Origin of the sequence: Micromonospora sediminicola, assembly GCF_900089585.1 — a bacterium.
GTDB lineage: Bacteria > Actinomycetota > Actinomycetes > Mycobacteriales > Micromonosporaceae > Micromonospora > Micromonospora sediminicola.
In genome coordinates, this window is sequence record NZ_FLRH01000003.1 from 605,001 (window position 1) to 662,671 (window position 57,671).

The window sequence follows — 57,671 nt, forward strand, 5'->3', positions numbered from 1 at the left end:
CACGCATTCGAGGAGTTACAAAGCTGGTGGCTAGTCGAACAGTCTGGAATGGCTGACCGTAGACGGTGATAGTCCGGTAGGTGAAAGTTGCCAGTCTTCTGTGGGTGTTCCCGAGTAGCGGCGGACTCCTGAAATCTGCCGTGAATCTGCCAGGACCACCTGGTAAGCCTAAATACTTCCTGGTGACCGATAGCGGACGAGTACCGTGAGGGAATGGTGAAAAGTACCCCGGGAGGGGAGTGAAATAGTACCTGAAACCGTTCGCCTACAATCCGTCGGAGCCTTGCGGGGTGACGGCGTGCCTTTTGAAGAATGAGCCTGCGAGTTAGTGGCATGTGGCGAGGTTAACCCGTGTGGGGGAGCCGTAGCGAAAGCGAGTCTGAATAGGGCGAACATAGTCGCATGCTCTAGACCCGAAGCGGAGTGATCTAGCCATGGGCAGGCTGAAGCGCGGGTAAGACCGCGTGGAGGGCCGAACCCACCAACGTTGAAAAGTTGGGGGATGACCTGTGGTTAGGGGTGAAAGGCCAATCAAACTCCGTGATAGCTGGTTCTCCCCGAAATGCATTTAGGTGCAGCGTCGCGTGTTTCTTGCCGGAGGTAGAGCACTGGATGGTCTAGGGGGCCCACAAGCTTACCGAAATCAGCCAAACTCCGAATGCCGGTAAGTGAGAGCGCGGCAGTGAGACTGCGGGGGATAAGCTTCGTAGTCGAGAGGGAAACAGCCCAGATCACCAGCTAAGGCCCCTAAGCGTGTGCTAAGTGGAAAAGGATGTGGGATCGCATAGACAACCAGGAGGTTGGCTTAGAAGCAGCCACCCTTTAAAGAGTGCGTAATAGCTCACTGGTCAAGTGGTTCCGCGCCGACAATGTAGCGGGGCTCAAGCACACCGCCGAAGCTGTGGCATTCACATTTCAACCTCGCTTGGACTTGATTCCTTGTGCAGGTGTGTGGATGGGTAGGGGAGCGTCGTGCCGGGGGTGAAGCAGCGGGGTGACCCAGCTGTGGACGCGGCACGAGTGAGAATGCAGGCATGAGTAGCGAAAGAAGGGTGAGAAACCCTTCCGCCGGATGACCAAGGGTTCCAGGGCCAGGCTAATCCGCCCTGGGTGAGTCGGGACCTAAGGCGAGGCCGAGAGGCGTAGTCGATGGACAACGGGTTGATATTCCCGTACCCGCGAAAGAGCGACCCTGATGAACCTCGTTGTGCTAACCATCCGAGCTGCCGGACGTCTTCGGACTGATGGTGGTGAGCGTGGGAACCTGGCGGGTAGTAGTCAAGCGATGGGGTGACGCAGGAAGGTAGCTGATCCCGGCCGGTGGTTGTGCCGGGGTAAGCGTGTAGGCCGTACCGTAGGCAAATCCGCGGTGCACATAGGCTGAGACGTGATGCCGAGCCGATTCAGGTGAAGTCAGTGATCCTATGCTGCCGAGAAAAGCCTCTAGCGAGTTCTTAGCGGCCCGTACCCCAAACCGACACAGGTGGTCAGGTAGAGAATACCGAGGCGATCGGGCGAACTGTGGTTAAGGAACTCGGCAAATTGCCCCCGTAACTTAGGGAGAAGGGGGGCCGGAGACGTGAAGCCCCGCGCGGGTGGAGCGTTGTATGGCCGCAGAGAGCAGGGGGAAGCGACTGTTTACTAAAAACACAGGTCCATGCGAAGAAGTAATTCGATGTATATGGACTGACGCCTGCCCGGTGCTGGAACGTTAAGGGGACCTGTTAGCTCTTCGGGGCGAAGCGGAGAACTTAAGCGCCAGTAAACGGCGGTGGTAACTATAACCATCCTAAGGTAGCGAAATTCCTTGTCGGGTAAGTTCCGACCTGCACGAATGGCGTAACGACTTCCCCACTGTCTCAACCACAGGCCCGGCGAAATTGCATTACGAGTAAAGATGCTCGTTACGCGCGGCAGGACGGAAAGACCCCGGGACCTTTACTATAGCTTGACATTGGTATCTGAATTAGCTTGTGTAGGATAGGTGGGAGCCGGTGAAGTCCATACGCCAGTATGGGTGGAGGCAATCTTGAAATACCACTCTGGTTGATTTGGGTATCTAACTTCGGACCGTTATCCGGTTCAGGGACAGTGTCTGGTGGGTAGTTTAACTGGGGCGGTTGCCTCCTAAAGGGTAACGGAGGCGCCCAAAGGTTCCCTCAGCCTGGTTGGCAATCAGGTGTTGAGTGCAAGTGCACAAGGGAGCTTGACTGTGAGACTGACAGGTCGAGCAGGGACGAAAGTCGGGACTAGTGATCCGGCACTGGCATGTGGAAGCGGTGTCGCTCAACGGATAAAAGGTACCCCGGGGATAACAGGCTGATCTTCCCCAAGAGTCCATATCGACGGGATGGTTTGGCACCTCGATGTCGGCTCGTCGCATCCTGGGGCTGTAGCAGGTCCCAAGGGTTGGGCTGTTCGCCCATTAAAGCGGTACGCGAGCTGGGTTTAGAACGTCGTGAGACAGTTCGGTCCCTATCCGCCGTGCGCGTAGGATACTTGAGAAGGGCTGTCCCTAGTACGAGAGGACCGGGACGGACGAACCTCTGGTGTGCCAGTTGTCCCGCCAGGGGCACGGCTGGTTAGCTACGTTCGGAAGGGATAACCGCTGAAAGCATCTAAGCGGGAAGCTCGCTTCAAGATGAGGTATCCCACCCACATTTGTGGGGTAAGGCCCCCAGCTAGACGACTGGGTTGATAGGCCGGAAATGTAAGCCCGGTAACGGGTTCAGTTGACCGGTACTAATAGGCCGAGGACTTGACTACCAAGCTGCTACGCGTCCACTGTGCAACTCTGAACAAACACCACCCATCGGGTTGGTTGACATGTTCATAGAGTTACGGCGGTCATGGCGGAGGGGAAACGCCCGGCAACATTCCGAACCCGGAAGCTAAGCCCTCCAGCGCCGATGGTACTGCACTCGGGAGGGTGTGGGAGAGTAGGACACCGCCGGACAATCTTCAGCTCAGGGCCACCCCGTATGGGGTGGCCCTGACGCATTTCCCCGCCGGTCCGGCCGGAATCACCACGGCCGGCCCGGGGTGTCTCGTACCGTCGATCGGGGATCCTTCCGTGCGCCCGGCCGCCCCTGGCGGCTGGAGAAACGTGACGTGGCGTACGGCGGGTTCGTGATCGGGACGGACCGGCCGGGGTACAGGAGTGGTCATGGAGATCGGAATCATCGGGTCGGGGCACATCGGGGGCACCCTCACCCGTCGTCTGAGTTCACTGGGCCACGACGTGACGGTGGCCAACTCGCGCGGGCCGGAGAGCCTCGCCGACCTCGCCGCCGAGACCGGCGCGCGGGCGGCCGGGCTGGAGGACGCCGTCCGGGGCGCGGAGCTGGTGGTCGTCGCGATCCCGCTCAAGGCGGTGCCGCAGCTGCCGGCGGCGCTCTTCGACGGCAAGCTCGTGGTCGACGCGAACAACTACTACGCCCAGCGCGACGGTGAGATCCCGGAGCTGCTGGACCGGAGCCTCAGCTCCAGCCGCTGGACGGCGGACCACCTCAAGGGCGCCCGGGTGGTCAAGGTCTTCAACAACATCCAGGCCGCGCACCTGATGGACAACGGCAAGCCGGCGGGCACCGTGGGCCGGATCGCCCTGCCGGTGGCCGGCGACGACGCGGACGCCAAGCGGATCGTCATGGGGCTGGTGGACGAGCTGGGCTTCGACCCGGTGGACGCCGGCACGCTGGACGAGAGCTGGCGCCAGCAGCCGGACACGCCGGTCTACGGCACCGACCGCGACGCGGACGGCGTGCGGGAGGGCCTGGCCGCGGCGCGGCCCTGAGAACCACTGAGGACAGCGAGAGGCCCCGCCGGCCATGCCGGGCGGGGCCTCCTCGTGTGCGCGGGTCAGGCGCCCGGCTCGGGCGCGCAGATGAAGCGCGGCTCCGGGTCGTAGCGCCAGCTGAACTTCTCCCGCTTGATCACCTTGCCGTCCTTCTTGATCACCCGGTACGCGTCCTGCGCGAACCCCACGCTGCCCGCCGCGGCGATGCAGTCCGGTCCGGGCTTCAGGTAGACGGTCTTCGGCTGGGTGATGTTCCGACGCGGGCCGTACTCGGTCTTCACGCTGTCGTAGATCTTGGTGCTCCAGATCGACACGGTGATCGTGCTGGACGTGTACGACGTGTCGATGAGCACGCCGTGCGGCGTGTTGTTGCGGAACTTGAAGTCGAGCTGGGGCCAGTAGATGGTCGACTCGATCACGGCCGGGTAGCGGCTGAAGTAGAACGAGTGCGGCTTGTGCTCGACGTCCTGCATCCCCGCGTAGTAGGTCGCGTTGAACAGCGTGGTGGTGAACTGCGAGACACCGCCACCCACCCCCGGCACCAGCTTGCCGCCCACGATCGTCGGCGCGTCCTGGTAGCCCTGGTCGTAGCCGCGCTCACCGGTGTGGCCGTTGAGCGAGAAGGTCTCCCCCGGCTTCACGATCGTGCCGTCCACGTCCTTCGCGGCCTGGACGATGTTCTGGCTGCGCGGTGAGGAGAGGCCGCCGGTGAACCGGGTGGTGAAGGTGGAGACGCGCTCCTTGATGCCCAGCTCCGCGAGCGCGGCCTCGGTCAGCTCCGGCGCGGCCGGCTTGAGCTCGGCGCTGACCGAGCGGCCGGTCGACCTGGGCAGCACCGCGAGCAGTGCGGGGCCGAGCGCGGCGGCGTCGACCTGGCGGCCGGCGCGGCTGGGCACCACCTTGGGCTTGCCGCCGCTGATGGTCAGCCCGGCGTCGCGCGGTTCCACCTCGAGCGTGGCCAGCTTGCCGCCGAGCGCGGCACGCAGCCGCTTGACGTCGACCCGGGGTGTGAGCGTCCCGGCTTCGTCGGCCGAGAAGCGCAGCGACCTGGCGATGGCGGCGGGCGGGATGGTCACCGACCCGCCGTCGGTGGTGAGCGTGACGGGTGCGGAGACGGCCGGCCGGGCCAGCTCGGTGACGAGCCGGTCGACCTCCTCGCGGGTGGTTGCCGGCCACTTCTCCACCAGCGGCACGGTGACCGGCCGGGCGGCGAGCCAGCCGGACGTCACCGCCTCGGTCGCGCCGGCCGTGTCCACGGTCAGCGCCGGCTTCGGGTAGACCGGCTTAGGGGTGGTGCCGGTCCAGATGATGGCCGGCATGGTCATCTCCCGGCCCTGGGAGCCCATCGCCTTGCGCAGGGCGGCCTCCAGCCGGGCGGAATCGACGGTCACCACCGGCTCGACCGTGCGGGACCCGACGAGCCGGCTGACCGCGTGCGCGTCGGCGGCGGCGGCCGCCGCGACGGTGGCGTCCACGTCGATGGCGAGCCCGACGTCGGCCGGCTTCAGCTCGGCCTTCTTCTCGCCCACGGTCACCGTGAGCGGGGCGGTCAGCGTCTCGGCGCGGCGCTCCAGCTCGGCGCGGAGCGCCCGGGCAGCGTCCGCCCGGCTCCGACCGCCCAGCTCGGTGCCGAGCACGGTGGTGCCGCGGGGCACGTCGCCGGCGTAGGCGTAGGCGCCGACGCCGACGCCCGCGGCGAGCACGGCGGCGGTGAGCCCGCCGGCCAGCAGCAGCCGGCCGCGCCGGGACCGCCCGGGCTTCTCCCCGCCGCCAGTGTCGGGCGGTGTGGCGACCGGCTCCAGCTCGACGCCGGGCCAGCTCACCGCCGCCACCTTGATGGTGGGCCGGTCGTCGGCAGCCGGCATCTTCTCGCCGTTCATCGTCACTGCAACCTCGATCGGAAAGACACGCGGGGACCGCTTCCCCCGCGGGAGACACCTACGGTAACCAACGCTCGAGCCGGTCGGGAGTCTCCGGCCGGCAGCCGTGTCGGGCGAGTGCCGGTGTCGTACCCGTCACCCGTTTCCGGCCCCCGCTCCGTCGCCGGTCGTGGCACGGTGGGCGGGTGCGGACGGATGACCGGGTGGTGGCCGCGTACGGCGGTGGGTGGCTGGACCGGGCGGCGGCGCTGCGCGGCGACCCGGCCTGGCTGGCCGGGCGGTTGGCCGATCCGGAGAGCGTGGTGCTGCCGCTGTGGCGGGACCGGTGCCTCGTCGACGCCGGGCGGACGCCGGTGCGACCGGCGGTGGTCGGTGCGGCCGGCCTGCTCGCCGCCGCCGACGAGACGGTCTTCCTCGGCTTGGCGGAGGGCCGGGCGGTCTTCGCCGCCGACCTCTCCGGCCGCGCCGAGGGCGAGGCCCGCGACCTGGCCGGCGCCGTCGAGGCGGTGGACGTCCGGTCCCTGGTGGGCGGGCTGGGGGCGGCCGAGGCGGCCGTCCAGGCGTACGCGAAGGGGTTGCTGCACTGGCACCGGGGCCAGCGGTTCTGCGGCGCGTGCGGCGCGGCGACGGTCGCCGGGGCGGGCGGGCACACCCGGGCCTGCACCGGCGACGGGTGCGGCCGGCTGCTCTTCCCCCGGATCGAACCCGCGGTGATCATGCTGGTGGAGTCGTCCGGTGAGCCGGAGCGCTGCCTGCTGGCCCGGCACCGTGGCGCCGGCGAGGACTCGTGGTCGCTGCTGGCCGGTTTCGTGGAGATCGGCGAGAGCCTGGAGGACGCGGTTCGGCGGGAGCTGGTCGAGGAGGCCGGGATCGCGGTGCGCGGGGTGGTCTACCAGGGTTCGCAGGCGTGGCCGTTCCCGGCCGGGCTGATGGTCGGCTTCCGGGCGACGGCGGCGTCGACGGAGGTCCGGGTCGACGGTGCGGAAGTGGTGGAGGCGCGCTGGTTCACCCGGGACGAGCTGCGCGCCCGGGTCACCGCCGGTCGTCCGCTCGGCCGGATCGACTCGATCGACCGCCACCTGCTGGGGTCGTGGTTGGACGGCCGGAGCTGACCGGTCTCCGGTCGTCGTCGCGGGTCGGCCGGACGGGTGATCGGCACCTCACCCTCAGCGGCTTGTCAGCTGGCCGTTACTGAACTGTGATGTTTGACCGTGATGGCTACCACAGGTGAAACCTCTGCGCCATCGTGTCGTAATCAGGCCGGTTTGCCCAGGGCCGGTTGTCGCCGGGACGTTAACCGATGGTAACCGTAGGCGATCTTGATACCACAGCTGTGTTACCCGTCAGTAGCAAGGGGCTTGTGAGGTCTGTCGCTTCGCGAGAGCATCCAATCCGCGACCGCGCGGCCCGTTCGGCACAACGGCACCCGCGCCGCCCCGCAGCTTTCCGTCCCGCGTCGCGTCCCGCGTCCGGAGACGCACCCCCGTCGAGGAGGACCTTGTGAGTGAATCGGAGAACCGCGAGCTGAGTGGCGGCACCCGCTGGCGGCGCTTCGCCGCGGTGATGGTGCCCGCGACCGTCGTGGCCGGCGGCATCGTGCTGGGGATGGCCAACGGCGCCATCGCGGCGTCGTTCGCCGTGTCGGGCCAGACCTTCAAGGTCGGCGCCTCGAAGCTGGAGGGCACCGGCTTCAAGCAGTACGGCGGCATCGCCAAGGAGTCGGACGGCACCCAGCACCCGGTGGCGGTCTCCGAGATCGCCGACGCCAAGCTCTACGACCTCTGCCAGTCGGTCAACGCCAGCATCCCCGGCGTGCCGATCGTGCTGACCATCAACGCCGGCGGCGGCGGCAAGCCGGCCACCGCCACCAACCTGCTGATCGACATGGACTCGCTCGAGGGTGACGCCCGGTTCGAGAACATCAAGATCGGCCGGGACGCGGCCGACATGAACCCGGCGCAGCCGGTCGTGCCGAAGTCCTTCGGCCAGAGCGCCGACGCGGTGACCATCACGGACCTGGAGCAGGTGGCCCGTTCCACCAGCGCCGGCGTCTTCACCCTCAACGGCCTGAAGCTCAAGGTCAACGTGGGCAAGGACGCCAAGGAATGCTTCTGATCTGAACTCGAGGCCCGCGGAGGGCGCCCTCCGCGGGCCTCGACCATGTCTCACCCCGTCAGCACCGCCAGGAGGAGTACGTGACAACCGCCGAAACGCAGCAGGCCCGGCCCGGTCGGCTCGGCCAGGCGTGGCGTGGCTTCCGCCGGTGGCGCCGGGCGCGGCCGTTCTGGGGCGGGCTCTTCACCACCCTGGCCGGCCTGGAGATCTTCGCCACCACCCAGTTGAGCCTCAACGGCCTCACCTTCCAGATGGGGCCGACCGGCTTCCTGTCCTGGCTCATCCCCACCATCCTCGTGGCCTGCGGCATGCTGCTCTGGTTCAGCCCGGCGCAGCGCATGTTCTACGCGGTGGTCGCGGCGATCACCGCGCTCTACTCGCTGATCGGCGTGAACCTCGGCGGCTTCTTCATCGGCCTGCTGCTCGGCATGGTCGGCAGCGCGCTCGGTTTCGCCTGGGTGCCGCGCAAGGGCCCGGCCGCCGACGTGCCTCCGGCGGAACCGGCCGACGACGAGCCGGTCGAGGAGCCGGCCGACGAGCCGGAGCCGGCCCTGGTCGACGAGCTGCTGCCCCGGCAGCGGGAGGACGACACCACCGGGGTGCTCACCGACACCCTGCCGGAGCCGCGCAACCCGCTGCGGGAGTCGGCCCCGGCGGAACCGGCCGTGGACGCGCCGCCCACGGACGCGCCGCGCGGTTCCGGGCAGCCGCCCCGGGCGTACGCGATCCTGCTGGTCCTCGCCGTCTCGGCGGCCGGGCTGGTCGCGATCCGCGACGAACGGCCGGCGATCGCGGCACCGGCGGCCTGCCCGACCACCTCGGCCCCGGCGCCCAAGCCGTCCGCCTCGAAGACCCCGACGGCCTCCCCGTCGGCCAGTCCGAGCACCACCGCGCCGGCCGAGCCGGCGGAGGAGAAGGACGGCAATCTGCTGACCGACATCGTCGACGGCATCACCGGCCTGTTCACCGGCGGTGACGACGACAAGGCCGAGCCGTCGCCGTCCGCGTCGGCCGTGGCCGCCGCCGCGGCGACCCCGAGTGGAAGCGCCACGCCGAAGCCCAGCGGCAGCGCCAAGCCGTCGACCCCGGCCGAGCCGGGCGCCGACTGCGACGAGGACAAGCCCGCCCCGACCAAGCCGAAGCCGGTCGAGGAGGGCAAGCCGCTGCCCAAGCTGGCGGCCGACCCGAACCAGCCGATCGTCGCCGACCCGCCGTCCCGGCTCACCGGCTCCAAGGTCACGATGACGGGGCTGCGCTTCGAGGGCATCGTCGAGCTGCCGACCCGGGACGGCACGCTCAAGTGCCTGAAGTTCACCATGGACAAGGCGGTCACCGACGACTTCACGCTGCTGGCCAGCGGCCCGGCCGGCAAGAAGCAGCGGTACGTGACCGACCGGCTCACCGTCGAGGGCGACGTCGCCTTCTACGCCACCCGGTTCGTCGGGTACCTGCTCGGCATCAAGATCACGCTGACGCCGGACCTGCCCTTCCCGGACGGCATCCCGATCACCTCGCCGATCCCGATCAGCTTCACCGACCCGGTGATGGAGCTGGCGTACGAGAACTCGAAGTCACTCACCGCCCGGCCGGTGCTCCGGGTCGACCTGGCCTGACCGGCGCGGACAGCGAAACGGCCGGGAGCCGGAGGGAACTCCGACTCCCGGCCGTCGCCGTGCTCAGAGCCGGGCCAGCGCCCGGCGCAACGGGTCGAGCCCCAGCGCCCCCAGGTCGAGCGCCTGGCGGTGGAATTCCTTCAGGTCGAAGTCGGCGCCCTTGCGGGCCTTCGCCTCGTCCCGCGCCTGCAACCAGATCCGCTCGCCCACCTTGTACGAGGGCGCCTGCCCCGGCCAGCCCAGGTAGCGGTTCAGCTCGAAACGCAGGTTCTCGTCCGGCACCCGGCAGTGCGCCCGCATGAACTCCCAGCCCAGCTCCGGCGTCCAGCGCTCGCCCGGGTGGAAGCCGAACGGGTTGTCCGCCGGGATCTCCAACTCCAGGTGCATGCCGATGTCGACGATGACCCGGGCCGCGCGCAGCGCCTGCCCGTCGAGCATGCCGAGCCGGTCGCCCGGGTCGGCCAGATAGCCCAGCTCGTCCATCAGGCGCTCGGCGTAGAGCGCCCAACCCTCACCGTGCCCGGAGACCCAGCAGAGCAGCCGCTGCCAGCGGTTGAGCAGGTCGGCCCGGACGGCCGTCTGGGCGACCTGGAGGTGGTGGCCGGGCACGCCCTCGTGGTAGACGGTCGTCACCTCGCGCCAGGTGGAGAAGTCGGTGATGCCCTGCGGCACCGCCCACCACATCCGCCCCGGGCGGGAGAAGTCCTCGCTCGGGCCGGTGTAGTAGATGGCGCCGTCGCTCGTCGGCGCCAGCCGGCACTCGATCCGGCGGACCTGCTCCGGGATGTCGAAGTGGGTGCCGTTCAGCTCGGTGATCGCCTTGTCCGCGAGCTCCTGCATCCAGTCGCGGAACGCCTCCTTGCCGCGCACGGTCCGCGCCGGGTCGGCGTCGAGCGCGGCGACGGCCTCGTCGACCGTGGCGCCCGGACCGGCGATCTGCCCGGCCACGATCCGCATGTCGGCCTCCAGACGGGCCAGCTCCGCGAACCCCCAGGCGTACGTCTCGTCCAGGTCGACCTTGGCGCCGAGGAAGTACTGCGAGGCCAGTTCGTAGCGCTCCCGGCCGGCGGCCTGCTTCTCCCGCCCCACCGGGGCCAGCTCGGTGCGGAGGAACTGACCGAACTCGGCGGTGGCCGCGGTCGCGGCGGCGGCGCCCTTGCGCAGCTCCGCGCCGAGCGTGCCGTCCGCGTCGAGCCGCTCGACCAGGCCGTGGAAGAAGTTGTCGCCCTCCGGGTCCACCCAGACGTCGCACTGCTTGGCCACCTCGACGAGCTGCACCCGCGAACTGACCCGGCCGTCGGCGGCGGCCTCGCGCAGCGTGCGCTTGTAGCCCTCCAGCGCCGACGCGAAGCGGTTGAGCCGGGTGGCCACGTTGGCCTTCGCCTCCTCGCCGTCGGTCGGCATCAGGTCGAAGACCATCCGGATCTCGTGCAGCCCGCTCTCGATGACGCTGATCTCGCTGGTGGTCTCCCCGGCGTCGTGCCGGGCGAGCTCCAGGCCGAGGCGTTCCTGCATCGCCTCCTTGGCGGTCCGCTCCGCCTCGGTCTCCGGCTCGGTCACGTCGAGCTGGCCCAGCGTGCGCCGGACCAGGTCCGCCCGGGCCGCGTAGCCGTCCGGCGAGAGGTCGTCGAGCTGGTCGTCGTAGCCGGCGATGCCGACGTAGGTGGCGCCGGTCGGGCTCAGCGGAGCCCACTCGGCCACGTACCGGTTGGCGAGGTCATCGATTCGTCCCACGGGCGAACCCTACGTGACCGGGCCACCCCGGTGTCGACAGTGTTTGCCGTGTTCGCCGGCACCGACCCGACGGCTCAGGGCAGCAACTCGACCGGATCGAAGTCGATCGTGAAGGGTGCGTCCAGCTTGAGTCGTTGGCCGCTGACCGCCTGCGCCGTGCTGACGTAGCCGCCGTCGCGGAGGGTGAGGAACTCGACGCCGACGTGACGGATCTGGCGGACGACCTGCACCCGCATGAAGTACGGGACGCCGGCCTCGGCGCAGCGGCGGGGCTGGTCCACGAAGTCCTGACGGCGGCTGCCGGGCGACACGAACTCGACCGCCATGGTGCACAGCCGCACCGGGATCCAGCGATCATCCTGGTCGGTCTCGGGCAACGCGTGCAGGACGGTGAGATCGGGCTGGATCCAGCGGTCCGGGCTGAAGGTCAGGTTCACCTGGCCGAAGACGTAGTAGCCGGCTTCCTTCGCCGCGGGCTTGAGCAGATGCAGCAGCTCGCCCTCGGCATAGCTGTTGGTGCCGGTCTCGGCGGGGGTCATGACCAGCCTTCCGTCGATGCACTCGTAGCGCGCGTTCGGCAGCTCGCGCAGCGGGAGGTAACGGTCGGCGAGCTCGGTGGTCCACATCCCGTCGAAGTCGACGAGCGGATCGAACGGCGTGGGCATGGCCATCGACGTCTCACCTCCTCGGCTGGTCAACGCCTCCACTGTAAGGCGGTTGCTGTGGCGGTCGACACGGCGTCTGAATTTCGCGCGACATCGTCGTACCCCAGGGGCAGAGTGTCAGGGGTGACAGTCGAGACCACTCCTGACCGCGCGCCGCTGCGGAGCTGGCTGCCCGGGTTCGTCGCGCTCGCCGCCATCTGGGGCTCCAGCTTCCTCTTCATCAAGGTGGGGGTGACCGAGCTGCACCCCGTGCAGCTCACCCTCTTCCGGGTCGCCACCGGCGCGGTCACGCTTCTGGTGGTGCTGGCCGTGCTGCGCGACCGGCTGCCCCGCGAGCCCCGGGTCTGGGCGCACATGCTGGTGGTCGCCGCGTTCGGCGTCGCGCTGCCGTTCACCCTCTTCGGCTTCGGCGAGCAGCGGGTCGAGTCGATGCTGGCCGGCATCTGGAACGCCACCACGCCGCTGATCGTGCTGCCGCTGGCCGTGCTGGTGTTCCGCACCGAGCGGCTGACCGCGCGGCGGGCCGTGGGGCTGGGGCTGGGCTTCGTCGGCGTGCTGGTGGTGCTCGGCGTCTGGGAGGGCGTGGGCGGTGCCCACTTCACCGGCCAGCTCATGTGCTTCGGGGCGGCGGCCTGCTACGGCCTGGCGATCCCGTACCAGAAGAAGTTCATCGCGGGCAGCGCGCACTCCGGGCTGTCGCTGTCGGCGGCGCAACTGCTCGTGGCCACCGCGCAGCTCGCGCTGGTCGCGCCGCTGGTGGCGGGCGCGCCCCCGATGCCGACCGACCTGTCGCTGCGGGTGGTGGCCAGCGTGCTCGCGCTCGGCGCGCTCGGCACCGGGCTGGCCTTCGTGATCAACATGCGCAACATCCGGCTGGCCGGGGCGAGCACGGCGTCCACGGTGACCTACCTGATCCCGGTGTTCGCGGTGCTGGTCGGCGCGGTGGTGCTCGGCGAGCGGATGAACTGGCACCAGCCGGTCGGCGCGCTGGTGGTGCTCGTCGGGGTGGCGGTCGCGCAGGGCCTGTTCGGCAGGCGTGGACGCCGGCCGGAGCCGGTGGCCCCCGCGGCGCGCACGGTCGAGCCGGCCGCCCGGGGCTGACCGCTCAGCCCCGGCCCGCCGTCCACTTCACCAGGCGGTCGGCCGTCCACGTGTTGACCACCCGGTCCGCCGGTACGCCGCAACGCGCCGCCCGCTCGCAGCCGAAGCGCTGCCAGTCGAGCTGACCGGGCGCGTGCGCGTCGGTGTTGATCGCGAATCGGCAGCCGGCCTCCAGCGCCCGGCGGATCAACCGCTTCGGCGGGTCCTGCCGTTCCGGCCGGGAGTTGATCTCGACGGCGACGTCGTGCTCGGCGCAGGCGGCGAAGACGGCGTCCGGGTCGAACTCGCTCTCCTTGCGGGTGCGGGCCCGGTGGCCCCGGTCGCCCGGCCCGGTCACGCCCGCCGGCCGGGACGAGACCATCCGGCCGGTGCAGTGGCCGAGGATGTCCAGGTGCGGGTTGCCGATCGCCGCCAGCATCCGGCGGGTCATCCGCGCCCGGTCGTCGCTCAGGCCGCTGTGCACCGAGCCGACCACCACGTCCAGCCGGGCGAGCAGCTCGTCGTCCTGGTCCAGCGAGCCGTCGGCGAGGATGTCGACCTCGATGCCGGTGAGGATGCGGAAGCCCTTCGGCAGCGCATCGTTCACGGCGGCCACGTGGTCGAGCTGCCGGCGCAGCCGGTCGGCGGTGAGACCCCGGGCCACCTTGAGCCGGGGCGAGTGGTCGGTGAGCACCACGTACTCGTGCCCCAGCTCGACCGCCGCCAGCGCCATCTCCTCGATCGGCGAGCCGCCGTCGGACCAGTCGGAGTGGGTGTGGCAGTCGCCGCGCAACGCGTCCCACAGCCGCGCCGCCTCCTCGTCCAGGTCGGTGCCCTCGGTGGCGACCAGCCGGCGCAGGTAGACGGGTTCCTCGCCGGCCAGCGACTCGACGACACAGCGGGCGGTCACGTCGCCGACGCCGGCCAGCTCGGTCAACTTGCCGGTGCGGGCCCGCTCCGCCACCTCCCCGGCGGGCAGCGCGCCGAGCGCCGCGGCCGCCGACCGGAACGCCCGGACCCGGTAGGTGGCCTCGTTCGCCCGCTCCAGCAGGAACGCGATCCGGCGCAGGTCGGCGATGGGGTCCCGGGCAGTCATGCCCTGGAACCTACGCGCTCGCGCCGCCCGCCGGGTGGCCCCGCACCGCGCGTCGGGGTCAGCCGCCGGCGGTCGACCGGCCGGGCGACGTCGGGCAGCCGTGCTTGCGCTGCCAGGCGGTGACCTCGGCGACCGGCGACCGGTTGCCGCCCTTACGCCACGAGTTCAGGTAGGGCGCCGGCCAGACCACACCCCGCCGGATCCACCAGTCGTTCGTGCCGGTGCACTTCGGCGACAGCCCGAAGTGCAGGTGGCAGACGTTGTTGGCGTTGCCGGTGCGGCCCACCTTGCCGAGCTGCTGGCCGGCGCGCACGCGTACGCCGGCGTCGACGCCGGCCGTGATCGCGCTCAGGTGGGAGCCGTAGTAGCGCACCCCGTCGTCGCCGAGCAGCGACACCGAGAGTCCGCCGTTGTTCGGCCCGAGCGGCCCGCGCTTGTCGAACCGGTCCACCCGGCTGACCTCCAGGACCACGCCGTCGGTGACCGCCACGACCGGCTCGCCGCAGTCGGCGAAGAGGTCGGTGCCCGGATAGCCGCCGTGCGTCGGGTGGTAGTCGACGTTGCCGGCCCGGACCGGGAAGACCCGCCGCACGTCGGTGCCGGTCGGCGTCGGGGCGGCGGAGGAGGCGGCCGGCGGGGTCGGGCGGGGACTCGCCGGCTCGGCCGGCTGCGCGGCGGTCACCATCGGGCTCGGGTCCCGCCAGGCGTCGGCGGGCGCGGCGGGGCGGTCGCACCCGGCGGCCAGCGCCGCCACGAGCAGCAGGACCGGGTACGCCGGACGCGCGCGGCGTCCGATCGATGGCGAGCGCATCCGATCATCCTGGCAGACCACTACCGTGGGGACGAACGCCGAGAGCCGGCCACATCGATCGGTTACTGTGCGTGATTGTTGAGCTGGTTCACCCGGGAAGGGGGCAGCGGTGACGAACGGGTGGTACGGCGTATCCGACGGGCCCGGTCCGGGGGTGGCGCACCCGCCGCCGCGTACGCCGTCGGGGCTCTTCCCGTCCGGCGGGCCGATGCGGCCCAGCTACCGCGAACCGCACCCGGTCACCGGCGGCGGCGTCGCGGTGGGCGCGGTGGCCGCGTTCGCCTGGCTGCTGCTGTTCGGGCTGGTCGGCCGCGATGTGCCCGGCTACGCGTGGTGGACGCTGTTCGCCGGCGGGGTGGCCTGGGCGGCCGCCGCGGCGCTGGTCCGCCACGGCGACCGGGGGGTGGCGACCGGGGTGGCCATCGTCACCGCGGGCGGCTGGAGCATCGCCGCCGCGGTCGTCGCGGTGCGGTGGGCGCAGTCCGGCGACTGGCCGCTCTGGTGACCTTGGGTGCCGGTTTCGCTGCGTAGCGAAGACCATCTTGACGAACGCGTGGTGACGGTTCACGCTCGCGGTATGGCCTGGACCACACCGCCGCGGCTCGACCCCGAGCGGAGCCGCCGTCGCCTGCAACTCCTCGCCGAGTTGGCCGGTGCCCGTGCGGTACAGCAGCGCGAACGGCCGCAGCGGGCGCGCACCGAGCGGCTGCGCCAGCTGATCGCCACCCGTCGGCGCGTCGCCGGCTGAACCACTTTCTCCAGGAACGGCCGGCCCCTTACGGGGCGTTGACCGGTCGCCCGCCGACCCGACCGGTTAACGTGCATCGCGTGACGTGTCGGCGTGCTGCCGAGGCCAATTTGGGGGGACCGTGTCGTACTTCGCTGCTGCCGTGGCGCGCGTCGACGGTGGCTGGACCGCCGGCGAGGTGAGCCTGCGGGGCGTCACCGACATCGAGGAGGTGGCCGACCGGCTGCGCGACGTCGAGCCGGACGCCGACCTCTCCCTGCTCTTCGTCGAGGCGGACGACACGTACCTGGTGATCCTGCGCCTGGACGAGGGGGAGGACCTGCGGGTCTTCGGCTCCGACTCGGCCTACGCGGAGGAGTCCCGGCTGGGCGCGCTGCTGGTGGGCGACCTGAAGACCTCGGTCACCGGGCTGGAGGACGTCGACGAGCCGCGCCCGACCGGCGGCGACGAGGACAGCGAGCAGCCGGCCGTGGACCCGGAGGCCGACCCGGTGGGCGACGCAGACCTCCTCGCCGACCTGGGCATCCCGGCGCAGAAGCTGCTCGCGCTCTGCGCCCACGAGGGTTCCATGCCGGCGGACGTCACCGCCGAGATCTGCCAGGTGCTCGGCTGCGCGGACGACGTCGAGGAGCTGCGTGAGGTCTGAGCCGGGAGAGTCGGTCACCCCCGGCGCGGCGGAACCGGTCGACGCCACCGATCCGGCGCTGGAGACGGTGGGACCGCCGGGCGCGGGGCCGGGTGCCGACGAGTGGCTGGCCGGGCTCGGCGAGCTGGGTCGCCGGCAGCGGCACGAGCTGTGGATGCGCCGGGCCCTGGAGGTCGCGGTGACCGGCCCGGACAGCGGCACCCCCGGCGAGGACGCCGACGACGTGCCGGTCGGTGCCGTGCTGTACGCCCCCGACGGCGCCGAGCTGGCGATCGGGCGCAACGAGCGGGAGCTGACCGGCGACCCGACGGCGCACGCCGAGGTGCTGGCGCTGCGCCGGGCCGCGCAGCGGCTGGGTCGCTGGCGGCTGGACGGCTGCACCCTGGTGGTGACGCTGGAGCCGTGCACCATGTGCGCCGGTGCGATCGCGCTGGCCCGGGTCTCGACGGTGGTGTTCGGGGCGTGGGAGCCGAAGACGGGTGCGGTGGGCTCGCTCTGGGACGTGCTGCGCGACCGCCGCGTCACGCACCGCCCCGAGGTGTACGGGGGCGTGCTGGAGACGGAGAGCGCGGCGCTCCTGCGCGCGTTCTTCCGCTGAACCCGCCCGCCGCGCCGCGCCGGCGTCGGTCGTGGCGCGGCGCGGACGACGACCGCCCCGGCACCGGGCGGTGACGGGGCGGTCGGCGGAACGGATCGGTCAGGCGATGATGGTGTCGAGGGCGATCTCGACCATCTGGCCGAAGGTCTGCTCACGCTCCTGCGACGTGGTCTTCTCGCCGGTCTTGATGTGGTCGCTGACGGTCAGGATGGTCAGCGCGCGGGCCTTGAAGCGGGCGGCGATCGTGTAGAGCGCCGCGGACTCCATCTCCACCGCCAGCACGCCGTAGTCGGCGAGCGTGTCGTAGAGGTCCGGCCGGTCGGTGTAGAAGGCGTCCGCGGCCAGGATCGGCCCGACCCGCATGCTGATGCCGCGCCGCTCGGCCACCTCGACCGAGGTACGCAGCAGCCCGAAGTCGGCCACCGGGGCGTAGTCGATCAGCCCGTCGAAACGCATCCGGTTCATGTTCGAGTCGGTGGACGAGCCGATCGCCGCCACCACGTCGCGCAGCGCCAGGTCCTCGGTCAGGGCCCCGCAGGACCCGACCCGGATCAGCGACTTCACGCCGTACTCGTTGACCAGTTCATGGGCGTAGATGGAGGCGGACGGCATGCCCATGCCGGAACCCTGGACGGAGACGTCGACGCCGTTCCACCGCCCGGTGAAGCCCAGCATGCCGCGCACCGTCGTGTAGCAGCGGGCCTCCTCGAGGTAGGTCTCCGCGATCCACTTGGCCCGCAGCGGGTCGCCCGGCATCAGGACCCGCTCGGCGATCTCTCCCGGCTCAGCGCCGATGTGCGTACTCATGGCAAAGATCCTGCCAGGCCGGCCGGAGGGATACCGGTTCGGCGTCCAGACCGGTGGTCCTGTACCCTCGTCGGCGGTGGCGTGTCCGAGTGGCCTAAGGAGCACGCCTCGAAAGCGTGTGAGGGTTTACGCCCTCCGCGGGTTCAAATCCCGCCGCCACCGCTCGTGAAATGCGAGAACGCCCGGTCGATCCGCGAGGATCGGTCGGGCGTTCCGCTTGTGGTCTCAGTTTCGGTCTCAGTTGCTGCTCAAGAGGTCGATTCCGGGTCCCCTGTTGAGCTGTCCCACAACAGCCCTCCGACGCGTTGGGCGATGTCCCGCCTGACCTGGGCGGTGAGGTGTTGGTACCGGGCCGCCATCGCTGAGTTCGACCAGCCCATGATTCCCATCACGGCCCGTTCGGCAAGGCCGAGGATCAGCAGCACCGTGGCGGCGGTGTGCCGGGCGTCGTGTAGCCGGCCGTCCCGTAGCCCGGCGAGTTTGAGCAGTCGCTTCCACTCGTCGTAGTCGGTACGCGGGTTGACCGGGCCGCCGGTCGGTGTGGCGAACAGCCAGTCACCGTCCTCCCAGAGTTGCGCGGCGGTCGCGCGCTCCTGTTCCTGTTCGTCGCGGTGCTTGCGGAGGAGCGCCACCAGCTCGTCGGGAAGCCCGATGCTGCGCCGGCCGGCGCGGGACTTCGTCTCAGCGGTATCGGCCCGCACCTGGCGGCGGGCGGGACAGTGCCCGCCGTACTTCCGGCCGCACGGTGAGCGACACCCGTGCTCCCACCTCGGCCGCTGCCGGCCGCGCCGGACGGTCAGCGTCCCCGCGTCCAGGTCGACGTCCGGCCAGCGGAGGCCGAGCGCTTCCTCTTGGCGCAGGCCGAGGGCTAGCGCGACCGCCCACCGCGCGCTGTTGCGTCGGCCGTGGGTGGCGGCCATCAATCGCTGTACCTCGGAGACCGTGTACGGCTCGATCTCACTCTCTGGCAGGCGCGGGGCCTTGGCGAGGGTGGCCGGGTTCTTGGCGAGGTGCCCCCGGCGCACGGCCTCGTTGAGTGCGGTCCGGATCGTGCGGTGCGCTTGGTGGGCGGTCGCCGGAGCGCTGCCGGTTTCCTGCATCCGGCGGTAGAAGCGCTCCAGGTGCTCGGGCTCCAGGCGCTCGATGCGATGGGCACCGAGGCCGGGGATGAGGTGCCGGTAGGCGGCCACGCGGTAGCCGGCGAGGGTGTTCTCTCGCACGGCCGGGGCAGCGATGTTTTCGACCCAGTGAGTGAAACGTCGTGGACTTCCACCCCGTCGACGTCGGCCGCGGCCACCGGTTCCAGTAACTGACGCTGCGCTTCCCGGACGCCGAATAACGGACCATGGACTATGGGGGCTGCGGCGGGTCAGAGCCGCGTCAGGACGTCCAGCTACCAGGCCCAGCCACGGTCGCGCGAAGGAACTGGTCTCGTACGACAAGGTCGTACTCTGCGATCGCCGTCAGTGCACCGGGGCGCGTCACATCTGCGAGCGTAACGGCACCAGGCTTAGGACGAGAGAACGACGCGGCTGCCGGGTGTGAGTGGCCCTCGGAGGTGAGAGACGCCTACCTCCGAGGGCCATCAGCATCTACCCGCAGCCTAGGCCGCCACGGCTCTGGGGCTCCAGCTCGACCGTCCTGGTACCGCCGGAAGGCGTTCGTTCTCGATCGGATCGAGAGATCGCCCGACGACCCCTTCGCACCATCGAACGTCGATGCGACTCGTGTGTGGCGGCAGCCGCAGTAGCGCGATGTGCGTCCACCTACCGTGTCGTTGGGGCCGGTGGCGGAAGTGCTCGCTGAGCCGGCCGGCGAGAGTGCTCGTCGTCCTGTGGACGCTACCTACGTAGAGGACGTCCCCTTCGCCGGTAGTGATGATGTAGACGCCAGCGCGCTCACCACTCCAGATCTGTTGGGTTATGACCCGCGGGATCGGCTGGAGTGATGGCCCGCTGTGCAGCACCTGCAATCCGACCGGGTTGTCCACGGCCGGATGTCCCAAGCCCAGACCACGCCCGTCGAGCAGGTCGTGAAGATGCGCGGCGCGGGGCAGGGTCAGTCGTACCCTCGGGCGGCTCACTCGGCGGCCCCGCCAACATTGCCCTCGGCCAGAGCGGCGTTGGCCTTAGCACGTCGGTCGGCGAACTTCTTCCAGTAGATCAAGTCGTCGTACGGCTCGCCCAGCACCTCAAGGGTGTCCAGACGGTCGGGCCAACCGTTCAGGTTGACGTACGGCTCCGCGCCCTTATCGGCGATCTTCGCCATGTCCGACACCGTTGTAGCGACCTGCTGAACGAGGGTGTGCAGCCGTTCCGAGAGCGCGGCCATTCGCGCGCTCGCGGACAGGTCCCGAGGGCTCGAAGGCTGGCCGGCTCGGCGCCGAATCGCCTGCGGCGTGAGGACCTCAGACAGCTGATCCTCGGGGTCGACCTCTCGGCCTGCGGCGACGGCGGACTCGATGCCGACGCTGGACAACCCGTGCTGGGGAACCTCCCGAACTTCGATGCCGCTGCGGCCGTCGGCGATGATCTGCGTCAGCTGGTGAATACCCCAGGTCGACCGCAAGAGCCTCTCGAGCACCTGGTTCGGCTCCAGCATGTCACCGGCCTGAGCGCCTTCACCCCTACTCCCTACCGCCGTCCGATCGAAGATAATGGGGCGGTTCGGCGCGCACGTCGCCCAGTAAGCCGCCCGTACCGCGAGCTCCTTCATGGCCGCCCCCATGGACGTCCTTTCGCCGCGAGCGCGCGCCTCGTCCGCCAACTCGAACTCGCCGAGCGCCTCGTCGAGCAAGTGCTGCAGCTCCGCAGCGCCGCCGCCGATACTGCGGGGGCAGACTCCCCGCAAGCCAGCGAGACGCAGCGACCTCTCCAGCGAAGACTGGCGCCCCTGCTTTCTGTCCGTGCTCGCGACTGCGCGAGTCGCGACCTCTGCCGCAACCAGAGACCGGGTGTTGTTCTTCGTGATGACACCCCTCGTCTCCAGCGCCTCCCTGGTGAGCCTCCAGTTGACCGTGTTCTGGGTAGGCAGCAGCGCCGCAGCGGCCAGCACGCCGACGTCATCCGGGTGGGCGATGCCGGCCGCGATGGCCGCCTTCGGATTGTTCAGGATCTCGCTGATCACACTCTGGGGAATCCCCGGAACCCGCGGGAGACGCTGCTTCGACTCCAGCACTGTCAGCACAGCGACACCGCGTGCCTGGCGCTCCGTTGACACCGTGAAGGGAGTGGGCGGCTCCATGTGTTGCTGCGCGACGAACCGCCGCCGGACCTCATCAAGAGGCACGTCACCACGAACGGAAAGCACGATCCGCGTGCTCGGCATGACGGCCGTGGTCAGCACCCGGGCCTCGTCCCGGGTGATGTCCTTCCCCTCCCGCACCTTGCCAGCGACGGCGAGGATGCGGTCCCGGGCCTTCTTCATCGGGTGACCGCCGAACTCGACACCAGTCGTCGGCGTATTCGTCAGAACGCTGATGGTGTCCTGGAGAGTGCCCTCCGGTGCTCGCCCCACGGCTTCGGCAGCTCCCTGCTGCGCGAACAAGACCCGGCCATAGCAATCAGCCGTCTCGAACGCGCCGAAGGTCGCAACTCCCGGCACCTTGACCAGGAGGGGAAACAGGGTGCCGCCCACGCGGATACCGTTGGTCACGATGTCCGCGCGGTAAGAATTGACCGACTCAACATGCCGGTCGATCTTCGCCATCTGGGCGTAGAAGTCCGCAGTCGCCTCAGTGTCGTTCGGGCCAGTGTGCGAGAACACCAGCGAGCTGTTGTCGTCGGACGACACGTAACGGCTCAGCGCGAAGTCGCTGTCGTACCGCTCCTGCTCCATGCGGACGTTCTCCGGCGCCCGAAACACGGCTGCGGTCATCGTCGCGACGCTGATCGTCTCGCACAGCACCTTGCCGAGGATCTCGGAGTCTGGTGCTTTCAGGGCCGTTAGTACCTTGGTCGGGTCGGCAGCCAACCAAGCCAGGTTGGTTGCCACGCGGGCCGGGAGACCCCGCGCGATGGCCTCGTCGCGGATCGCACCGAACTGGTGCCAGGTCATCTTCTTGATCCGGTCCGCCATGACCGTCAACTCCGCCGTCGACGGCATCGACTCCCCGTTGGCCTCCTCAATCTCGGCGTCAGGAGTCGTCAGGTTGTTAGGGGAACCGTCCAGGAGCTGCTCATCTGCCAGCGGATTCCACTGATCGGCCGGCGGTGAGCCCGGAGGCAGGAACGCAGGCTGGGTGGCCGGGACGCGAGACGTGGTGCTCATACTGATGATCTCCGTGCGCTTTGGATCCGCACGGCGAACCGCGCGGATCGAATGTGCGCGATCACCTTCGGTGGAGGGACTGCCTACCGACCGGGGTCCCGCACAAGCCACCCACGGCATGGGCTCTACGTGCGGAGCGCGCCAACAGTCACACGGCGTACGGCGTCCCGGGACTCACCCGGTTCAACCTCGTCGGCGCGGAGGTCAAGGACCTCGGCCGGCGCGTCGTGCTCCCGTCAGCGAACTATCGACACCCGACCATACCACCACAGTCGACACTGGTGCGCCTGCTCGTCTACTGCGGCGCGTCGGACTCCGGTGCCGCCGGAGCCGAGTCGACTGCGGGCTGCGGTCTCATTCACGGTCATACGACGACGTTCGTTAACGGCCTTCGACTGGCGTGGAAGCTGATCACGGTATGCGCCAAACAGGAGCGGACGCATGGTCGCAGACCTCGAAAGCGTGTGAGGGTTTACGCCCTCCGCGGGTTCAAATCCCGCCGCCACCGCTCGTGAAATGCGAGAACGCCCGGTCGATCCGTGAGGATCGACCGGGCGTTTCCCGTTCCGGTTGCCGGTCAGCTCGCCGGCGTGCTCGCGTCCCGGTGGGTGAGCTGGTAGGTGGCGTCGACCGCGTCCGCCTCCAGGACCACCGTGACCGGGCCGGCGGGCAGCGTGCAGGAGATCGTCCGCTCGACGGCGTAGCCGCTCGGCCCGCAGTAGCGCCGGCCGGCCGAGTCGAAGACCGACAGGCGCGCGTCACCGGTCCCGCCGGTGCGCTTCCAGGTGATCGACTCCGTGGCCGCGCGGGCGTCGGCCGGGATCGACAGGCACACCCCGAACCGGTCCGCACCCGTGGTCACCGTGGCGCCCGTCGCGCCGGCCGGCAGCTCCGGGCAGGCCGGCGGGCCGTCGGTGCGGGCGAACGCGAGGGCGTACGGCCCGTCCGCGACGCCGTTGCCCGAGTTGAGCACGACGCGGAACGGCGCCTGGCCGGTCAGCTCGCAGTGGTATTGCCGCAACGAGTACTGGTCGCAGACCGAGGCGCCGGTGGCGTCGATCACCGTCATCTCGGGCCAGCCGGCCCCGGTGGCGTCGCCCGGGAACAGTCCGGTGAGAAGCGCGCCGGCGGGGCTGCTCAGCTGGAGGCAGTCGAACTGGGCCGGGGTGCTCAGCCGGCCGCGCACCGGCGCGTCCTGCCAACCGGTGTCGGACACCGCCCGGCAGTCCGACGGCATCCACGGCAGCACCGCGAGCTGGTAGCGCAGGCCGTCGTCGATCACCGATTCGACCGCGCCGCCGCTGAGCACCAGGGTGTACCGCCCGGCGGCGGGAACCCTGCACCACTCGTCCGTGCACACCTTGTGCCCGGCGTCGTCGTAGACGGTCGCGTACTGCCGGTAGTTGTCCTCGCCGACCGCCTTGACCCGGAAGGTGCCCTCGGGCAGGTCCAGGACGCGGCAGCGGCCACCGCCGAGCGCGCCGGCCGGCGCGGCGTTGTACGCCCCGGGCGTGACCGTCGGGCAGCCGGTCGCGTCGCTGAGGTCGCGGATCTGGAGCCGGTAGGTCAGGTCGGTGTCCTCCGGCTCCCACCGCGCGAGGTAGGAGATGACCCGGTAGGTGCCGGTCGACGGCAGGAGGCAGCCGTCCTCCTCCGACCACTCGGTGCACAGCGCGGCACCCTGCTCGTCGACGAGCCAGGAGTAGAGGTCGTTGTAGCGGTCCGGGGCCCGGTAGACCATGACCCGTTCGCCGGCCTCGCCGTGGAAGGGCTGGCAGTTGGTCTGCACGGCCGAGGTCTGGTGCACCGTCAGGGTCGGCTGGTCCCAGGCGACAGTGGCCGGGGCGGCGCAGCCCTCGACCCGGTCGAGTCGTGCCACCGCCACCCGGTACGTGACCGGTTCCCAGTTCCAGTTCTGCATGAGCAGGGTGTAGGAGCCGGCGGTCGATGCCGCGCAGGAACGCCAGGAGTCGTACTCCGTGCACACCACCCGGCCGGCGTCGTCGTACACCCGCCAGTCGAGGTACTGGTTCGCGTACTGCTCGATCCGGACGAGCAGCGGGCCCGGGGTGGTGACCCGCAGCTTCTGGCAGCCGACTCCCTGGTTCGGCGGCACGGTGCCGTTGCCGAGCGCCGAGCCCGGGTCACCGAAGGTGGTCAGGGGCAGGGCCGGGCAGCCGACCGACCGCGAGATCCGGGGCATCTTCAGGGTGTAGGCGGCCTTGGCGCCGTAGGTTTCCTCCAGGAAGAGCCGGTACGGCCCGGGCTCGCCGAGCGTGCACTCGGTGGGGTAGCGCACCGTGCAGATGGGTTGGAACTGCCCGTCCAGGATGTTGCCCTGGATGTCCTCGGCGCCGCCCGGGTCGGCCAGGTGCAGGACCGTGCTGGTGGGCTGCGTGAACGTGAAGCAGCGGGCGGCCAGGCCGGCGGGCAGTGTGCCGCTGCGTCCGGCCGACGCGAAGGAGAAGAAGCTCTCGGAGAGCGTGGCGCAGGTGGAGGGCGCGCGCATCGACTCCGCCGACAGCGAGTAGGCGCCCTGGCCGGTGCCGTAGTCGAGCTCCACCGTGATCGTGTAGGTGCCCGCCGCGCCGAGCCGGCAGTCGTTCAGGTACGGGCCGACGAAACAGGCGTGGGCGCCGTCGGGTCCGTGGACCTGCCCGCCGACACCGTCGCCTGAGACATGTCGGAGCCGGACGAACAGGGTGTCCTGGTCGACCGTCGAGGTGACCGTCCAGGTGTGCTTCGCGGCGCCGGTGATCGACGCGCAGTTCTTCACCTTGCCCAGCGGGAGCTGCCCACCGCAGGTGGCGGCCGTGCTGGCGACCGCCGCAGACTTCGCGGAGGTCGGGGCGGGAGCCGCCGGGGCGGGAGCCGTCGGGGCGGTGGATGCCGCCGCCGACGGCACGGCCGCCGGACGCGGCTGCTCGGTCGTCGTCGGTCGCGGCGAGGGATCGGTGGTCGGGGCGGCGGTGGCGGGGCCGGCCAGCAGGCCCGCCGCGGCGGCGCCCAGGGCGGCTGCGGCGGACCACCTCGCCAGTCGCCTCCACCATGGATCGGACATGGTTGTACGCACGGTTCACTCCCCCGTAAGTGCCGCGCGATCTGCGCGAGCGAGGAGATGATTCCACGGTGGTCGATGGTGGACAATCGTCTTGTCAGGCCGCCGCGACGGGTCGATCAGCACGGGCCGTAGCCCTCGTCGAAGAGGCGGCGCGCCCAGTCCGCGTACCCGGCGATGATCTTTCGGACCGTGACGCCGTCGTGCAGGAACAGGTACGCGCGATCGCCGTCGCGGGCGAGCAGTCCGGCGAAGCGGTGGCTGCCGGGCGGCGCCGGCAGCGCGGTGGCGCCGGGGTACGCGGACCGGACGTCGGCGACCGGTGTGCCGGCACTGATCCCCTCCGGTGTGCTCATCGGGTCGTCGAGCCAGAGCAGGACGAGCCGGTCGTCGACGAAGATCGGGCTGGCCGAGCCGAGCCCGGTCAGCGTGGGCCCGCAGGCCTCCTCGTCGGTGTGCAGCAGCCCGCGCCGGGTGAGGTCCTCCTCGGTGTCGCCGAACTCCGCGTTGCGCAGGCCGTCGAGGCTGACCACCTCGGCGGCCCCGACCGGCCGCGCCGGCCACTGTGGATGGACACCGCTGCCGGCGATGGACGCGGCAGCGGTCAGTGCGGCAATAAAGCCGAATTGTCGTATTTTCATGCAATCCCCCAGTCCACAACGGGACCGGGGCGTCGAGGTTGCTGGTGCGGGTCGGATTGGCGCAGTTCCCACTCGTCGGCCAGCTCGTCCCAGTAGTCGGCGGACAGCCCACGCCGGCCGTGCGCCAGCCAGCCCTCGGTGTCGCGCTCCAGGTGCAGGCCCAGCTCGGCGAACGGGTCGATCCACGAGCCCGGCTCGGCGCCCAGCCGGGCCAGCGCCGTGTTGATCGGCCACTCGGCGCGCGGCCGGTCCAGCGCCTGGTCATAGCGCGGCCCCCAGCTCACGTCGCCGCCCAGCCAGACCACCGCGGACTGGTGGCCGAGCCCGCCGGCGAACTCCGCCTCCAGGTAGGCCACCGGCCCGTTGTTCGACCAGTCGGCCAGCAGCTCCGCCAGCGCGGGCGAGAGGACCAGCCGGAACGGGCGTTCGGCGCACGGGTCGTCGGCGGCGAAGTCCGGCAGCCGGCCGGTCAGCTCCTCGACCAGCTGCGGAGTGACCGGCAGCAGCGCGAAGTCCTGGCGGAGCGCGGCGAGCACCGCGTGGTCCAGGTCGGCGGTCCGCTCGCGGAGCAGCTCGACGTCGGCGACCACGGCGCTGAGCTGATAGCTCATCCGATCCCCTCGGCATCCACAGCCTGTGGATAGAACATGTGTACGACGCCTCCTCCCGTGTGTCCCGAGACGTTACCGGGGACGGGGGGCGGAAAACCCCCGGACGGAGTCGGATGGTTTCCGCCTTCTGGCGACCGACGGCGCTGCCTAGCGTCGATCATGTGATCGAACTACGTGAGTTGACCAAGCGCTACGGGGGCCGGGTCGCCGTGGACGGGCTGACCGTCCAGGTTCGGCCGGGGGTCGTCACCGGCTTCCTCGGCCCGAACGGCTCCGGCAAGTCGACGACGATGCGCATGATCCTCGGCCTGGACGCCGCGGACCACGGCGAGGCGTTGATCGGCGGCGTCCGGTACCCGGACCTGACCTGGCCGCTGCGGACCGTCGGCGCGCTGCTCGACGCCGGGGCGTTCCACCCCGGCCGTAGCGGCCGGGCACACCTGGCCGCGCTGGCCGCGAGCAACGACATCCCCGGCTCCCGGGTCGAGCGGGTGCTCCGCACGGTCGGTCTGTCCGACGCGGCGGCGCGGCGCACCGGGACGTACTCGCTCGGTATGCGCCAGCGGCTGGGCGTGGCGGTGGCCCTGCTCGGCGACCCGGGTGTGCTGCTGCTCGACGAACCGGTCAACGGCCTGGACCCGGAGGGCATCCGGTGGATCCGGGACCTGCTGCGCGGGCTCGCCGCCGAGGGCCGGACGGTGTTCGTGTCCAGTCACCTGATCGCCGAGATGGCACTGACCGCGGACCGGTTGGTGGTCATCGGCCAGGGCCGGCTGCTGGCCGAGACCACCGTCGCCGCCCTCGAGGCCGGGCACGACAACCTGGAGGACGCGTTCCTCCGGCTCACCTCGCAGACCACCGACTACCGCGGAACGGAGGTGTCATGACCGGCTACGGATTCCGGCACGTGGCCCGGATGGAATGGGTCAAGCTGCGCAGCGTCCGGTCCACGTGGTGGCTGGCGGCGGTGACCGTCGTGGCGATGGCCGCGACCGGGATCGGGGTGGGAGTCGGCTACCGGTCGCACACCCCGGTCGCCACCGCCGCCCAGATCCTGAACAACAGCCTGAGCGGGGCGATTCTCGCCCAACTCCTCCTCGGCGCGCTCGGCGTGCTGACGGTCACCGGTGAATACGGCACCGGGCAGATCCGTTCGACGTTCGCCGCCGTACCCCGGCGTCGGACCGTGCTGGCCGCGAAGGCCGCGGTGTCCGGCGGCGCCGCTCTCGCCGTCGGCCTCACCGCCAGCTTCGCCGGCTATCTGGGCGGGCAACTCGCCATCCGCGGCACCGCCATCCCCGGCGCCCCGCTCAGCGACCCCGACATCCTGCGCGCGGTCGTGCTGACTGGCGGCTACTTGGCGGCCACCGCGCTGATCGGGGTCGGTGTCGGTGCGGTCGTCCGGCACTCCGGCGCGGCGATCGGCGTACTGTTCGGCCTGGTCTTCGTGCCGTCGTTCGCGGTCGGGCTGTTCGGCGAGAACGGCATAGCGGTCGGCAGGTTCGTGCCGCTGCTGATGCTGCTCAACTCGGTCGCGGTCACCTCGCCGACACCCGGACTGTTCGCGGGGTGGGTCAGTGTGCTGGTGATGGGTGGCTACGCGGCGGTGGCGATCCTCTGCGGCGGTGTTCTGCTCCGCCGGCGCGACTCGTGAGAGGCGACAATGGGCCGATGACCGCGCTGCGCGCCCCGTTCACCACGCTGGCGCTGCGCCACGCGGTGTTCTGCGTGATCGGCGTGGTCAGCGCGGTCGCGATCCTGGCCGCGCCGGCGCTGGTGCCGGGCCTGGGCGCCCTCGTCCTCTGGGCGACCGGCGGCACGTCCCAGCAGCCCGCGCCCACGGTCGCGCCGCTGTTCCTGGTCCTGTTCCCGCTCACCGTCGCGCTCCTGGTCGTGCTGGCCGCCCCGATCGGGCGCGCGGTGGGAGGCATGCACCGACGGCTCGCGTACCGGCTGCTCGACGCGCGGGTGGACGCCCCACCGCCCCGCCCCTCGAACCGGATCGGCGCTCTGATCGCCGACGGGCCCGGCTGGCGCGCCGTCGGATACGGCCTGCTCAAGGTGCCCCTGGCCATCCCCCAGGGGTACGGGGCGTTCTGCTATCTGGTCGGCCCGGTCAACCTCAGCTACCCGCTGTGGTGGCCGCTGTTCCGCAACCACCCGCCCGGCACCCGGCTCGGGCCGGTGTGGGCGCTGACCCCGTTCGGTCCCCTGGGTGCGCGCACGTTCGCCGGCTCGTTCCTCATCGCCGCCGCAGGCCTCGCCATGCTGCTCGTCGCGCCCTGGCTGATGCGGGCCGGCACGGCGGTGGACGTGGCCGCGATGCGGTGGCTGCTCGGCCCGCGCCGGCTCGCCGAGCGGGTACGCGAACTCCAGGCCAGCCGGGCCCGCGCGATCGACGACGCGGCCACGATGATGCGCCGGCTGGAACGCGACCTGCACGACGGCGCGCAGGTCCGGCTGGCCACGCTGGCGATGAACCTCGGCATGGCGACCGAGAAGCTCGGCGCCGACGGCCCACCCCCCGACCTGGCGCAGGCCCGGGAGCTGGTCGCGCTGGCCCACCGCGGCGCGAAGGACGCGCTCACCGACCTGCGCGACCTGGTACGCGGGATCCACCCGCCGGTGCTCGACAACGGTCTCGGCGACGCGCTGGCGACGCTCGCCACGGGCAGCGCCGTCCCGGTCGAGATGAGCGTCGACCTGCCCGAGCGCCCCGCGCCCGCGATCGAGACCATCGCCTACTTCTGTGCCGCCGAACTGCTCGCGAACGCGGCCAAGCACAGCCGGGCGGCCCGGGTCGGGCTCGCCGTCGCCGGCTCCGGCGAGCGCCTGAGCCTGACCGTGGTCGACGACGGCGTGGGCGGGGCGGACCCGGACGGCCCCGGCCTGACCGGCCTGACCCGTCGCATCGGGGTCGTGGACGGCCGGATGCGCGTGCACAGCCCGGCCGGCGGACCCACCCGGGTCGAGATCGACCTGCCCACCCACGCGTGAACGGAGGCGACGGCATGCGGGTGGTGATCGCGGAGGACGCCGCGATGATGCGCGAGGGACTGGTCCAGCTGCTCGCCGACCGCGGTTTCGAGGTGTGCGCGGCGGTGGCCGACGCGGACACGCTGCGGTCCGCGGTCGCCACCTTCGAACCGGACGTGGCGGTGGTCGACATCCGGATGCCGCCGACGCACACCGACGAGGGGCTGCGTGCCGCGATCGACGTGCGGCGCGACCATCCCCGGGTCGGCGTGCTGGTGTTCTCGCAGTACGTGGAGACGCGCTATGCGACCCGCCTGCTCGCCGACCGGCCGACCGGCGTCGGATACCTGCTCAAGGACCGCGTCGCCGACGTCGCCGACTTCGTGGACGCGTTGACCCGGGTGGCGTCCGGCGGCACCGCGCTGGACCCGGAGGTGGTCGGCCACCTGATGCGGGCCGGGCGGGACACCGCCGGGCTGGCGTCGCTGACCCCGCGCGAACGGGAGGTGCTCTCGCTGATGGCCGAGGGGCGCTCCAACGCCGGGATCGCGGCGGCGCTCGTCATCACCCCCGGCGTGGTGGAGAAGCACGTGGCGAACATCTTCGCCAAGCTCGGGCTGCCGTCCTCGGAAGGCGACAACCGCCGGGTCCTGGCCGTCCTCCGCCACATCGGCGGCTGACGTCACGCCACGTACCCGAGCAGGGGGCCGGACCCTCGACGGGCCGGCCCCCTGACGATCAGGTCGTCACCACGCGGACATGTCGGGGAGCTGGTCGATGGAGATGGTCCTCGGGTTGGCCATCGCCGTGCGCCACAGCCCGGCCACGTCCTTGCCGCTGCCGTTCCAGTCACGCGAGGCCCAGACCACGAAGTACGGCCACGCCGGGTCGGAGTTCGGGTTGAGCGGGCTGAACGTCTCCGCCACACCGGTGGTCTTGGCGCCGCTGACCGCCTTGGTGGTGGCGAAGTCGGAGGCGCTCTGGAAGTAGTCGGAGGTGACCAGGTCGGCGTAGCCGTCGCCCGGGTACCAGGACGCCAGCGAGGTGCCCTGGCCGCTGGCCATGCCGTTGAACACCCAGACGATGTTGTGCGCGCCGGCGAGCTGGGCCCGCTGGTAGATCAGCCGCCAGAGCTGCTTGTAGGCGTCCTGACCCTTCTTCGCCCACCACATGTAGTTGTTGTTCGCCTCGTGCAGTGGGCGGAACAGCACCGGCACCCCGGCGTCACCCATCTTCTTCAGCTCGCGGACCACCAGGTCGATGTCCTGGTAGAGCTTGGACGACGGGTTGTTCAGGTCGGGCTGGAAGTCGCAGGGCGCGGAGTAGTTGCCGCCGCGCGGGCAGTACCAGTGCCACTGGAACGCGACGATGCCGTTGCGCGCCTTCGCCCAGTCGATGACCTGCTGGGTCTGGATGCTGCCTCGGGTGTACTCCATGAAGTCGAACGCCACCATCGCCGGGTAGCGGCCGGTCAGCTGCTGCACCCGGTCCGCGTCCGGCAGGTCGGTCTGGCCGCTGACGTAGGTGTGCGTCCGCAGGTAGCAGATCAGGTTGCGGGCCTTGGAGTTCGCCTGCGGGTCGGCGGGCGCCTGGCCGCAGTCCGGGCCGGGCGGGGCGGGCGGCTTCACCGCGTAGACCTCGAACTCGTAGAGCGAGTAGCCCCAGGCGGTGCCGCGTGCGGTGCCGGCCATCCGGACGTACCGGCCGCTGGCCCCGGCGGGCGTGACGTCGTCGGTGCCGCCGTCGCCCGTCGTGGTGCTGAACACCGGGGTCCAGGTGGCGCCGTCCGTCGAGGTCTGGATCTGGTACGCCCTGCCGTACGCCGCCTCCCAGCGCAGCCGCACCGTGGTGATCGGGTACGTGGCGCCCAGGTCGACCTGGATCCACTGCGGGTCGGCGTAGAGGCTGGACCAGCGGGTGCCGCCGTTGCCGTCGACCGCCTGCCCGGCGGCGTTCGGGCTCTCCGTCGACGAGGCGGTGACCGGCCGGTTCAGGGCGAGGTTGCCGGTGGGGACGGTGGTCGGGTCCGGTCCCGGGGTGTCGGTGGGGCTCGGGCTTCCCGTCGGGCTCGGGCTCGGCGGCGCGGTGTCGCCGCAGGCCGCGCCGTTGAGCGTGAACGCGGTCGGGGCCGGGTTCGCGCCGGTGTAGGTGACGTTGAAGCCGAAGCTGACCGTGCCGCCGGCCGGGACGCTCGCGTTGTAGGAGACATTCGTGGCGGTGGCGTTCGCGCCGGACTGCGTCTTGGTCGCGTTCCACATGTCGCCGATCACCTGGTTGCCGGGGAACGCCCAGCCCAGCGTCCAGCCGTTGACGGCGGCGCCGCTGGTGTTGGTGATCGAGACGTTCGTGGTCGCGCCGCCGCCCCAGACGTTGGTGACCTGCCAGGTCACCGAGCAGGCCCCGGCGGCGGCCCGGGCGGGTGGCGTGGTGACGAGGGCGGTGGCCAGCGCGGTGACGGCTGCCGCCGCCCCGGCCAGGCACGCCCGCGTGCGGGTGCGCTGGATCATGAGGAACTCCCGTACGGGTGGTGGGTGCGGGGAGTCCTCGCCGCCCGGACGGGCCGGACCGTCGGTTGCCCTTCCGGCGGTCGACCCGGCGAAGATATCAACGATGGTCTTCTTAACCGGTTAACTTTGTCAATGCCCAGTCGAACACTTGTCGAACGGGAAGCCTTGTGAACCGGTCAAGGGTCGCTGGTCGGCGGGCCGGGCGGCATCATGGCGGCGGGAACGACGAAGGGCCGGCACCCGAGGTGCCGGCCCTTCGTCGACGGCGGAGGATACGAGATTCGAACTCGTGAGGGTGTGAACCCAACACGCTTTCCAAGCGTGCGCCCTAGGCCTCTAGGCGAATCCTCCGCGAGCCAGGATACAGGTCCCCCGACGGCGGGCCACCCCACCCTCCCGGAAGATCCACACGGCGTCGGGTAGGCTGGTCCCACCTCCCGTGCGGCGGTATCTCGTGAACCTCCCCAGGGCCGGAAGGCAGCAAGGATAAGCGAGCTCTGCCGGGTGCACGGGAGGCCTTTCTGTCTCCGGGTCCCGGTAACGTCGCCTCGGGTCGAGTCACGGGGTGGTGGGTGGTCACCCGGGGCCGACCGGCGCAGAATGGCTCGGTCGAGAGGAGGCGGGACGGGTGGCACTGGCCCTTTACCGCAAGTACCGGCCGCGCACCTTCGCCGAGATGATCGGCCAGGAGCAGGTCACCGAGCCGCTGTCCCAGGCGTTGCGCAGCGGCCGGCTCAACCACGCGTATCTCTTCTCCGGCCCCCGCGGCTGCGGCAAGACCTCCAGCGCCCGGATCCTGGCCCGCTCGCTCAACTGTGAGCAGGGCCCCACCCCCGAGCCGTGCGGGCAGTGCGACTCGTGCCGCGGGCTGGCCCCCGACGGCGGCGGGTCGATCGACGTCATCGAGATCGACGCGGCCAGCCACGGCGGTGTCGACGACGCCCGCGAGCTGCGCGAGAAGGCGTTCTTCGCGCCGGCCCGCAGCCGCTTCAAGATCTACATCATCGACGAGGCGCACATGGTCTCGTCGGCCGGCTTCAACGCCCTGCTCAAGCTGGTCGAGGAGCCGCCGGAATACGTCAAGTTCATCTTCGCCACCACCGAGCCGGAGAAGGTCCTCGGCACGATCAGGTCGCGGACGCACCACTACCCGTTCCGGCTCTACCCGCCGAAGGTGGTCCGGCCCTACCTGGAGCAGCTCTGCGAGGCGGAGGGGGTGACCGTCGAGCCGGCGGTCTTCCCCCTGGTGGTGCGCGCCGGTGGCGGCAGCATGCGGGACAGCCTCTCCGTGCTCGACCAGCTCATCGCCGGTGCCGGTCCGGAGGGGGTCGGCTACGCCCGGGCCGCCGCCCTGCTCGGCGTCACCGACTCCGCGCTGATCGACGAGATGTGCGACGCGCTCGCCGCCGGGGACGGCGCGGCCGCGTACGCCACCGTCGACCGGGTCGCCGAGGCCGGCCACGACTCGCGCCGGTTCGCCACCGACCTGCTGGAGCGGCTGCGCGACCTGATCGTGCTCCAGCAGGTGCCGGACGCCGCCGCCAAGGGCCTCATCGACGGCCCGGCCGACCAGATCGAGCGGATGGCCGCGCAGGCCCAACGGCTCGGTCCGGCCACGCTGTCCCGCTGCGCCGACATCGTGCACAACGGTCTGGTCGAGATGCGCGGCACCACCGCGCCCCGGCTGCTGCTGGAGCTGATCTGCGCCCGGATGCTCCTGCCCGGCGTCGACGACTCGTCCGGCGGCCTGCTCCAGCGCCTGGAGCGGATGGAGCGCCGGCTCACCCTGGGCGGCGCCGAGCCGGCCGCCGCGCACGCCACCGGAACCCCTGAGGTACGCCCGGCGACGCCCGCCCCGGGCGCGGCTGCCGCCGCGGTCCACCCGGAGACCGCCGGCACGCCGGCGGCTGCCGACGCCCCGACCGGCGCGGCCGCCGCCCGCGCTGCCGCCCTGGCCGCCGGCTCCACCCGTGGTGCCGCCGCGGGCGATGGCCTCCCCGGCGCCTCCGGTGCCGCGCCCGGCGACTCCAGTGCCGCAGCGGGTGCCCCGGCTGCCGATGCCGCATCCGGTGGCCCGACGGCCGGTGCCCCGGCCGCCCCGGCCCGCCGCCCCGTGCCGCCCTCGGCGGTGATGCCCGACCCGGCCACCCCCGAGCCGCCCCGCCCGGGCGCGGCGAACCCCGGCGCGCTGGACGCGGTCGCGGTGCGCCGGGTCTGGCCGGAGGTGGTCGGCAAGGTCAACCGGAGCAACAAGCGGATCGCCGCGCTGATGCGTGACGCGGTGGTGCGTGACCTGGACGGCGACACGCTGGTGCTGACCGTGAAGTCGACGGTGCTGGCGAAGATGATGGCCGACCACGCCGCCGTGCTCACCGACGCGCTCTACGAGGAGTTGGGCGGTCGCTGGCAGATCCGGTGCGAGGTGGCCGGCGAGCGGGGCGCGTCCTCGCTGGGCGGCCCGTCCCGCCCGTCCGGCGCGAGCCGCAACCCCGCCGAGGCCGTCCCGGCCCCCGCCACCTCCGGTCCGGATGACGCCGCCCGCCGGCGCCCCGACTCCGGGACGCCGGATGCCGCCGACGGGCGTCCGGGCTCCGGTGGCCCGCACGGTGCCGGTGGACGTCCCGAATCCGATGGACCGCACGGTGCCGGTGGGCGCCCCGAATCCGATGGACCGCACGGTGCCGGTGGGCGCCCCGACTCCGGTGGGCCCGACGGTGCCGGCGGCCGTCCGGACTCCGGAAACGGCGGGGCCGCGCGTTCGGCGTCCGGGCCGGGCGGGGCCGCACCGGCCGGCTCGACCGGTGACTCGGGCACCCGGTCCGCGCACGGCAACCGCGCCGACGACCACGGCAACCGCCCCGGTGGACCGGCGGGTCCGGGCGGCGGCCGCGCCGGCGCCGGCGCCGCGCCGGCCGGCGGGTCGACCCGGGCGTCGGCGGGTGCGCCGGCCGCTGGGAAACAGGACGACGAGGAGGACTGGCCGGAGCCGGTGCGCCCCGGTGGCGCCACCGGTCCGGTGCGTACCCCCGCCGCGACGCCCGCCGCCGACGGGGAGGACTGGCCGGCGGCGGCCCGTCCGGGCGGGGTGACGGCGACCGCGACCGCCGCTCCGGCCGTACCGAAGCCGGCCGCGCCCCCGGCGGCGCCGGCGGGCGGCGGTGGGCCGAAGAACAGCGCCATCGCGGCGGCCCGCGCGGCCGCGGCGGCCGCGGCGGCCGGCGGTGGGCCCGGCAAGGGGACGCGGGCCGCGCAGCCGGCGCGGAAGACCGCGGACGCGGAGTGGGCCGGTGAGCCGCCCTACGACCCGGACTTCGACGGGCCGGTCCGGGGTGGTCGGGCGCCGGCGGCCGCGGCACCGGCGTACGAGGGCTTCGACCCGGGCGACGAGCCGCTGGACGAGGTGATCGACGAGCGGACCGCCCGGCAGTCCAGCGAGGAGCAGGCGGTGCAGCTGCTGCGCGAGACGTTCGGGGCCGAGAAGATCAACGAGGTGGACGCGCGCTGAGCGCGGGTCGACCCGGAGGAGCGGTGCCGTAGCCCGACTAGGCTGGGCGCGGCCGAGCAGACGAGTGCGAGAAGGAGCGGTCCGTGCGCCCAGGTGGACAGCCGAACATGCAGCAGATGCTGAAGCAGGCGCAGAAGATGCAGCAGCAGATCGCCAAGGCCCAGGCCGAGTTGGCCGAGGCGGAGCTGGAGGGCACCGCGGGCGGTGGCCTGGTCACCGCCACCGTCGCCGGCACCGGTGAGCTGAAGGCGATCAAGATCGACCCGAAGGCGGTCGACCCGGAGGACGTGGAGACCCTGGAGGACCTGGTCGTCGCGGCCGTGCACAACGCCGCCGAGGCGGCCCGCGAGCTGACCGAGAAGAAGATGGGCCCGGTCGCGGGTGGGATGGGCGGCCTCGGCCTGCCCGGGTTCTGAGCCGGCAGATGTACGAGGGTGCCATCCAGGACCTGATCGACGAGTTGGGCCGGTTGCCGGGCGTGGGCCCGAAGAGCGCCCAGCGGATCGCGTTCCACGTGCTGTCGGCGGATCCGGCCGACGTCAACCGGCTGGCCGGCGCGCTGCGCAAGGTCAAGGACCTCGTCCGGTTCTGCACGACCTGCTACAACGTGGCCGAGTCCGAGCAGTGCCGGATCTGCCGCGACCCCCGGCGCACCGACGAGGTGCTCTGCGTGGTCGAGGAGCCGAAGGACGTGGTGGCGATCGAGCGGACCGGCGAGTTCCGCGGCCGCTACCACGTGCTCGGCGGCGCGATCAATCCGCTGGAGGGCATCGGCCCGGACAACCTGCGGATCCGTGAGCTGATGACCCGTCTCGGCAGCGGCGCGGTCCGCGAGCTGATCCTCGCCACGGACCCGAACACCGAGGGCGAGGCGACGGCGACCTACCTGGCGCTGATGGTCAAGCCGATGGGGATCGCGGTCACCCGGCTGGCCAGTGGCCTGCCGGTCGGCGGCGACCTGGAGTACGCCGACGAGATCACGCTGGGTCGTGCCTTCGAGGGCCGCCGGGCGGTCTGAAAACCGTCGTGTCGCCTCCGGCGGGTGCCCTGCGGGGTGCCCGCCGGCGGTGTCTCCGGACCGGATCTCCGACGTTCGTCGATCTGACAGGTACGAGCCTCCGGGACCGGATCGACGTAACAAATTCGGCTCTTCGGCCGACGAACATTAGGTGAACGGCAGCGATCCCCTTCGAATCGAATGCCTCGCTGCGGAAAAGACACGATCCGATACCAACCCGCCCCCCTGGCGTTTCCGCATGCTCCGCCCTGGGGCTAAGGTCACCGCACATCGGTGACCCCTGTCACCACGTTGTCCGTACCCCCAAGGACGAGGTGAAGCACCATGCGTGCACCCAGGCCGAAGGTCGCGATCGCGGCCGTCGCGGTCGCGGCCCTCGCGGTAGCAGGCTGCGCCGAGAGCGACCGCGACAGTGGCTCCGGAGGTAGCAAGAAGGACACCCTCGTCTTCGGCGTCGCCGGAGACCCGAAGGTGCTCGACCCCAGCTTCGCCAGCGACGGTGAGTCGCTGCGCGTGGCCCGCCAGGTCTTCGAGACCCTGGTCCGCCCCGAGGAGGGTGGCACCAAGGTGACGCCGGGCCTCGCCGAGTCCTGGACCCCGGACGCGGCGGGCACGACCTGGACCTTCAAGCTCCGCTCGGGCGTCAAGTTCCACGACGGCTCCGACTTCAACGCGGAAGCCGTCTGCTACAACTTCAACCGCTGGTACAACGCCAAGGGCCTCATGCAGAGCCCGGACGTGACCGCGTACTGGCAGGACGTCATGGGCGGGTTCGCCAAGAACGAGAACCCGGACCTGCCGCCGAGCCTCTTCAAGTCCTGCACCGCCAAGGACGCCACCACCGTGGACCTGGCGTTCACCCGGGTCTCCAGCAAGATCCCGGCCGCGTTGATGCTGCCGTCGTTCTCGATGCAGAGCCCGAAGGCGCTGGAGCAGTACGACGCCAGCAACGTCACCGGCACGGCCGAGGACATCAAGTACCCGTCGTACGCGATGGAGCACCCGACCGGCACCGGGCCGTTCAAGTTCAAGGCGTGGGACGTCGCCAACAAGACGCTCACCATCGAGCGCAACGACGACTACTACGGCGACAAGGCCAAGCTGAAGACCATCATCTTCAAGACCATCTCCGACGAGAACGCCCGCAAGCAGGCGCTCCGCTCGGGTGACATCCAGGGCTACGACCTGGTTGGTCCGGCGGACGTGGAGCCGCTGAAGAAGGAGGGCTTCAACGTCCTCACCCGCCCGGCCTTCAACATCCTCTACCTGGCGATCAACCAGAAGGGGAACCCGAAGCTGGCCGACATCAAGGTCCGGCAGGCCATCGCGTACGCGTTGAACCGGCAGGCGCTCGTCGACTCGAAGCTGCCCCCGGGCGCCAAGGTCGCGATGAACTTCTTCCCGGACACCGTCGAGGGCTGGAACGGCGACGTCACCAAGTACGACTACAACCCGGAGAAGGCCAAGCAGCTGCTGGCCGAGGCCGGCGCGACGAACCTGACGCTGAAGTTCCACTACCCGACCGAGGTCACCCGGCCGTACATGCCGAACCCGAAGGACATCTTCGAGCTGCTCTCGGCGGACCTCAAGGCGGTCGGCATCAACGTCCAGGCCATCCCGCTCAAGTGGAGCCCGGACTACCTCAACGCCACCACCTCCGGCAGCAAGCACGACCTGCACTTCCTCGGCTGGACCGGTGACTACGGCGACGCGTACAACTTCATCGGCACCTTCTTCGACCGGCCGAAGGACGAGTGGGGCTTCAACAACCCCGCGCTCTTCGCCCAGTTCAAGGACGCCGACACCACCGCCGACGCGACTGCTCGGACGGAGAAGTACAAGGCCCTCAACAAGGCGATCATGGACTTCCTGCCGGGTGTGCCGATCTCGCACTCCCCGCCGGCGATCGTGTTCGGCAAGGACGTGACCGGGATCAAGGCGAGCCCGCTCACCGACGAGCGGTACGCGACCGCAGAGTTCAAGTGATCTGAAGGCACTGACGCGGGCGGGCGCTGTGACCACAGCGCCCGCCCGCACCCCTCCGCACCCCCTCCGAGGCGCCCGTGTTCCGGTTCATCGTCAGACGCCTGCTACAGCTGATACCCACGCTGTTCGGGCTCTCCGTCCTGCTGTTCATCTGGCTCCACCGACTTCCCGGCGGGCCCGAGACCGCGATCCTCGGTGAACGGGGCACGCCCGAGACGCGCGCCGCCATCCGGCGCAACCTCGGCCTCGACGAGCCGATCCTGGTCCAGTACGCCCGCTTCCTGCGGCGGATGATCCGGCTCGACCTGGGCACCTCGACCGGTACGAAGCGAGCGGTCACCACGGAGTTCGTGGAGCGGTTCCCCGGCACCGTCGAGCTGACGATCATGGCCATGATCCTCGCGGTCGGCATCGGCATCCCGCTCGGCTACCTGGCCGCCCGCCGGCGCGGCCGGTTCCTCGACCACGCCTCCGTCGGCGGATCGCTGATCGGCATCTGCATCCCGGTCTTCTTCCTGGCGTACGTGCTCAAGGCGATCTTCGCGGAGAACCTGGGCTGGTTCCCGTCCAGCGGCCGGCAGGACCCGACCATCGGGGCGACCCGGGTCACCAACTTCTTCGTCCTCGACGGGCTGATGACCCGCGAGTGGGACGCCGCCGCCGACGCGCTCTGGCACCTCGTGCTGCCGGGCATCGCGCTCGCCAGCATCCCGCTCGCGATCATCGTCCGGATCACCCGGGCCAGCGTGCTGGAGGTGCTCAACGAGGACTTCGTGCGGACCGCCGAGGCCAAGGGTCTGACCGAGCGGACCGTCCGCCGCCGGCACGTGCTGCGCAACGCCATGCTGCCGGTGGCCACCTCGATCGGTCTGCAGACCGGTCTCCTGCTCTCCGGCGCGGTGCTCACCGAGACCGTGTTCGCGTTCAGCGGCATCGGCGCGTTCGTCGCGGAGTCGATCAGCCAGCGGGACTATCCGGTGCTGATGGGCTTCATCATGATCATTGCGGTGGTGTACGTGCTGGTGAATCTCCTGGTCGACCTCTCCTACAGCGTGATCGACCCGAGGGTGAGGGTGCGATGACCATCACCACAGGCAAGAAGCGCGAGAAGATCGACCGGCTCGCCGAACTGGCCGCCCGCGACGACGAGCAGGGGGTGAGCCTCTGGAAGGAGGCGTTCCGCCGGCTCCGGCGCAACCCGGCCGCCGTCATCGGCGTGGTGATCCTGGCGCTCTTCGTGCTGGTCGCCGTCGTCGGTCCGTTCCTCGTCCCGTACAGCCCGACGGACTCCATCGGCATCCGCGAGGGGCTGGTCAAGTCCGGCCAGGGCATCATCCCGGGTGCCTCCGCCGACCACTGGCTCGGCTTCGACCACCAGGGTCGGGACGAGTTCAGCCGGCTGATCGTCGGCGCCCGGCAGACGCTGCTGGTCGGCGTGGTCTCCACCCTGATCGGCCTCGCGGTCGGCGCGTTCATCGGTGGCGTCGCCGGCGCCGCGGCCGGCCTCGGCGGGCGTTGGGGACGCTGGATCGACACCACCCTGATGCGCTTCATCGACATGCTGCTGGCCATGCCGAGCCTGCTCCTCGCGGTGAGCATCGCGGCGCTGCTCGGCGCCAGCCTGACCACCGTGATGATCGCGGTCGGCGTGGTGTCGGTGCCGATCTTCGCCCGGCTGCTGCGCGGCTCGATGATCGCCCAGGCCAACAGCGACTACGTGCTGGCCGCGACGTCGCTGGGGGTGAAGCGGTCGAAGATCGCCCTCACCCACGTGGTGCCGAACTCGATCGCCCCGGTCATCGTGCAGGCCACCCTGACGTTGGCCACCGCGATCATCGAGGCGGCCGCGCTGTCCTTCCTCGGCCTCGGCAACCCCGACTCGGCCATTCCGGAGTGGGGCGTCATGCTCGCCGACGCGCAGCCCTACCTGGGCATCCGCCCCGGGCTGGCGGTCTATCCGGCGCTCGGCATCATCATCACCGCGCTCGGATTCACCCTGCTCGGTGAGGCGATGCGCGAGGCCCTCGACCCGAAGCTGCGGAAGTAGGTCAGTCAGTCATGGCACTGCTCGAAGTGGACGACCTCTCCGTCACGTTCGCCCGGCGCGGGCAGCGCACCGTGCACGCGGTGGACGGGGTGTCCTTCTCGGTCGACGCCGGTGAGGTGGTCGGCCTGGTCGGTGAGTCCGGCTGCGGCAAGAGCGTCACGTCGCTGGCCATCATGGGCCTGCTGCCCAAGCAGCCGGGCCTGCGGGTCGGCGGCAAGGCGGTCTTCGACGGCACCGACCTGATCCAGCTCGACGACCGGTCCCGCCGCGACATCCGCGGCCGGGACGTCGCGATGATCTTCCAGGACCCGCTCTCCTCGCTGAACCCGGTCATCCCGATCGGGCTCCAGGTGACCGAGGTGCTCACCCGGCACCGGGGGATGAAGGGCGAGGCCGCCACCAGGGAGGCCGCCGACCTGCTCGACCGGGTCGGCATCCCGGACCCGCGCCGCCGGCTCAAGGAGTATCCGCACCAGCTCTCCGGCGGCATGCGGCAGCGCGCGTTGATCGCCATGGCGGTCGCCTGCCAGCCCCGGCTGCTGATCGCCGACGAGCCGACCACCGCGCTGGACGTCACCATCCAGGCGCAGATCCTGGAACTGCTCAAGGACCTGGTCCGCGACTCGGGCACCGCGCTCGTGATGATCACACACGACCTCGGCGTGGTGGCCGGCATGTGCGACACCGTCAACGTGCTCTACGCCGGCCGGGTGGTGGAGACGGCCACCCGCCGTCCGCTGTTCCGCCAGCCCCGGCACCCGTACACCGAGGGTCTGCTCGCTTCCGTGCCCCGCCTGGACGCCGGCCGGGGCGAACGGCTGAACCCCATCCCCGGCTCGGTACGCGACCTGCTGCCCTGGCCGGACGGCTGCGCGTTCGCCCCGCGCTGCCCGCGCCGGGTCGACGACTGCGTGGGCGAGCCGCCGGAGCTGGTGATCGCCCACGACGGGCGTGGCTACCGGTGCGTCAACCCGGTGCCGGTGCCCGGCCTGACCCCCGGTGCGGACGTCGCGGCCACCGTGCCGACCGAGGCCGCGCCCGGCGCGGTGCCGGCCCAGGCCGAACCCGCCGACCCGCCGGCCGTGCCGGGCTTCGGACCGGCCGCGCGCGAGGAGGAGACACCCCATGAGTGACAACGAGATCCTCGTCGAGGTCCGCGACCTGAAGGTGCACTTCCCGATCCGCCGGGGGCTGCTGTTCGACCGGACCGTCGGGCACGTCAAGGCGGTCGACGGCGTCGACCTGAGCATTCCGCGCGGGAAGACGTACGGCCTGGTCGGCGAGTCGGGCTGCGGCAAGTCCACGCTCGGTCGGGCGCTGCTCCAGCTCACCCCGCCGACCGGCGGCGAGGTGACGTTCGACGGCGTCGAGCTGACCACGCTGCCCGCCGGCAAGCTGCGGTCGATGCGGCGCCGGATGCAGATGATCTTCCAGGACCCGATGTCCAGCCTGGACCCCCGGCAGAACGTCGAGTCGATCCTCACCGAGGGCCTGCAGACGCACGGCATCGGCGCCGACCGCGACGAGCGGCGCCGGATCATCGGCGAGACGCTGGACGCGGTGGGCCTGCCGAAGTGGGCGCTCTCCCGCTACCCGCACGAGTTCTCCGGCGGCCAGCGGCAGCGCATCGGCATCGCCCGGGCGCTGGTCCTCGGGCCGGAGCTGATCGTCGCCGACGAACCGGTCTCCGCGCTGGACGTGTCGATCCAGGCCCAGGTGGTCAACCTGCTGGACGAACTCCAGGAGAACCTCGGCCTGACCTACCTGGTGATCGCGCACGACCTGGCCGTGGTGCGGCACATCTCCGACATGGTCGGGGTGATGTACCTGGGCGCGCTGGTCGAGGAGGCACCGAGCGAGCGGCTCTACACCGAGCCGCTGCACCCGTACACCCGGGCGCTGATGTCGGCCGTGCCGGTCCCGGATCCGGACGTCGAGGACCGGCGGGAGCGGATCCTGCTCGCCGGGGACCTGCCGTCGCCGGCCAACCCGCCGTCGGGCTGCCGGTTCCACACCCGCTGCCCCTGGGCGCAGCCGACCCGGTGCGCCGACGAACGACCCGAACTGCGGCCGATCGGCGGGAGCCGGGTGGCCTGCCACTGGGCCGAGCAGATCGCCGCCGGCGAGCTGCGCCCGCACGAGGTGACCGCGACGATCACCCGGCCCGAGGACGAGGGCGAGGAGCCGGGCGTGGTCTCCGCGCCCAGCGAGCCCGGCTCGTACGTCTGAGCGCGCGGCGGCGCGTCCCCACCCGGATCCGGACGGGGACGCGCCGCCGGCTCAGCCCTCGGGGCGGTTGAGCAGGCCCACCGCGATCGTGTGCACCGCGTCCACCGCGGCCGGGTCGGCCAGCGGGGCGCTGCCGCCGGTCACCGCGTACCACTCGTCGGCGTCCTTGTACTGCACCCGCAGCGTCACCCGGCCGTCGGCGTGCTCGGTGCGCAGGGTCAGCTCGCCGGTCACCACGCCGACCTCGTCGGTCATCACCCCGCCCGGACCGGCGGTGATGTCGGCCGTCCGGGCGGCCGGTCCGGCCGGGGCGCCCCCGGCCGGCGCGCCCGGCACGGCGTCGGCGGACATGCCCGCACCGGAGACGTCGGCGGGCTCCGGCTGCCGACCGTCAGCCGTCATCCCGGCCGAGGCCGGGCCGGTCGCGATGGTGTCACCGGCCGCCGCGGCGTCCTCGCCGGTGGCGTCCGGTGTCCTCTCCGGCGCCGGTGTGCCACCCGCCCCGGTCACGGCTTGCTCGCCCATGTGCAGCCCTCCAGCATGTCGGTGAGGGCGGCCTTCTCGGCACTGGTCACCGTCAGCCGCCAGTAGTGCTTGACCGTCACCCAGTCCGCCGCGTACTGGCACCAGTACGACCGGTTCGCCGGCTTCCACTGGGACGGGTCCTGGTCACCCTTTGCCCGGTTGGAGCGCAGAGAAACCGCGATGAGCTGCGGCCGGGTCTGGTCGTTGGCGAAGTCACCGCGCTTCGAGTCCTCCCACTCGTCCGCGCCGGAACGCCACGCGTTGGCCAGCGGCACGATGTGGTCGATGTCCACGTCCGAGGGGTCGGTCAGCACCACCCCGTCGTAGACGCTCTCCCACCGCCCGCCGACCACGTTGCAGCCGGAGAGCTTGATGCCCTCGCCGTCGCGCTGCAACACGGTGTCCCGGACGTCGCAGTTCTTGCCGGTGTCCCGCCAGTGCGGGAAGCGGGAGCGGCTGTAACCCTTCATCGACCCCGCGGCGGCCACGGTCAGCTCGCCGAGCTGCTGGTTCACGTTCCCGGCGGCGCTCGGTGGCGCGTCCGGTTCGGTGACGGAGGGGTCACAACCGGCCGCGCCGAGGGCGAGCACCGCGGCGAGCGCGGCGGTCAGCCCGGCTCGGAATCCTGATCTCGTACGCACAGACGACACCTCTCCAGCTTGCGGGCTCCGGGCGAGTCCGCACAGTACCCGGCGGCGGTTTCCGTGATTCGTGGCGTCGAGGGTGGAGTGCGGGGCAGAGTGGATAGCCGTGACCGCACCCGCTCCCGCACTGCGTACCGGCTCGGCTGCCGGGCGTGGCACCCTGCTCGCCGCGATCCTCGCCTCCGGCATGGTGTTCCTGGACAGCACCGTGGTCAACGTCGCGCTGCCGCGCCTCGGCGCGGAGCTGGACGCCACGGTGGCCGGTCTGCAGTGGACCGTCAACGGCTACCTGCTGATGCTGGCCGCGTTCGTGCTGCTCGGCGGCGCGTTGGGCGACCGGTTCGGCCGGCGACGGGTCTTCCTGATCGGGGTGGCCTGGTTCGCCGTCGCGTCGGTGCTCTGCGGGCTGGCCCAGGGCACCGGCTGGCTCGTCGCCGCCCGGTTCCTCCAGGGCGCGGGCGGGGCGCTGCTCACCCCCGGCTCGCTCTCCGTGCTCCAGGCCAGCTTCCATCCCGACGACCGGGGCAAGGCGATCGGCACCTGGTCCGGCCTGTCCGGTGTGTCCACCGCACTCGGGCCGCTGCTCGGCGGCTGGCTGATCGACACGCTCTCCTGGCGGTGGATCTTCTTCGTCAACCTGCCACTGGCCGTGGGCGTGGTGCTCGCCGCGATGCGCTGGGTGCCGGAGAGCCGGGACGAGGCGGTCTCGCGTACCGGGGGAGGGCGGGGGTTCGACGTGGCCGGCGCGCTGCTCGGCGCGCTGGCGCTCGGCGGCGTCACGTACGCGCTGATCGACGCCCCGGCGCAGGGCGCCTCCCCGGCGGTGCTGGCCGCCGCGGTGGTCGGGGTGGTCGCGGTGGTGGTGTTCGTGCTCGTCGAGCGGCGGCGCGGGGACACCGCGATGCTGCCCACCGGGCTGTTCTCCAGCCGGCTCTTCTCGGTGCTCAACGTCTTCACCGTGGTGGTGTACGCGGCGCTCGGCGGGTTCACCTTCTTCCTCGCCGTCTACCTGCAGAACGTGGTCGGCTGGTCGGCGCTGCTCACCGGCCTGGCCACGGTGCCGATGACGCTGCTGCTGCTGGTCGGCTCGCCCCGGGCCGGCGCGCTGTCCGCGCGGATCGGGCCCCGGCTGCCGCTCACCGTCGGTCCGGTGGTCGCCGCGGCGGGCCTGCTGCTGCTGCGCCGGGTCGGGCCGGGCGCCTCGTACTGGGTGGACGTGCTGCCCGGCGTGGCGCTGTTCGGGGCCGGGCTCACCCTGGTGGTCGCCCCGCTGACCACGTCGGTGCTGGGCGCCGTGGCGGACCGGTTCGCCGGGGTGGCCAGCGGCTTCAACAACGCCGCCTCCCGCGCCGGCGGCCTGCTCGCGGTGGCCGCGTTGCCGCTGCTGGTCGGACTCTCCGGCACCGGGTACGAGCAGAAGGGCGCGTTGGCCGACGCGTACCGGGGGGCGATGGCGTGGTGCGCGGGGCTGCTGCTGGGCGGCGCCCTGCTCGCCGTGGTGCTCATCCACCGCCCGGTGAAAGGAAGGGCCCCCTCTTAACGCCTCCGGTAGAGGAGGGGCCCCTTGTTAACACCGACGCCCGAAGGGTGCGGGGGTGTTAAGAAGGGCCCCTTCCTCTGCACGAAGCGTTAAGAAGGGGCCCTTCCTTGCACCTCAGGCGCGGGTGCGGTTGACGGCGCTGGTGACCGCCTTGATCGAGGCGGTGACGATGTTGGCGTCCACCCCGCCACCCCACACCGTGCGGCCGTCCACCTCGCACTCCACGTACGCGGCGGCCTGCGCGTCACCGCCGGAGGACAGCGCGTGCTCGTGGTAGTCGAGCACGCGTACGGCCACGCCCAGCGACTGCAACGCGTTGACGTAGGCGTCGATCGGGCCGTTGCCGACGGCGGTGAGCGGCCGGGTCTCGCCGTCGACGCCGACCCGGGCGTCGATCTCGACCTTGCCGTCGACGGTGCCGATGGTGTAGCCGGCCAGCGTGACCGCCGGGTCGACCTGGTGGTCGACCAGGTAGTTGCGGGCGAAGATCTCCCACATGGTGCCCGGCTCTACCTCGCCGCCGTCGTGGTCGGTGACCTCCTGGACCACGCCGGAGAACTCGATCTGGAGGCGGCGCGGCAGGTCGAGCTGGTGCTCGCTCTTCATGATGTACGCGACGCCGCCCTTGCCGGACTGCGAGTTGACCCGGATGACCGCCTCGTAGGTGCGGCCCAGGTCCTTCGGGTCGATCGGCAGGTAGGGCACGGCCCAGGTGAACTCGTCCTCCGGCACCCCGGCCGCCGCCGCGTCGGCGTGCAGCGCGGCGAAGCCCTTGTTGATCGCGTCCTGGTGGGAGCCGGAGAACGCGGTGTAGACCAGGTCGCCCGCGTACGGGTGGCGCTCGTGCACCGGCAGCTGGTTGCAGTATTCGACGGCGCGCTTGACCTCGTCGATGTTCGAGAAGTCGATCATCGGGTCGATGCCCTGGGAGAACATGTTCAGGCCGAGCGTCACCAGGTCGACGTTGCCGGTGCGCTCGCCGTTGCCGAACAGGCAGCCCTCGATCCGGTCGGCGCCGGCCAGCAGGCCCAGCTCGGCGGCGGCCACGCCGGTGCCCCGGTCGTTGTGCGGGTGCAGGCTCAGCGACAGGCTGTCCCGTCGGGGCAGGTGCCGGTGCATCCACTCGATCGAGTCGGCGTAGACGTTGGGCATCGCCATCTCGACGGTGGCCGGCAGGTTGACGATCAGCTTCCGGTCCGGGGTGGGGTCGACGACCTCGATCACCGCCGCGCAGACCTCCAGCGCGTACTCCAGCTCGGTGCCGGTGTAGGACTCCGGCGAGTACTCGTAGTGGATGTCGGTGTCCGGGGTGTGGATCTCCGCGTACTTCTGGCAGAGCCGCGCGCCCTGGGTGGCGATGTCGGTGATGCCGTCGCGGTCCAGGCCGAAGACCACCCGGCGCTGCAGCGTCGAGGTCGAGTTGTAGAAGTGCACGATGGCCCGGCGGGCGCCGCGCAGCGACTCGAAGGTCCGCTCGATCAGGTGCTCCCGGCACTGGGTCAGCACCTGGATGGTGACGTCCTCGGGAATCAGGTCCTGCTCGATCAGCTGCCGCACGAAGTCGTAGTCGGTCTGGCTGGCCGACGGGAAGCCGACCTCGATCTCCTTGTAGCCCATCTGCACCAGGAGCTGGAACATCCGGCGCTTGCGCTCCGGCGACATCGGGTCGATCAGCGCCTGGTTGCCGTCGCGGAGGTCCACCGCGCACCAGCGGGGCGCGGTCTCGACGCGGCGGGTGGGCCAGGCGCGGTCGGGCAGGTCGACCCGGAACTGCCGGTCGTACGGGAGGTAACGGTGGACCGGCATCCGGCTGGGCCGCTGGCGGGCGAACGGATCGGTCTCGGTGACAGGTTGAGCCATCTCGGAGTGCTCCCTGGAACATGTGGCGTCAGCAGATCGGACGGTGTCGGCGAGATGCCGGGCGACGGTGCGCGGCGGTGCCGAGATGAAGATCGGATGTGCTGGACGGCGCGGTTCAACTCCGCGACGAGGTGCCGGCCGGTCAGGCCTCGTCGCGGCAGCCAAGGAGAAGGTACGCCTGCCACATGACAGGGTCACCCTACGTGGTGGGACGGGTGGTGGGAAGGTTGGTCCGGACTATGGGACCGGAGTCACCGCTTCGGTGGACCCCGGCACTCCGCCCAGCCGGGGCGTCCGCTCCGCCCAGGCCACCGCCGGCACGATCGCCGACCCGACCAGCACGAAGATCGCCGCCGTCGGATACCAGCCCCAGCCGCCGGTCGTCACACCGAGCGCGGTCAGCCCCGCCGGCGCGATCAGGTATTGCACCTGCTCGCCGAGCCGCAGCGCCCCCACGTACGCGCCGCGCTGGTCGTCCGGCGGAAGGGTGGCGGTGAGCCCCCAGGTGCCCGCCGACTCGATCAGCTCGGCCAGGATCAGCAGCGTCGCGGCGGCCACCAGCACCACCACGGTGAGCGTGCCCCGGGTGACCCCGGAGATTGGCAGGACCAGACAGAAGAGCGCGATCAGCAGGCCACCGCGGCGGGACGCCCGCGCCGCGCCCGCGGCGGTGTCGGAGCCTCGGCTGACGCGTACCTGGAGCAGCACGATCAGGACCGTGTTGAGCAGCACCAGGGCGGCGATCACGGTCTTCGGGGCGTCGGTGTGGGTGAGGATCCAGAGCGGCATGACCGTCAGGTAGAGCACCCCGTGCGCGGTGAGCAGCCCGGACAGCAGGGACACCGCCATGAACGGCCGGTCCCGCAGTACGGCGAGCCGACCCATCGGCTCCACCGGCCGGGCCACCTGCGGCAGTCGGGGCAGTCGTCGAATGAAAAGGGCCGTGACCAGGAAGACCGTCGCGATGAACCAGACCATTCCCCGGTACGCCTCGATCGTGTCCACCGCCAGCACCAGGCCGCTGATCACCGCGCCCAGCCCGAAGCCGACGTTCAACGACGACCGCTGGTACGCCATCGCGGTGACCCGTTCGGCCGGCGGGAGCGCGTTGATCGAGTAGACCTGACGGGCCACCCCGGTCGACGCGTCCACCGCCGCCAGCGCCACCACCACGGCGAGGAAGCCCGCGAAGCCGCCCACGAACGGGTACGTCGCGAAGAGTGCGGCGTTCAGCACCAGCCCGACCACCCAGACCCGCTGCGGCCCGTACCGGTCGGTGAGCCCGCCGAGCGGCACCGTGCCGAGCAGCGACACGCCTGCCGCGATGGACAGGCCCAGCCCGACCTGGGCGGCGCTGAGCCCGAGGGCCCGGGTGAAGAAGACGGCGCTGCCGGCGTGGAACAGGCCGCTGCCGACGGCTCCGACCATGGCCTGCACGGCCAGCGCGCGGGTCAGCCCGGCCGGCGGTACGACGTTTCGGACGGCGGTACGGATGGTGTCTCTGGCCCCCATGGCTCGGAAGTGAACCGTCCCCCCACGAGACCGGTCGAGCCTTTTAGGCTGGGCCGAATCCTGCTCCGGGGGTGCCTGTGTCCGAGTTGCGCTTCAGCCTGGCGGACGTGGCGGGTGTGCGGCTCGCCGTGTCGCCGGTCAACGAGACGGTCATGAGCATGTGGGCGCTGGCCGACCCGGTCCGCTATCCGGTGCACCTGCCCTGGATCGACCGCGCGCGGGTGACCCTGCGCCGTCCCGAGGTCGCCACCCGGGTCCGACCGCTGACGGAGCTGACCTGGCGCGGTTGCCCGTTGCCCGACTTCCTCACCCCGGCGGCCCGCCCGAACGTGGAGATGGCCGAGCAGCTCGACCAGATCGCGGCGACGCCGCCGGCCGTGGTGGTCCGGGACCTGATGGCGACCACCCCGCGCCGGCCGCTGAGTCCGTTCGGGCTGGCGCTGCTCGCCGACCCCCGTGGGCTGCTGCCGCAGCTCGTCGACGCGGTGCGGGTCTGGTACGACGAGGCGATCGCCCCGGACTGGCCGCGGATGCGCGCGCTGCTCGACGCCGACGTGACGTACCGCGCGGCCCAGCTCGCCGAGAGCGGCGCCGGCCGGTTCTTCGGGCAGCTCCACCCGAGCCTGCGCTGGCTCGGCGACCGGTTGGTCAGCGACGATCCGTTCGAGCGGGACTTCGACCTGCGTGGTCGCGGGTTGGCGCTCAACCCGACGGTGTTCACCGACCGGCGGGTGCTGTGGAACCTGCTGGAGGACTCGTTGCCGGCCGGGGCGTATCCGGTCCGGGCGGTCGGGACGCTCTGGGAGGCGGCCACACCGCCGCCCGGCGACCCGCTGGCCAGGGTGCTGGGCCCCGGCCGGGCCGCGCTGCTGCACCTGCTCGACTCGGCGGTGACCACGACCGACCTGGCCCGGCTGACCGGGATGTCGGCGGGAAACGTCTCCCAGCACCTCACCGCGCTGCACGCGGCCGGGCTGGTCGCCCGCTGCCGGGTCGGGCGGCACGTGCTCTATCGCAACACCGACGTCGGGGCGGCTCTGCTCCGAGCCCCCCGCGGCGTCTGACCCGGCATCGCCGGTCGCCGGCGCCACGACGGTCGATCGTCCGAGGCTCAGCGCAGCAGCAGGGCGGGCAGGGGGCGTCGGCGGCGCAGCGCGGTCTCCCGGGCGTACAGGTCGGGCGGGAGTGTGGCCGGGTCGCCGAGGCGGCCGACGGCGACCACCACCAGCGGCCGGACGTCGTCGGGCAGGTCCAGCTCGGTGGCGAGGCGGGGCCGGTCGAGCCGGGTGAGCTGGCGTACGTGCAGGCCCAGCGCGGTGGCCTGCACGGTGAGGTGGGCGACCGCCTGGCCCAGGTCGTAGGCGCTCCGCTCGGGGTCGTCACCGGCGTGCGCGGCGAGCAGCAGGGCGGCGGCGTGCCGGGCCCAGCCCTGGTCGGCGTCGGGCAGGCCGACCAGGATGTGCTTCCAGGTCTCGTCCTGCCGGTGTCCGAGCGCGAACCGCCACGGCTGGGCGTTGCCCGCGGAGGGGGCCCACCGGGCGGCCTCCAGCAGGGTGGCCTCCTCGTCGGTGCTCAGCCGCGCGTCGGGGTCGAAGGCGCGCGGGCTCCACCGGAAGGCGAGCAGCGGGGTCAGGTCGGCCATGGGGACAGACTTCCCGAGGGGTGTGTCATCGGGCCGCCCGGGGGTCGCCAGATGTGGTCAAGGGCACCCGTAACGGACAAAGCGCTACGACGTTGTCGGCTCCGGCGCGTCCCGGCCGACCGGTTCGCTGTAGCCCACCGCACCGGCCAGCTCCACCGTCGCCGGCGCGGGGCCCGGCTCACCGGTCAGCGTGAGCGTGCCGAACGCGGCGCGGACCGCCACCGGGGTGCCGTCCTCCCGGTAGCAGTAGATGCCGACGTCCAGCGGGGCGTTCATCGAGGCCGAGGTCGAGTCGACGGCATAGCACCTGCCGGTGACGCCGGTCGGCGCAGCGGCGGGGGAGACCGCCAGCGGGGCCCGCCGGTCGGTGAGCACCTCCAGCCAGTCGGTGAACGGGTGCTGCACCCGGGGGTCCAGCCGGCGGGGCACCGCGTCGTCGGCGTCGCCGAGACGTACGCAGGAGGCCGGCTCCGCCCTGCCGGCGGAGGGGAGAACGCACTGGAACAGCCCGTCGGAGGTGGCGGCGAGCGAGACGTCCACCGTGCCGTCGTGCGCCCAGCCGGGCACGTCGACCCGCCAGCTGCCGTCGTCGGCGCTGGTCACCGCGACGGTGCGGGGAGTGCCCCCGGTGGGAGTGAAGGCGTACGTGGCGGTGAAGTGTCGGTCCTGCGCGGCGGCGGCCACCCCGGCCAGTTCGTCGCGGGCGGCGTCGACCTGCACCGGGACCGGGTCGGCGTCGCCCGTCGGGGTCACCGCCGGCGGGTCGGCCCCGCATCCGGCCAGCACCGTCGGCAGGAGGAGCGCGAGTACGCCGGTCCGCCTCGGAACCGCGCGTCGATGAGCGTGCACCGGCCCATTCTGCTGGCTGGTGGTGGCCCGGGTCAGCCCACCGTACGGCTGTACCGCTTGGCGTGTCCGTGGTCCGCGGGGCTGGTGAGCCGCCCCACGCCGGGGCCGGATGGTGGGATCACCCGACCCGGCGTCGTGGCCCGCCCGATACCCTGAGGAGGTCTGACACACGCCGCCGGACGAAACGCCCGGCGGCGTCGGCACGCTCAGGGTCGTCGCTGGGAGGGAGTGCACCGTCGTGGCACTCGTGGTGCAGAAGTACGGCGGGTCCTCCGTCGCCAACGCCGAGCGGATCAAGCGGGTGGCCGAGCGCATCGTGGCGGCCCGCAAGGCGGGCGACGACGTGGTCGTGGTGGTCTCCGCCATGGGCGACACCACCGACGAGCTGCTCGACCTGGCCAACCAGGTCAGCCCGTTGCCGCCGGGCCGCGAGCTGGACATGCTGCTCACCGCCGGGGAGCGGATCTCCATGGCGCTGCTCGCCATGGCCATCCACAACCTGGGGTACGAGGCCCGCTCGTTCACCGGTTCCCAGGCCGGCGTGATCACCACCTCGGTGCACGGCCGGGCCCGGATCATCGACGTGACCCCGGGGCGGCTCAAGGGCGCGCTGGACGAGGGCGCGGTGGTCATCGTCGCCGGTTTCCAGGGCGTCTCGCAGGACACCAAGGACGTCACCACGCTCGGTCGGGGCGGCTCCGACACCACCGCCGTGGCGCTCGCCGCCGCGCTCCACGCCGACGTCTGCGAGATCTACACCGACGTGGACGGCATCTTCTCCGCCGACCCGCGGATCGTGCCGAACGCCCGGCACATCAAGCAGATCACCTACGAGGAGATGCTGGAGCTGGCCGCCTGCGGCGCGAAGGTGCTGCACCTGCGCAGCGTCGAGTACGCCCGGCGCGCGGGCTTGCCGATCCACGTCCGTTCGTCATACTCGACCAACACCGGCACGATGGTCACCGGATCGATGGAGGACCTTCCTGTGGAACAGGCACTGATCACCGGGGTCGCCCACGACCGCAGCGAGGCGAAGATCACCATCGTCGGCGTGCCGGACGAGCCGGGCGCCGCCGCGCGGATCTTCGACACCGTGGCCGGCGCCGAGATCAACATCGACATGATCGTGCAGAACGTGTCCACCGAGGGCACCGGCCGCACCGACATCTCGTTCACGCTGCCCAAGGCGGACGGCCCGACCGCGATGGCCGCGCTCAGCAAGATCCAGGAGTCGGTCAAGTTCAAGGGCCTGCTCTACGACGACCACGTCGGCAAGGTCTCGCTGATCGGCGCCGGCATGCGCTCGCACCCGGGTGTCGCCGCCGGGTTCTTCGCCGCGCTCGGCACCGCCGGGGTGAACATCGAGATGATCTCCACCTCGGAGATCCGGGTCTCCGTGGTCTGCCGGGACACCGACCTCGACAAGGCGGTCCGGGCCATCCACGACGCCTTCGAGCTGGGTGGTGACACCGAAGCCGTCGTCTACGCCGGCACCGGGCGGTAGCGCGGATGGCGTCGTTACCCACCCTCGCCGTGGTCGGGGCGACAGGTGCCGTCGGCACGGTGATGTGCCAGATCCTCTCCTCCCGCCGCAACGTGTGGGGCGAGATCCGGTTGCTCGCCTCCGAACGGTCGGCCGGTCGCCGCATCCTGTGCCGGGGTGAGGAGCTGACCGTCCAGGCGCTCACCGCCGACGCGTTCGACGGTGTCGACGTGGCGATGTTCGACGTGCCGGACGACGTGGCGGCCGAGTGGGCGCCGGTCGCGGTGGCGCGCGGCGCGGTGGTGGTGGACAACTCCGGCGCGTTCCGGATGGACCGGGACGTGCCGCTGGTGGTCCCCGAGATCAACCCCGAGCAGGTGCGCAACCGGCCGAAGGGGATCATCGCCAACGCCAACTGCACCACCCTGGCGATGATCGTGGCGATCGCCCCGCTGCACCGCGAGTACGGCCTGCGCGAGCTGGTCCTCGCCTCGTACCAGGCGGTGTCCGGGGCGGGGCAGGCCGGGGTGGACGCGCTGCACCTCCAGCTCGGCAAGATCGCCGGGGACCGGGTGCTCGGGTCCCGCGCCGGCGACGTGCGCCAGGCGGTCGGCGACGAGCTGGGCCCGTTCCCGGCGCCGTTGGCGCTGAACGTGGTGCCGTGGGCCGGCTCGCTGGCCGACGGCGGCTGGTCCTCCGAGGAGATGAAGCTCCGCAACGAGTCGCGCAAGATCCTCGGGCTGCCCGACCTGAAGATCTCCGCCACCTGCGTCCGGGTGCCCGTGGTGACCGGTCACTCGGTCGCCGTGCACGCGGTCTTCGCCACCGAGGTGGACGCCGAGGGCGCCCGCGAGGTGCTGCGCAACGCGCCGGGCGTGATCCTGGTCGACGACCCGGCGGCCGGGGAGTTCCCGATGCCGATCGACGCGGTCGGCACCGACCCGTCCTGGGTGGGCCGCATCCGCCGCGCCGTGGACGACCCCAGAGCCCTGGACCTCTTCGTGACCGGCGACAACCTCCGCAAGGGCGCCGCCCTCAACACCGCCCAGATCGCCGAACTCCTCGCCAAGGCCCTCACCCCCTGACCCCCTGACCTGCCCCCGCTTCCTGCGCGATCTTGCACTTCGTGCCCGGGCATCGTGGACATATGCCGCGCATCAGGGGCCGGAACCGCAAGATCGACGGCGGGTGGGGGTGGGGGCGGTGGTCAGGCGGCGGAGAGGTGGATGCCGTCTCGGCCGTGGCGTTTGACCGCGTAGAGGGCCTGGTCGGCGCGGTGGAGGGTGCGCTCGGGGGTCTCGCCGGGGCGGGGCAGCGCGACGCCGACGCTGATCGTCCGACCGGTACGCCGGGCCGCCTCGGTCAACCGCTCGGCGATCCGGACCGCCTCCTCCGGGCGGCTCACCTCGATCACCGCGACGAACTCGTCGCCCCCGGTCCGGTACAGCTCGTCGCCCTGCCGCAGCGCGCCCTCCAGCGCCCGGGCCAGCCCCACCAGCAGCCGGTCGCCGGCCTGGTGGCCGTACGTGTCGTTGACGTCCTTGAACCCGTCCACGTCGATCGCCAGCAGGGCGGTACGCCCCGGCGTGGCGCTGGCGATCCGCTGCCCGAACGGGCCGGTGTGCCGGAGGCCGGTGAGCGGATCGGAGTTGGCCTGCTCGCGCAGCCGCGCCAGCGTGCGCAGCCGGTCCCGGCAGGTCCACGCCTGCCCGGCCAGCAACTCGATCAGGTTGACGGTGGTCGGGTCGGGGCGCAGCAGCCGCTCGTCGGCGACCAGCAGCACCCCGCCGGCGGTCGGCGTGCCGACCGGCACCGCCACCAGCGTGCGCGCGCCGGCCCGGGTCAGCGGCAGATACTCCTCGGTCGGCGGGTGCCCCGCCTCGCCCAGCGTGTACGCCGAGCCGTACCGGTGGGCACGGTCGATCATCCGGTCCAGCGCGACCGGCCCGGCCTCACCCAGCTCGGCCCGGATCCGCGCCTCCAGCTCACCGGGGGTGTCGGTGGGCGCGTTCAACCGGGGCCCGCGCCGCCCGGTGAGCACCAGCACGGCCGCGGCGAGCGCGGACACGTCCCGGGCGGCGGCGATCGCGGCGGTCGTCAGGTCCCAGTCCGTCGGCGCGGCGGTGAACGCGGCAGCGTGCCGGAGCAGCTTCTCGCTGCGGCTCTCGGCCGGCGGGCCGCCGAGCGCCGCGATCCGGGCGCCGAGCCGGTCGGCCAGCCGCTCGGCGGTCTCCCGCCACGGCGTGAGCCCGACCGGTTCGCTCCACTGCAGGTCGAGCACGCCGATCGGGTGGCCGTCCGGGTCGCGTACCGGCACGCAGAGCTCCGCGGTGACGTCCGGCCGGACCGGGAGGTAGTCGGGGTCGGCGGCCACGTCGGGCACGGCGGCGGTCTCCCCGGAGGCGTAGACCCGCCGCACCACGGACGGCTCGGGCCGGTGGTGGGCCGGCGTCCCGTCGGTCGTCGCCGGGACGTGCGAGAAGACCTGCCAGGCGCCGGTCGCCGCGACGCACCGGAGCCGGTCGTGGACCCGGAGCAGGATCGTCGCGGTCGCCGGGGTGTGCCGGGCGAGCGCGGCGGCCGTCCACTGGCACGCCTCCGGCACGGTCGACGCCGTGGGAAGGCGTGCCGTGACGTCGCGGAGAACTCGCTCGTGATCCACGTCGTTCCTGCTCGGAGGGGGTCGGGTGCGATCAAATGTACTCAGCGCGGCGGCCGTCGACCTTCGTACACATGTGCTATCCACAGGCTGTGGACGCGGCCTGTGGGTACCGGGCGGGCCTGCGCGGCGCGGCCCGCCGGCGATAGCGTGGAGGCCCCGGGCTCCGAGGAGGCGCCGATGCTCATCGCCCAGCTCAGCGACCCGCACGTGACCACCGGTCCGCTCGCCGCCGAGCCGGCCTCCGGGCTGCACCGGGCGCTCGGGTCGGTGCTCGCCCTGCGTCCCCGGCCCGACTGCGTGGTGATCACCGGCGACCTCACCAACAACGGTCGGCCGGACGAGTACCTCGCCCTCCGCGAGATCGTCGGGCGCTCCCGTTGCCCGTCCACCTGGCCACCGGCAACCACGACGACCGCGAGTCGCTGCTCGACACGTTCGGCGGCACCCCCCACCTGGCCGGCGGGTTCTCCGCGCACTACCACGTCGACCATCCGGACGCCACGCTCGTGGTGCTCGACTCGCTCACCGCGGGCAGCTCCGACGGGCGGCTCGGCGACGAGCAGCTCGACTGGCTCGACGGCGTGCTCGCCGGCCGTCCGGAGGCGCCCGCCGTCGTGTGCCTGCACCATCCGCCGATCGCGGTGGGCATCCCGGCCGCCGACGCGATCCGGCTCGCCGACGGGGACGCGCTCGCCGCCGTGGTCGCGCGGCACCCCCACGTCGTACGCGTCGCCGCGGGTCACCTGCACCGCCCGGTGACCAGCGCGTTCGCCGGCACGGTGCTGACCACCGCGCCGAGCACCTGGGTGCAGGCGAGCCTGACCATGACCGACGAGGAGGAGATCGGCCTGGTCGCCGAGCCGACCGCGTTCCTGCTGCACCGGGTGGCCGACGGTGGCTGCGTCACGCACACCGTCCAGGTGAGCCACGCCGCGGGGCGGACCTGCTGGTTCTGACCGCCGTGCCGCTCCTCTGGTATGTCGCGTACGGCTCCAACCTGCACGCGTCGCGGCTCGACTGGTACCTGCGCGGCGGGCGTCCGCCGGGCGGGCTGCGCACGTACCCGGGCTGCCGGGACTGCCGACCACCGGAGCGGACGGTCGCGGCGCTGATCCCCGGCGGCGTCTACTTCGCCGGTGAGTCCCGGGCCTGGACCGGCGGGATGGCGTTCTACGACCCGGGGTTGCCCGGCCGGGCGGCGGCGCGCGGCTACCTGGTGACGGTCGAACAGTTCGCCGACATCGCGGCGCAGGAGATGTACCGGCCGCCGGGCGCCGACTTGGCCGGCATCCGCGCGGCGATCACCACCGGCCGGGCCACGCTCGGGTCGGGCCGTTACGAGACGCTGCTGCGGGTCGGCACCCGCGACGGCCTGCCGATGCTCACGTTCACCGCCCCGCACCGGGCGGTGGACGTGCCGTGGACCCGGCCGGCGCCGGTCTACCTCGGCATGCTGGCGCGCGGGCTGCGGGAGGCGCACGGCTGGGACGTCGCGCGGACCGTCGACTACCTGGCGGGCCGGCCCGGGGTCGCCGGTCGGTGGAGCCGGTCGGCGCTGCGCGTGGTGGCCGGCGGGGGACCTCCCTCCGACGGTGAGTCGAGTTCGGACAGTTCGGTTCGGGTGCCGGTCCGTCCGGTGTGAACGACCGTTCGGCTCGCGACGGGTGGTCCGGCGGGAGTTTTTCCGGTAAGCAAGGTTGCCAGCGCAACGGTTTCCGCGTGACATGAGCGACGGCGCCGGCTCCCTGGTCCCTGGGGGCCGGCGCCCTGGGTGTCGCTGCGACCGACAGCGTGCCCCGTGCGGGAATTCACCTGACCGTCATGTCGGACTCGTCGGGCAGACCGGTACGGGTCGCCCAGCGGGGCGAGGATTCCGGATGACGCCCCGGTCGACCTGCGGGCCGGTGGATGAGAAGCTACCCCCGGCGGGGCGGCGTTCCCCCGAGTGCCGCCTTCCGCGATCGACCCCTGTCACGGCACGGATCAGGGTCACCGGGCGAACCATCGTCCGGACACCACGCGCCGGTATCTCACGAGGAGTTCCATGTCCGTCCCCGGGATGCGCCGCCGGGCCGCCGTCGGCCTGGCCGCACTCGCCGTGACCGCGTTCAGCGCGGTCGCCGTCACCCCCGACCAGGCCGAGGCCCACTCGAAGCCGGTCGACGTCCAGCTGCTCGCGATCAACGACTTCCACGGCAATCTGGAGCCGCCGAGCGGGTCCAGCGGCGTCATCGACGGTCAGCCCGCCGGTGGTGCGGAATACCTGGCCAGCCACCTGAAGGCCATGCGCGCGGCAGCCCAGCAGCAGGGCAAGGGCACGGTCACGGTCGCCGCCGGCGACCTGATCGGCGCCTCGCCGCTGCTCTCCGCCGCGTTCCACGACGAGCCCACCATCGAAGAGATGAACCTCGCCGGGCTCGAGTTCGCCAGCGTCGGCAACCACGAGTTCGACGAGGGCGCGGCCGAGCTGCTGCGGATGCAGCGCGGTGGCTGCCACCCGGTGGACGGCTGCGCCGAC

Annotated in this window: 46 protein-coding genes, 2 tRNA genes, 2 rRNA genes, 1 other RNA gene and 1 pseudogene (2 of these 52 cut by a window edge); 32 read left to right on the forward strand and 20 right to left on the reverse strand. The window is 71.6% G+C overall.

Annotated elements, in window-relative coordinates; translation table 11 throughout:
- From GA0070622_RS03305 to GA0070622_RS03315, 3 genes are all read left to right on the forward strand, one after another.
- Positions 1-2,766: ribosomal RNA gene (locus GA0070622_RS03305) — 23S ribosomal RNA — on the forward strand (it extends 344 nt beyond the left edge of the window).
- 73 nt (positions 2,767-2,839) lie between these two features.
- Positions 2,840-2,956 (forward strand): 5S ribosomal RNA (gene rrf, locus GA0070622_RS03310).
- Positions 2,957-3,166: 210 nt separating this feature from the next.
- Positions 3,167-3,793, forward strand: coding sequence for an NADPH-dependent F420 reductase (locus GA0070622_RS03315; protein ID WP_091568329.1), 627 nt, complete (start codon positions 3,167-3,169; stop codon positions 3,791-3,793).
- 65 nt (positions 3,794-3,858) lie between these two features.
- On the opposite strand, the gene GA0070622_RS03320 is transcribed toward GA0070622_RS03315, so the two are convergent.
- The gene (locus GA0070622_RS03320; RefSeq protein WP_176710409.1) at positions 3,859-5,676 is read right to left on the reverse strand and encodes a VanW family protein; all 1,818 of its coding nucleotides are present in this window, start codon (positions 5,674-5,676) and stop codon (positions 3,859-3,861) included.
- Between the two features lie 185 nt (positions 5,677-5,861).
- Between GA0070622_RS03320 and nudC the strand changes: the two genes are divergently transcribed.
- From nudC to GA0070622_RS03335, 3 genes are all read left to right on the forward strand, one after another.
- The gene (nudC, locus tag GA0070622_RS03325) at positions 5,862-6,788 is read left to right on the forward strand and encodes an NAD(+) diphosphatase (RefSeq protein WP_091568339.1); all 927 of its coding nucleotides are present in this window, start codon (positions 5,862-5,864) and stop codon (positions 6,786-6,788) included.
- 451 nt (positions 6,789-7,239) lie between these two features.
- Entirely contained in the window at positions 7,240-7,791 is a 552-nt protein-coding gene (locus tag GA0070622_RS03330) for a DUF6230 family protein (RefSeq protein ID WP_091576824.1), read from the forward strand.
- Positions 7,792-7,871: 80 nt separating this feature from the next.
- Entirely contained in the window at positions 7,872-9,404 is a 1,533-nt protein-coding gene (locus tag GA0070622_RS03335; protein ID WP_091568343.1) for a DUF6114 domain-containing protein, read from the forward strand.
- A 63-nt stretch (positions 9,405-9,467) separates the two neighbouring features.
- On the opposite strand, the gene GA0070622_RS03340 is transcribed toward GA0070622_RS03335, so the two are convergent.
- Both GA0070622_RS03340 and GA0070622_RS03345 read right to left on the reverse strand, forming a co-directional pair.
- The gene (locus GA0070622_RS03340) at positions 9,468-11,138 is read right to left on the reverse strand and encodes a DUF885 domain-containing protein (RefSeq protein ID WP_091568347.1); all 1,671 of its coding nucleotides are present in this window, start codon (positions 11,136-11,138) and stop codon (positions 9,468-9,470) included.
- A gap of 74 nt (positions 11,139-11,212) precedes the next feature.
- Positions 11,213-11,836 carry a Uma2 family endonuclease gene (locus GA0070622_RS03345; protein WP_218060565.1) on the reverse strand — a complete coding sequence of 208 codons (624 nt, stop codon included), beginning with the start codon at positions 11,834-11,836 and terminating at the stop codon, positions 11,213-11,215.
- 90 nt (positions 11,837-11,926) lie between these two features.
- Here GA0070622_RS03345 and GA0070622_RS03350 point away from each other — a divergent pair, with 90 nt between their 5' ends.
- Positions 11,927-12,904: a DMT family transporter gene (locus tag GA0070622_RS03350; RefSeq protein WP_176710410.1), complete on the forward strand. Its 978-nt coding sequence runs from the start codon at positions 11,927-11,929 to the stop codon at positions 12,902-12,904.
- A 4-nt stretch (positions 12,905-12,908) separates the two neighbouring features.
- On the opposite strand, the gene GA0070622_RS03355 is transcribed toward GA0070622_RS03350, so the two are convergent.
- A complete protein-coding gene (locus GA0070622_RS03355) occupies positions 12,909-13,979 on the reverse strand; it encodes a PHP domain-containing protein (protein WP_091568357.1) in 1,071 nt (356 codons plus the stop codon).
- A gap of 58 nt (positions 13,980-14,037) precedes the next feature.
- Entirely contained in the window at positions 14,038-14,790 is a 753-nt protein-coding gene (locus GA0070622_RS03360; protein ID WP_091568362.1) for a M23 family metallopeptidase, read from the reverse strand.
- A 208-nt stretch (positions 14,791-14,998) separates the two neighbouring features.
- On the opposite strand from GA0070622_RS03360, the gene GA0070622_RS03365 reads away from it, so the two are divergent.
- From GA0070622_RS03365 to GA0070622_RS03375, 4 genes are all read left to right on the forward strand, one after another.
- Positions 14,999-15,295, forward strand: coding sequence for a hypothetical protein (locus GA0070622_RS03365; protein ID WP_091576827.1), 297 nt, complete (start codon positions 14,999-15,001; stop codon positions 15,293-15,295).
- A 72-nt stretch (positions 15,296-15,367) separates the two neighbouring features.
- Complete coding sequence (locus GA0070622_RS32375; RefSeq protein WP_172967891.1) at positions 15,368-15,538, forward strand: hypothetical protein; 171 nt, start codon at positions 15,368-15,370, stop codon at positions 15,536-15,538.
- A 121-nt stretch (positions 15,539-15,659) separates the two neighbouring features.
- Positions 15,660-16,184 (forward strand): tRNA adenosine deaminase-associated protein, encoded by a 525-nt coding sequence (locus GA0070622_RS03370; RefSeq protein ID WP_091568366.1) that lies wholly within the window; start codon positions 15,660-15,662, stop codon positions 16,182-16,184.
- Positions 16,174-16,782 (forward strand): nucleoside deaminase, encoded by a 609-nt coding sequence (locus GA0070622_RS03375; protein ID WP_091568370.1) that lies wholly within the window; start codon positions 16,174-16,176, stop codon positions 16,780-16,782. The genes GA0070622_RS03370 and GA0070622_RS03375 overlap by 11 nt, the downstream gene beginning before the upstream one ends.
- 99 nt (positions 16,783-16,881) lie before the next feature.
- Here the strand turns inward: GA0070622_RS03375 and deoD are convergent, their stop codons facing one another.
- Positions 16,882-17,589, reverse strand: a complete 708-nt coding sequence (gene deoD, locus GA0070622_RS03380; RefSeq protein ID WP_091568373.1) for a purine-nucleoside phosphorylase — start codon at positions 17,587-17,589, stop codon at positions 16,882-16,884.
- A 75-nt stretch (positions 17,590-17,664) separates the two neighbouring features.
- On the opposite strand from deoD, the gene GA0070622_RS03385 reads away from it, so the two are divergent.
- Positions 17,665-17,751 (forward strand) — tRNA-Ser (locus GA0070622_RS03385).
- 86 nt (positions 17,752-17,837) lie between these two features.
- Here GA0070622_RS03385 and GA0070622_RS03390 read toward each other — a convergent pair.
- The 5 genes and pseudogenes from GA0070622_RS03390 to GA0070622_RS03410 form a co-directional block, all read right to left on the reverse strand.
- Positions 17,838-18,845 (reverse strand): annotated as a pseudogene (locus GA0070622_RS03390) (tyrosine-type recombinase/integrase); the annotation flags it as partial.
- Between the two features lie 823 nt (positions 18,846-19,668).
- Entirely contained in the window at positions 19,669-21,858 is a 2,190-nt protein-coding gene (locus GA0070622_RS03395; protein ID WP_091568376.1) for a hypothetical protein, read from the reverse strand.
- Between the two features lie 577 nt (positions 21,859-22,435).
- Positions 22,436-24,919: a hypothetical protein gene (locus GA0070622_RS03400; protein ID WP_091568378.1), complete on the reverse strand. Its 2,484-nt coding sequence runs from the start codon at positions 24,917-24,919 to the stop codon at positions 22,436-22,438.
- 116 nt (positions 24,920-25,035) lie between these two features.
- Positions 25,036-25,557 (reverse strand): hypothetical protein, encoded by a 522-nt coding sequence (locus GA0070622_RS03405; protein ID WP_091568381.1) that lies wholly within the window; start codon positions 25,555-25,557, stop codon positions 25,036-25,038.
- Positions 25,554-26,168, reverse strand: a complete 615-nt coding sequence (locus tag GA0070622_RS03410) for a hypothetical protein (protein ID WP_091568385.1) — start codon at positions 26,166-26,168, stop codon at positions 25,554-25,556. Before GA0070622_RS03410 ends, GA0070622_RS03405 begins: the two co-directional genes overlap by 4 nt.
- Positions 26,169-26,329: 161 nt before the next feature.
- Here GA0070622_RS03410 and GA0070622_RS03415 point away from each other — a divergent pair, with 161 nt between their 5' ends.
- From GA0070622_RS03415 to GA0070622_RS03430, 4 genes are read left to right on the forward strand one after another with little or no spacing between them, the layout of a single operon-like run.
- The gene (locus tag GA0070622_RS03415) at positions 26,330-27,055 is read left to right on the forward strand and encodes an ABC transporter ATP-binding protein (RefSeq protein ID WP_091568388.1); all 726 of its coding nucleotides are present in this window, start codon (positions 26,330-26,332) and stop codon (positions 27,053-27,055) included.
- On the forward strand, positions 27,052-27,822 hold the full coding sequence (locus tag GA0070622_RS03420; protein WP_091568392.1) for an ABC-2 transporter permease: 771 nt from the start codon (positions 27,052-27,054) through the stop codon (positions 27,820-27,822). The genes GA0070622_RS03415 and GA0070622_RS03420 overlap by 4 nt, the downstream gene beginning before the upstream one ends.
- A gap of 17 nt (positions 27,823-27,839) precedes the next feature.
- Positions 27,840-29,165, forward strand: coding sequence for a sensor histidine kinase (locus GA0070622_RS03425; protein ID WP_091568396.1), 1,326 nt, complete (start codon positions 27,840-27,842; stop codon positions 29,163-29,165).
- Between the two features lie 14 nt (positions 29,166-29,179).
- Entirely contained in the window at positions 29,180-29,824 is a 645-nt protein-coding gene (locus tag GA0070622_RS03430; protein ID WP_091576831.1) for a response regulator transcription factor, read from the forward strand.
- Between the two features lie 66 nt (positions 29,825-29,890).
- Here GA0070622_RS03430 and GA0070622_RS03435 read toward each other — a convergent pair whose 3' ends face one another.
- Entirely contained in the window at positions 29,891-31,651 is a 1,761-nt protein-coding gene (locus GA0070622_RS03435) for a glycosyl hydrolase (protein ID WP_091568401.1), read from the reverse strand.
- Positions 31,652-31,917: 266 nt separating this feature from the next.
- Positions 31,918-32,002, reverse strand: a tRNA-Ser gene (locus GA0070622_RS03440).
- An 80-nt stretch (positions 32,003-32,082) separates the two neighbouring features.
- On the opposite strand from GA0070622_RS03440, the gene ffs reads away from it, so the two are divergent.
- From ffs to GA0070622_RS03485, 9 genes are all read left to right on the forward strand, one after another.
- An RNA gene (gene ffs / locus GA0070622_RS03445) (signal recognition particle sRNA small type) lies at positions 32,083-32,172 on the forward strand.
- A gap of 107 nt (positions 32,173-32,279) precedes the next feature.
- On the forward strand, positions 32,280-35,156 hold the full coding sequence (locus GA0070622_RS03450) for a DNA polymerase III subunit gamma and tau (protein ID WP_091568406.1): 2,877 nt from the start codon (positions 32,280-32,282) through the stop codon (positions 35,154-35,156).
- A 107-nt stretch (positions 35,157-35,263) separates the two neighbouring features.
- A complete protein-coding gene (locus GA0070622_RS03455; RefSeq protein ID WP_216642399.1) occupies positions 35,264-35,572 on the forward strand; it encodes a YbaB/EbfC family nucleoid-associated protein in 309 nt (102 codons plus the stop codon).
- A gap of 8 nt (positions 35,573-35,580) precedes the next feature.
- Positions 35,581-36,174: a recombination mediator RecR gene (gene recR / locus GA0070622_RS03460; protein ID WP_091568414.1), complete on the forward strand. Its 594-nt coding sequence runs from the start codon at positions 35,581-35,583 to the stop codon at positions 36,172-36,174.
- Positions 36,175-36,498: 324 nt separating this feature from the next.
- Positions 36,499-38,160: an ABC transporter substrate-binding protein gene (locus GA0070622_RS03465; RefSeq protein ID WP_091568418.1), complete on the forward strand. Its 1,662-nt coding sequence runs from the start codon at positions 36,499-36,501 to the stop codon at positions 38,158-38,160.
- A 77-nt stretch (positions 38,161-38,237) separates the two neighbouring features.
- Positions 38,238-39,242, forward strand: coding sequence for an ABC transporter permease (locus GA0070622_RS03470; RefSeq protein ID WP_091568422.1), 1,005 nt, complete (start codon positions 38,238-38,240; stop codon positions 39,240-39,242).
- Complete coding sequence (locus tag GA0070622_RS03475) at positions 39,239-40,207, forward strand: ABC transporter permease (protein WP_091568427.1); 969 nt, start codon at positions 39,239-39,241, stop codon at positions 40,205-40,207. Before GA0070622_RS03470 ends, GA0070622_RS03475 begins: the two co-directional genes overlap by 4 nt.
- An 11-nt stretch (positions 40,208-40,218) precedes the next feature.
- Positions 40,219-41,340: an ABC transporter ATP-binding protein gene (locus tag GA0070622_RS03480; protein WP_091568430.1), complete on the forward strand. Its 1,122-nt coding sequence runs from the start codon at positions 40,219-40,221 to the stop codon at positions 41,338-41,340.
- Positions 41,333-42,436 (forward strand): ABC transporter ATP-binding protein, encoded by a 1,104-nt coding sequence (locus tag GA0070622_RS03485; protein ID WP_091568434.1) that lies wholly within the window; start codon positions 41,333-41,335, stop codon positions 42,434-42,436. The genes GA0070622_RS03480 and GA0070622_RS03485 overlap by 8 nt, the downstream gene beginning before the upstream one ends.
- Positions 42,437-42,487: 51 nt before the next feature.
- Here GA0070622_RS03485 and GA0070622_RS03490 read toward each other — a convergent pair whose 3' ends face one another.
- Entirely contained in the window at positions 42,488-42,961 is a 474-nt protein-coding gene (locus GA0070622_RS03490; RefSeq protein WP_091568437.1) for a hypothetical protein, read from the reverse strand.
- Complete coding sequence (locus tag GA0070622_RS03495) at positions 42,943-43,602, reverse strand: HNH endonuclease family protein (RefSeq protein ID WP_091568442.1); 660 nt, start codon at positions 43,600-43,602, stop codon at positions 42,943-42,945. Before GA0070622_RS03495 ends, GA0070622_RS03490 begins: the two co-directional genes overlap by 19 nt.
- Positions 43,603-43,711: 109 nt before the next feature.
- On the opposite strand from GA0070622_RS03495, the gene GA0070622_RS03500 reads away from it, so the two are divergent.
- Entirely contained in the window at positions 43,712-45,145 is a 1,434-nt protein-coding gene (locus GA0070622_RS03500) for an MFS transporter (RefSeq protein ID WP_091568446.1), read from the forward strand.
- Positions 45,146-45,259: 114 nt separating this feature from the next.
- Here GA0070622_RS03500 and leuA read toward each other — a convergent pair whose 3' ends face one another.
- Together leuA and GA0070622_RS03510 are read right to left on the reverse strand one after the other, a co-directional pair.
- Entirely contained in the window at positions 45,260-47,005 is a 1,746-nt protein-coding gene (gene leuA / locus GA0070622_RS03505) for a 2-isopropylmalate synthase (RefSeq protein ID WP_091568451.1), read from the reverse strand.
- Positions 47,006-47,242: 237 nt separating this feature from the next.
- The gene (locus GA0070622_RS03510) at positions 47,243-48,517 is read right to left on the reverse strand and encodes an MFS transporter (RefSeq protein WP_091568454.1); all 1,275 of its coding nucleotides are present in this window, start codon (positions 48,515-48,517) and stop codon (positions 47,243-47,245) included.
- 77 nt (positions 48,518-48,594) lie between these two features.
- Between GA0070622_RS03510 and GA0070622_RS03515 the strand changes: the two genes are divergently transcribed.
- Entirely contained in the window at positions 48,595-49,581 is a 987-nt protein-coding gene (locus GA0070622_RS03515; RefSeq protein ID WP_091568460.1) for an ArsR/SmtB family transcription factor, read from the forward strand.
- A 47-nt stretch (positions 49,582-49,628) separates the two neighbouring features.
- Here GA0070622_RS03515 and GA0070622_RS03520 read toward each other — a convergent pair whose 3' ends face one another.
- A complete protein-coding gene (locus tag GA0070622_RS03520; protein WP_091568465.1) occupies positions 49,629-50,159 on the reverse strand; it encodes a nitroreductase family protein in 531 nt (176 codons plus the stop codon).
- Between the two features lie 84 nt (positions 50,160-50,243).
- The gene (locus GA0070622_RS03525) at positions 50,244-51,008 is read right to left on the reverse strand and encodes a hypothetical protein (protein ID WP_091568468.1); all 765 of its coding nucleotides are present in this window, start codon (positions 51,006-51,008) and stop codon (positions 50,244-50,246) included.
- A 238-nt stretch (positions 51,009-51,246) separates the two neighbouring features.
- Between GA0070622_RS03525 and GA0070622_RS03530 the strand changes: the two genes are divergently transcribed.
- Both GA0070622_RS03530 and GA0070622_RS03535 read left to right on the forward strand, forming a co-directional pair.
- Positions 51,247-52,512, forward strand: coding sequence for an aspartate kinase (locus tag GA0070622_RS03530; RefSeq protein WP_091568473.1), 1,266 nt, complete (start codon positions 51,247-51,249; stop codon positions 52,510-52,512).
- A gap of 5 nt (positions 52,513-52,517) precedes the next feature.
- Complete coding sequence (locus GA0070622_RS03535) at positions 52,518-53,576, forward strand: aspartate-semialdehyde dehydrogenase (RefSeq protein WP_091568476.1); 1,059 nt, start codon at positions 52,518-52,520, stop codon at positions 53,574-53,576.
- Positions 53,577-53,698: 122 nt separating this feature from the next.
- On the opposite strand, the gene GA0070622_RS03540 is transcribed toward GA0070622_RS03535, so the two are convergent.
- Positions 53,699-55,153 carry a GGDEF domain-containing protein gene (locus GA0070622_RS03540; protein WP_091568479.1) on the reverse strand — a complete coding sequence of 485 codons (1,455 nt, stop codon included), beginning with the start codon at positions 55,151-55,153 and terminating at the stop codon, positions 53,699-53,701.
- A 377-nt stretch (positions 55,154-55,530) separates the two neighbouring features.
- On the opposite strand from GA0070622_RS03540, the gene GA0070622_RS03545 reads away from it, so the two are divergent.
- The 3 genes from GA0070622_RS03545 to GA0070622_RS03555 all read left to right on the forward strand — a co-directional run.
- On the forward strand, positions 55,531-56,109 hold the full coding sequence (locus GA0070622_RS03545) for a metallophosphoesterase (protein ID WP_245666117.1): 579 nt from the start codon (positions 55,531-55,533) through the stop codon (positions 56,107-56,109).
- Between the two features lie 5 nt (positions 56,110-56,114).
- A complete protein-coding gene (locus tag GA0070622_RS03550; RefSeq protein ID WP_091568483.1) occupies positions 56,115-56,795 on the forward strand; it encodes a histone deacetylase in 681 nt (226 codons plus the stop codon).
- A 402-nt stretch (positions 56,796-57,197) separates the two neighbouring features.
- Positions 57,198-57,671, forward strand: partial view of a bifunctional metallophosphatase/5'-nucleotidase gene (locus GA0070622_RS03555; RefSeq protein ID WP_091568486.1) — the 5' end (the start) only. Its footprint extends 1,269 nt past the window's final position; 474 of the gene's 1,743 nt are visible here — the first part of the coding sequence; the start codon lies at positions 57,198-57,200; its stop codon lies off the right edge, out of view.

Excerpts from the sequence above, each read along its gene's own strand:
- GA0070622_RS03315 (WP_091568329.1), top strand. The coding sequence starts at position 3,167 with ATGGAGATCGGAATCATCGGGTCGGGGCACATCGGGGGCACCCTCACC.
- GA0070622_RS03320 (WP_176710409.1), bottom strand. The coding sequence starts at position 5,676 with ATGAACGGCGAGAAGATGCCGGCTGCCGACGACCGGCCCACCATCAAG.
- GA0070622_RS03330 (WP_091576824.1), top strand. The coding sequence starts at position 7,240 with ATGGTGCCCGCGACCGTCGTGGCCGGCGGCATCGTGCTGGGGATGGCC.
- GA0070622_RS03355 (WP_091568357.1), bottom strand. The coding sequence starts at position 13,979 with ATGACTGCCCGGGACCCCATCGCCGACCTGCGCCGGATCGCGTTCCTG.
- GA0070622_RS03360 (WP_091568362.1), bottom strand. The coding sequence starts at position 14,790 with ATGCGCTCGCCATCGATCGGACGCCGCGCGCGTCCGGCGTACCCGGTC.
- GA0070622_RS03365 (WP_091576827.1), top strand. The coding sequence starts at position 14,999 with ATGCGGCCCAGCTACCGCGAACCGCACCCGGTCACCGGCGGCGGCGTC.
- GA0070622_RS32375 (WP_172967891.1), top strand. The coding sequence starts at position 15,368 with ATGGCCTGGACCACACCGCCGCGGCTCGACCCCGAGCGGAGCCGCCGT.
- deoD (WP_091568373.1), bottom strand. The coding sequence starts at position 17,589 with ATGAGTACGCACATCGGCGCTGAGCCGGGAGAGATCGCCGAGCGGGTC.
- GA0070622_RS03395 (WP_091568376.1), bottom strand. The coding sequence starts at position 21,858 with ATGAGCACCACGTCTCGCGTCCCGGCCACCCAGCCTGCGTTCCTGCCT.
- GA0070622_RS03400 (WP_091568378.1), bottom strand. The coding sequence starts at position 24,919 with ATGTCCGATCCATGGTGGAGGCGACTGGCGAGGTGGTCCGCCGCAGCC.
- GA0070622_RS03405 (WP_091568381.1), bottom strand. The coding sequence starts at position 25,557 with ATGAAAATACGACAATTCGGCTTTATTGCCGCACTGACCGCTGCCGCG.
- GA0070622_RS03410 (WP_091568385.1), bottom strand. The coding sequence starts at position 26,168 with ATGAGCTATCAGCTCAGCGCCGTGGTCGCCGACGTCGAGCTGCTCCGC.
- GA0070622_RS03420 (WP_091568392.1), top strand. The coding sequence starts at position 27,052 with ATGACCGGCTACGGATTCCGGCACGTGGCCCGGATGGAATGGGTCAAG.
- GA0070622_RS03425 (WP_091568396.1), top strand. The coding sequence starts at position 27,840 with ATGACCGCGCTGCGCGCCCCGTTCACCACGCTGGCGCTGCGCCACGCG.
- GA0070622_RS03430 (WP_091576831.1), top strand. The coding sequence starts at position 29,180 with ATGCGGGTGGTGATCGCGGAGGACGCCGCGATGATGCGCGAGGGACTG.
- GA0070622_RS03435 (WP_091568401.1), bottom strand. The coding sequence starts at position 31,651 with ATGATCCAGCGCACCCGCACGCGGGCGTGCCTGGCCGGGGCGGCGGCA.
- GA0070622_RS03455 (WP_216642399.1), top strand. The coding sequence starts at position 35,264 with ATGCAGCAGATGCTGAAGCAGGCGCAGAAGATGCAGCAGCAGATCGCC.
- recR (WP_091568414.1), top strand. The coding sequence starts at position 35,581 with ATGTACGAGGGTGCCATCCAGGACCTGATCGACGAGTTGGGCCGGTTG.
- GA0070622_RS03465 (WP_091568418.1), top strand. The coding sequence starts at position 36,499 with ATGCGTGCACCCAGGCCGAAGGTCGCGATCGCGGCCGTCGCGGTCGCG.
- GA0070622_RS03475 (WP_091568427.1), top strand. The coding sequence starts at position 39,239 with ATGACCATCACCACAGGCAAGAAGCGCGAGAAGATCGACCGGCTCGCC.
- GA0070622_RS03480 (WP_091568430.1), top strand. The coding sequence starts at position 40,219 with ATGGCACTGCTCGAAGTGGACGACCTCTCCGTCACGTTCGCCCGGCGC.
- GA0070622_RS03485 (WP_091568434.1), top strand. The coding sequence starts at position 41,333 with ATGAGTGACAACGAGATCCTCGTCGAGGTCCGCGACCTGAAGGTGCAC.
- GA0070622_RS03490 (WP_091568437.1), bottom strand. The coding sequence starts at position 42,961 with ATGGGCGAGCAAGCCGTGACCGGGGCGGGTGGCACACCGGCGCCGGAG.
- leuA (WP_091568451.1), bottom strand. The coding sequence starts at position 47,005 with ATGGCTCAACCTGTCACCGAGACCGATCCGTTCGCCCGCCAGCGGCCC.
- GA0070622_RS03510 (WP_091568454.1), bottom strand. The coding sequence starts at position 48,517 with ATGGGGGCCAGAGACACCATCCGTACCGCCGTCCGAAACGTCGTACCG.
- GA0070622_RS03520 (WP_091568465.1), bottom strand. The coding sequence starts at position 50,159 with ATGGCCGACCTGACCCCGCTGCTCGCCTTCCGGTGGAGCCCGCGCGCC.
- GA0070622_RS03535 (WP_091568476.1), top strand. The coding sequence starts at position 52,518 with ATGGCGTCGTTACCCACCCTCGCCGTGGTCGGGGCGACAGGTGCCGTC.